At 39.7% G+C, this 57,671-nt stretch carries 51 protein-coding genes, 1 pseudogene and 1 riboswitch (1 of these 53 running past the window's edge); of the genes and pseudogenes, 28 read left to right on the top strand and 24 right to left on the bottom strand.

Going from position 1 to position 57,671, the window contains the following annotated elements; genetic code table 11:
* The 3 genes from recN to nadK all read right to left on the bottom strand — a co-directional run.
* On the bottom strand, nucleotides 1-770 hold the 5' portion of the coding sequence (gene recN / locus PSR9079_RS18175) for a DNA repair protein RecN (protein WP_149982723.1). It extends 904 nt beyond the left edge of the window; only the first 770 of its 1,674 coding nucleotides appear in the window; its start codon is at nucleotides 768-770; its stop codon lies off the left edge, out of view.
* Nucleotides 771-862: 92 nt separating this feature from the next.
* On the bottom strand, nucleotides 863-1,402 hold the full coding sequence (locus PSR9079_RS18170) for a hypothetical protein (protein WP_149982722.1): 540 nt from the start codon (nucleotides 1,400-1,402) through the stop codon (nucleotides 863-865).
* A 78-nt stretch (nucleotides 1,403-1,480) separates the two neighbouring features.
* The gene (gene nadK / locus PSR9079_RS18165) at nucleotides 1,481-2,365 is read right to left on the bottom strand and encodes an NAD(+) kinase (protein WP_145242288.1); all 885 of its coding nucleotides are present in this window, start codon (nucleotides 2,363-2,365) and stop codon (nucleotides 1,481-1,483) included.
* Nucleotides 2,366-2,465: 100 nt separating this feature from the next.
* On the opposite strand from nadK, the gene PSR9079_RS18160 reads away from it, so the two are divergent.
* Both PSR9079_RS18160 and grpE read left to right on the top strand, forming a co-directional pair.
* Nucleotides 2,466-3,431 carry an HrcA family transcriptional regulator gene (locus PSR9079_RS18160; RefSeq protein ID WP_149982721.1) on the top strand — a complete coding sequence of 322 codons (966 nt, stop codon included), beginning with the start codon at nucleotides 2,466-2,468 and terminating at the stop codon, nucleotides 3,429-3,431.
* 58 nt (nucleotides 3,432-3,489) lie between these two features.
* The gene (gene grpE, locus PSR9079_RS18155; RefSeq protein WP_145242206.1) at nucleotides 3,490-4,098 is read left to right on the top strand and encodes a nucleotide exchange factor GrpE; all 609 of its coding nucleotides are present in this window, start codon (nucleotides 3,490-3,492) and stop codon (nucleotides 4,096-4,098) included.
* Nucleotides 4,099-4,125: 27 nt separating this feature from the next.
* On the opposite strand, the gene PSR9079_RS18150 is transcribed toward grpE, so the two are convergent.
* Nucleotides 4,126-5,325, bottom strand: a complete 1,200-nt coding sequence (locus tag PSR9079_RS18150) for a Bcr/CflA family efflux MFS transporter (protein ID WP_145242208.1) — start codon at nucleotides 5,323-5,325, stop codon at nucleotides 4,126-4,128.
* Nucleotides 5,326-5,517: 192 nt separating this feature from the next.
* Between PSR9079_RS18150 and PSR9079_RS18145 the strand changes: the two genes are divergently transcribed.
* Nucleotides 5,518-6,315, top strand: coding sequence for a M48 family metallopeptidase (locus tag PSR9079_RS18145; RefSeq protein WP_145242210.1), 798 nt, complete (start codon nucleotides 5,518-5,520; stop codon nucleotides 6,313-6,315).
* A 71-nt stretch (nucleotides 6,316-6,386) separates the two neighbouring features.
* Here the strand turns inward: PSR9079_RS18145 and ald are convergent, their stop codons facing one another.
* A complete protein-coding gene (ald, locus tag PSR9079_RS18140) occupies nucleotides 6,387-7,508 on the bottom strand; it encodes an alanine dehydrogenase (RefSeq protein WP_149982720.1) in 1,122 nt (373 codons plus the stop codon).
* Nucleotides 7,509-7,648: 140 nt separating this feature from the next.
* Between ald and lrp the strand changes: the two genes are divergently transcribed.
* The 6 genes from lrp to serS all read left to right on the top strand — a co-directional run bounded on the left by lrp (nucleotide 7,649) and on the right by serS (nucleotide 14,441).
* Entirely contained in the window at nucleotides 7,649-8,128 is a 480-nt protein-coding gene (lrp, locus tag PSR9079_RS18135; protein ID WP_145242214.1) for a leucine-responsive transcriptional regulator Lrp, read from the top strand.
* A gap of 186 nt (nucleotides 8,129-8,314) precedes the next feature.
* Nucleotides 8,315-10,783, top strand: a complete 2,469-nt coding sequence (locus PSR9079_RS18130) for a DNA translocase FtsK (protein WP_145242216.1) — start codon at nucleotides 8,315-8,317, stop codon at nucleotides 10,781-10,783.
* Nucleotides 10,784-11,425: an outer membrane lipoprotein periplasmic chaperone LolA gene (gene lolA / locus PSR9079_RS18125; protein WP_149982719.1), complete on the top strand. Its 642-nt coding sequence runs from the start codon at nucleotides 10,784-10,786 to the stop codon at nucleotides 11,423-11,425. It abuts the gene before it with no gap.
* Nucleotides 11,418-12,761, top strand: coding sequence for a replication-associated recombination protein A (locus tag PSR9079_RS18120; RefSeq protein ID WP_149982718.1), 1,344 nt, complete (start codon nucleotides 11,418-11,420; stop codon nucleotides 12,759-12,761). Before lolA ends, PSR9079_RS18120 begins: the two co-directional genes overlap by 8 nt.
* A gap of 10 nt (nucleotides 12,762-12,771) precedes the next feature.
* Entirely contained in the window at nucleotides 12,772-13,134 is a 363-nt protein-coding gene (crcB, locus tag PSR9079_RS18115; protein WP_425468868.1) for a fluoride efflux transporter CrcB, read from the top strand.
* An 8-nt stretch (nucleotides 13,135-13,142) separates the two neighbouring features.
* Entirely contained in the window at nucleotides 13,143-14,441 is a 1,299-nt protein-coding gene (gene serS / locus PSR9079_RS18110) for a serine--tRNA ligase (protein ID WP_149982716.1), read from the top strand.
* 167 nt (nucleotides 14,442-14,608) lie between these two features.
* On the opposite strand, the gene PSR9079_RS18105 is transcribed toward serS, so the two are convergent.
* Nucleotides 14,609-14,713 carry a phage integrase N-terminal SAM-like domain-containing protein gene (locus PSR9079_RS18105; protein ID WP_145242227.1) on the bottom strand — a complete coding sequence of 35 codons (105 nt, stop codon included), beginning with the start codon at nucleotides 14,711-14,713 and terminating at the stop codon, nucleotides 14,609-14,611.
* A 174-nt stretch (nucleotides 14,714-14,887) separates the two neighbouring features.
* On the opposite strand from PSR9079_RS18105, the gene PSR9079_RS18100 reads away from it, so the two are divergent.
* From PSR9079_RS18100 to PSR9079_RS18085, 4 genes are all read left to right on the top strand, one after another.
* Nucleotides 14,888-15,193 carry a hypothetical protein gene (locus tag PSR9079_RS18100; protein ID WP_145242229.1) on the top strand — a complete coding sequence of 102 codons (306 nt, stop codon included), beginning with the start codon at nucleotides 14,888-14,890 and terminating at the stop codon, nucleotides 15,191-15,193.
* 290 nt (nucleotides 15,194-15,483) lie between these two features.
* The gene (locus tag PSR9079_RS23800) at nucleotides 15,484-15,633 is read left to right on the top strand and encodes a hypothetical protein (RefSeq protein ID WP_218939788.1); all 150 of its coding nucleotides are present in this window, start codon (nucleotides 15,484-15,486) and stop codon (nucleotides 15,631-15,633) included.
* Nucleotides 15,634-16,766: 1,133 nt separating this feature from the next.
* Nucleotides 16,767-17,207 carry a hypothetical protein gene (locus tag PSR9079_RS24280; protein ID WP_149982715.1) on the top strand — a complete coding sequence of 147 codons (441 nt, stop codon included), beginning with the start codon at nucleotides 16,767-16,769 and terminating at the stop codon, nucleotides 17,205-17,207.
* 355 nt (nucleotides 17,208-17,562) lie between these two features.
* Nucleotides 17,563-18,318 (top strand): hypothetical protein, encoded by a 756-nt coding sequence (locus PSR9079_RS18085; RefSeq protein WP_149982714.1) that lies wholly within the window; start codon nucleotides 17,563-17,565, stop codon nucleotides 18,316-18,318.
* 165 nt (nucleotides 18,319-18,483) lie between these two features.
* On the opposite strand, the gene PSR9079_RS18080 is transcribed toward PSR9079_RS18085, so the two are convergent.
* A complete protein-coding gene (locus PSR9079_RS18080; RefSeq protein WP_149982713.1) occupies nucleotides 18,484-19,665 on the bottom strand; it encodes a PQQ-dependent sugar dehydrogenase in 1,182 nt (393 codons plus the stop codon).
* Between PSR9079_RS18080 and PSR9079_RS18075 the strand changes: the two are divergent.
* Nucleotides 19,650-20,134 (top strand): annotated as a pseudogene (locus PSR9079_RS18075) (hypothetical protein). The gene PSR9079_RS18080 and the pseudogene PSR9079_RS18075 overlap by 16 nt on opposite strands.
* A 93-nt stretch (nucleotides 20,135-20,227) precedes the next feature.
* Here PSR9079_RS18075 and PSR9079_RS18070 read toward each other — a convergent pair.
* Nucleotides 20,228-20,755, bottom strand: coding sequence for a helix-turn-helix transcriptional regulator (locus tag PSR9079_RS18070; protein WP_145242241.1), 528 nt, complete (start codon nucleotides 20,753-20,755; stop codon nucleotides 20,228-20,230).
* Nucleotides 20,756-20,938: 183 nt separating this feature from the next.
* Between PSR9079_RS18070 and PSR9079_RS18065 the strand changes: the two genes are divergently transcribed.
* The 3 genes from PSR9079_RS18065 to PSR9079_RS18055 are packed head-to-tail and all read left to right on the top strand — an operon-like array spanning nucleotide 20,939 to nucleotide 25,364.
* Nucleotides 20,939-21,991: a hypothetical protein gene (locus tag PSR9079_RS18065; RefSeq protein WP_246175602.1), complete on the top strand. Its 1,053-nt coding sequence runs from the start codon at nucleotides 20,939-20,941 to the stop codon at nucleotides 21,989-21,991.
* Nucleotides 21,992-25,066: an efflux RND transporter permease subunit gene (locus tag PSR9079_RS18060; RefSeq protein WP_149982711.1), complete on the top strand. Its 3,075-nt coding sequence runs from the start codon at nucleotides 21,992-21,994 to the stop codon at nucleotides 25,064-25,066.
* Entirely contained in the window at nucleotides 25,059-25,364 is a 306-nt protein-coding gene (locus PSR9079_RS18055; RefSeq protein WP_145242247.1) for a DUF3240 family protein, read from the top strand. The genes PSR9079_RS18060 and PSR9079_RS18055 overlap by 8 nt, the downstream gene beginning before the upstream one ends.
* A 155-nt stretch (nucleotides 25,365-25,519) precedes the next feature.
* Here PSR9079_RS18055 and PSR9079_RS18050 read toward each other — a convergent pair whose 3' ends face one another.
* Nucleotides 25,520-25,984, bottom strand: coding sequence for a hypothetical protein (locus tag PSR9079_RS18050; RefSeq protein WP_149982710.1), 465 nt, complete (start codon nucleotides 25,982-25,984; stop codon nucleotides 25,520-25,522).
* A gap of 331 nt (nucleotides 25,985-26,315) precedes the next feature.
* Nucleotides 26,316-27,938 carry a methyl-accepting chemotaxis protein gene (locus PSR9079_RS18045; RefSeq protein WP_149982709.1) on the bottom strand — a complete coding sequence of 541 codons (1,623 nt, stop codon included), beginning with the start codon at nucleotides 27,936-27,938 and terminating at the stop codon, nucleotides 26,316-26,318.
* 847 nt (nucleotides 27,939-28,785) lie between these two features.
* On the opposite strand from PSR9079_RS18045, the gene PSR9079_RS18040 reads away from it, so the two are divergent.
* Nucleotides 28,786-29,070, top strand: a complete 285-nt coding sequence (locus PSR9079_RS18040) for a hypothetical protein (RefSeq protein ID WP_145242251.1) — start codon at nucleotides 28,786-28,788, stop codon at nucleotides 29,068-29,070.
* Nucleotides 29,071-29,141: 71 nt separating this feature from the next.
* On the opposite strand, the gene PSR9079_RS18035 is transcribed toward PSR9079_RS18040, so the two are convergent.
* Complete coding sequence (locus PSR9079_RS18035; RefSeq protein ID WP_149982708.1) at nucleotides 29,142-29,798, bottom strand: nitroreductase family protein; 657 nt, start codon at nucleotides 29,796-29,798, stop codon at nucleotides 29,142-29,144.
* Between the two features lie 124 nt (nucleotides 29,799-29,922).
* Between PSR9079_RS18035 and PSR9079_RS18030 the strand changes: the two genes are divergently transcribed.
* Nucleotides 29,923-30,861 (top strand): LysR family transcriptional regulator, encoded by a 939-nt coding sequence (locus PSR9079_RS18030; protein WP_149982787.1) that lies wholly within the window; start codon nucleotides 29,923-29,925, stop codon nucleotides 30,859-30,861.
* A 188-nt stretch (nucleotides 30,862-31,049) separates the two neighbouring features.
* Here the strand turns inward: PSR9079_RS18030 and PSR9079_RS18025 are convergent, their stop codons facing one another.
* The gene (locus tag PSR9079_RS18025) at nucleotides 31,050-34,229 is read right to left on the bottom strand and encodes an efflux RND transporter permease subunit (RefSeq protein ID WP_149982707.1); all 3,180 of its coding nucleotides are present in this window, start codon (nucleotides 34,227-34,229) and stop codon (nucleotides 31,050-31,052) included.
* Between the two features lie 3 nt (nucleotides 34,230-34,232).
* Nucleotides 34,233-35,405: an efflux RND transporter periplasmic adaptor subunit gene (locus PSR9079_RS18020; protein ID WP_149982706.1), complete on the bottom strand. Its 1,173-nt coding sequence runs from the start codon at nucleotides 35,403-35,405 to the stop codon at nucleotides 34,233-34,235.
* Nucleotides 35,406-35,531: 126 nt separating this feature from the next.
* On the opposite strand from PSR9079_RS18020, the gene PSR9079_RS18015 reads away from it, so the two are divergent.
* On the top strand, nucleotides 35,532-35,795 hold the full coding sequence (locus PSR9079_RS18015; RefSeq protein WP_149982705.1) for a YkgJ family cysteine cluster protein: 264 nt from the start codon (nucleotides 35,532-35,534) through the stop codon (nucleotides 35,793-35,795).
* Between the two features lie 44 nt (nucleotides 35,796-35,839).
* On the opposite strand, the gene PSR9079_RS18010 is transcribed toward PSR9079_RS18015, so the two are convergent.
* Nucleotides 35,840-37,696, bottom strand: coding sequence for a TonB-dependent receptor domain-containing protein (locus PSR9079_RS18010; protein ID WP_149982704.1), 1,857 nt, complete (start codon nucleotides 37,694-37,696; stop codon nucleotides 35,840-35,842).
* Nucleotides 37,697-37,898: 202 nt separating this feature from the next.
* Between PSR9079_RS18010 and PSR9079_RS18005 the strand changes: the two genes are divergently transcribed.
* Nucleotides 37,899-38,411 carry a peptide-methionine (S)-S-oxide reductase gene (locus PSR9079_RS18005; protein ID WP_149982703.1) on the top strand — a complete coding sequence of 171 codons (513 nt, stop codon included), beginning with the start codon at nucleotides 37,899-37,901 and terminating at the stop codon, nucleotides 38,409-38,411.
* Nucleotides 38,412-38,424: 13 nt separating this feature from the next.
* Here the strand turns inward: PSR9079_RS18005 and PSR9079_RS18000 are convergent, their stop codons facing one another.
* The 8 genes from PSR9079_RS18000 to PSR9079_RS17965 form a co-directional block, all read right to left on the bottom strand.
* On the bottom strand, nucleotides 38,425-38,784 hold the full coding sequence (locus PSR9079_RS18000) for a hypothetical protein (RefSeq protein WP_149982702.1): 360 nt from the start codon (nucleotides 38,782-38,784) through the stop codon (nucleotides 38,425-38,427).
* Nucleotides 38,768-39,064 carry a hypothetical protein gene (locus tag PSR9079_RS17995; RefSeq protein WP_149982701.1) on the bottom strand — a complete coding sequence of 99 codons (297 nt, stop codon included), beginning with the start codon at nucleotides 39,062-39,064 and terminating at the stop codon, nucleotides 38,768-38,770. Before PSR9079_RS17995 ends, PSR9079_RS18000 begins: the two co-directional genes overlap by 17 nt.
* A 9-nt stretch (nucleotides 39,065-39,073) precedes the next feature.
* Entirely contained in the window at nucleotides 39,074-39,940 is an 867-nt protein-coding gene (locus PSR9079_RS17990) for a formylglycine-generating enzyme family protein (RefSeq protein WP_149982700.1), read from the bottom strand.
* Between the two features lie 20 nt (nucleotides 39,941-39,960).
* Nucleotides 39,961-40,974 carry a hypothetical protein gene (locus tag PSR9079_RS17985; protein ID WP_149982699.1) on the bottom strand — a complete coding sequence of 338 codons (1,014 nt, stop codon included), beginning with the start codon at nucleotides 40,972-40,974 and terminating at the stop codon, nucleotides 39,961-39,963.
* Nucleotides 40,975-41,153: 179 nt separating this feature from the next.
* Nucleotides 41,154-41,699 carry a DUF4136 domain-containing protein gene (locus tag PSR9079_RS17980; RefSeq protein ID WP_145242267.1) on the bottom strand — a complete coding sequence of 182 codons (546 nt, stop codon included), beginning with the start codon at nucleotides 41,697-41,699 and terminating at the stop codon, nucleotides 41,154-41,156.
* Nucleotides 41,700-41,868: 169 nt separating this feature from the next.
* Complete coding sequence (locus tag PSR9079_RS17975; protein ID WP_149982698.1) at nucleotides 41,869-44,646, bottom strand: coiled-coil domain-containing protein; 2,778 nt, start codon at nucleotides 44,644-44,646, stop codon at nucleotides 41,869-41,871.
* Nucleotides 44,646-45,191 (bottom strand): condensin complex protein MksE, encoded by a 546-nt coding sequence (locus tag PSR9079_RS17970; RefSeq protein WP_149982697.1) that lies wholly within the window; start codon nucleotides 45,189-45,191, stop codon nucleotides 44,646-44,648. The genes PSR9079_RS17975 and PSR9079_RS17970 overlap by 1 nt, the downstream gene beginning before the upstream one ends.
* 5 nt (nucleotides 45,192-45,196) lie before the next feature.
* Nucleotides 45,197-46,477 (bottom strand): hypothetical protein, encoded by a 1,281-nt coding sequence (locus tag PSR9079_RS17965; protein ID WP_149982696.1) that lies wholly within the window; start codon nucleotides 46,475-46,477, stop codon nucleotides 45,197-45,199.
* A 178-nt stretch (nucleotides 46,478-46,655) separates the two neighbouring features.
* Between PSR9079_RS17965 and nhaD the strand changes: the two genes are divergently transcribed.
* Nucleotides 46,656-47,903, top strand: a complete 1,248-nt coding sequence (nhaD, locus tag PSR9079_RS17960; protein ID WP_145242276.1) for a sodium:proton antiporter NhaD — start codon at nucleotides 46,656-46,658, stop codon at nucleotides 47,901-47,903.
* A gap of 114 nt (nucleotides 47,904-48,017) precedes the next feature.
* Nucleotides 48,018-48,189, top strand: a riboswitch (Lysine riboswitch).
* Between the two features lie 77 nt (nucleotides 48,190-48,266).
* On the top strand, nucleotides 48,267-49,670 hold the full coding sequence (gene lysC, locus PSR9079_RS17955; RefSeq protein ID WP_149982695.1) for a lysine-sensitive aspartokinase 3: 1,404 nt from the start codon (nucleotides 48,267-48,269) through the stop codon (nucleotides 49,668-49,670).
* On the opposite strand, the gene PSR9079_RS17950 is transcribed toward lysC, so the two are convergent.
* On the bottom strand, nucleotides 49,647-50,390 hold the full coding sequence (locus tag PSR9079_RS17950) for a 4'-phosphopantetheinyl transferase family protein (protein WP_149982694.1): 744 nt from the start codon (nucleotides 50,388-50,390) through the stop codon (nucleotides 49,647-49,649). The genes lysC and PSR9079_RS17950 overlap by 24 nt on opposite strands.
* 153 nt (nucleotides 50,391-50,543) lie before the next feature.
* On the opposite strand from PSR9079_RS17950, the gene PSR9079_RS17945 reads away from it, so the two are divergent.
* The 5 genes from PSR9079_RS17945 (at nucleotide 50,544) to PSR9079_RS17920 (ending at nucleotide 55,989) form a co-directional block, all read left to right on the top strand.
* A complete protein-coding gene (locus PSR9079_RS17945) occupies nucleotides 50,544-51,866 on the top strand; it encodes a sodium-dependent transporter (protein ID WP_145242282.1) in 1,323 nt (440 codons plus the stop codon).
* A 134-nt stretch (nucleotides 51,867-52,000) separates the two neighbouring features.
* Complete coding sequence (locus tag PSR9079_RS17940; protein WP_149982693.1) at nucleotides 52,001-52,432, top strand: biotin/lipoyl-containing protein; 432 nt, start codon at nucleotides 52,001-52,003, stop codon at nucleotides 52,430-52,432.
* A 5-nt stretch (nucleotides 52,433-52,437) separates the two neighbouring features.
* Complete coding sequence (locus PSR9079_RS17935) at nucleotides 52,438-52,917, top strand: zinc-ribbon domain containing protein (protein WP_149982692.1); 480 nt, start codon at nucleotides 52,438-52,440, stop codon at nucleotides 52,915-52,917.
* Between the two features lie 422 nt (nucleotides 52,918-53,339).
* Nucleotides 53,340-54,413 carry a ParA family protein gene (locus PSR9079_RS17930; protein ID WP_149982691.1) on the top strand — a complete coding sequence of 358 codons (1,074 nt, stop codon included), beginning with the start codon at nucleotides 53,340-53,342 and terminating at the stop codon, nucleotides 54,411-54,413.
* A 766-nt stretch (nucleotides 54,414-55,179) separates the two neighbouring features.
* Nucleotides 55,180-55,989 (top strand): hypothetical protein, encoded by an 810-nt coding sequence (locus PSR9079_RS17920; RefSeq protein ID WP_149982690.1) that lies wholly within the window; start codon nucleotides 55,180-55,182, stop codon nucleotides 55,987-55,989.
* A 68-nt stretch (nucleotides 55,990-56,057) separates the two neighbouring features.
* On the opposite strand, the gene ltrA is transcribed toward PSR9079_RS17920, so the two are convergent.
* Nucleotides 56,058-57,413: a group II intron reverse transcriptase/maturase gene (gene ltrA / locus PSR9079_RS17915; protein WP_246175601.1), complete on the bottom strand. Its 1,356-nt coding sequence runs from the start codon at nucleotides 57,411-57,413 to the stop codon at nucleotides 56,058-56,060.
* Between the last annotated feature and the right edge of the window lie 258 nt (nucleotides 57,414-57,671).

The raw sequence follows: 57,671 nt of genomic DNA, 5'->3' as shown, positions 1-57,671 counted from the left end.
AGCTCAGCAAACTGCTGCGCGCTATGTTGTAATAGGGAACAGGCATTTTGCTCGTCATTTTCGTATAAGCTTTGTAGCTCACGTTGGCATGCTTCAATAATAGTTTGGCTGTGGCTGAGCTTATAATGCTCGGCTTCAATTTGCGAAAATTCATCTGGTTGTAAAGCAAACTCATCAAGCTCAGCTACTTGGTACTCTAATAATTGCTTTTGCGCTGCTTGTTGCAACTGGGCTTGTTCGAGCGCGGTAAATTCTTTTTGTAAGTTTTGGCAATTACGATAATGCTGGCGCACTGCTTCAACCAGAGGTTGATGACCTGCATAAGCGTCTAATAGCTGGAGTTGATGTTCGCTTTTAAGCAAATATTGGTGAGCATGTTGACCATGAATAGAGATCAAGTACTGACCGATTTCTTTTAGTTGGGCTGCAGTGACTAGGGTGCCATTAATATAACTTTTGCTGCGGCCATTTTTACACACCACACGACGAAGTAAGCACTCTTGCTCATCATTCGATAGCAAATGCTGTTCTAAAAACTGCTTAGCCAAGGGGAGGTTGGTTAAATCGAAGGTGGCGCATATTTCAGCGCGCTCAGTGCCTGGGCGAACAGCTGAGGCTTCGGCACGTTCACCCAAACATAAAGATAAGGCATCAATAGCAATAGATTTACCGGCACCTGTTTCACCCGTAATGGCTGTCATACCGCTTTGCCACTCGGTGCTTAAATTGCTTACAATTGCAAAATTTTTAATCTCTAACCCAGTTAACATACTGTTCATCCATCCAGTCAATTAACTGTTAATTTATACAGTGTTTTGGGTTTTTGCAAATTAATTTTTAATGTCGCTATCTAGTTTATTACTTACTCACTGGTTGATTTCTCAAAATTAGTTTCAGGATCAACAGGTTTGGCATAATCTTCTGGATTCGCAGATAAATCATCAGTGCGTAAAACTTTAATCATGGATGGTAAAAGTTCATGGTAAAACGTTTTATTGTAAGCAACACCGGCTATGGGTAATTCAGCCACAAAAAAATCTAAGCGTTCAGCTAGTGCATCTCGCTCACCTGTTACATAAGTTTTTGCCAACTCACTACTAATCGTGCTGATCAATGACTCGTTTATGCGTTCAAGATACAATAAGTTTTCGTCAGTATGAGGTTGTACGACAAAGAAATTACTGGCAATAACTTGTATTCTTGGGATGTATTTAGGACGAATTATTTTTGCGTCGCAGTACTCATTTAATTTAATTTTTAACTGTTGAGTTACTTCTTTAACGCGATTATTGAATAGCTTTTTTTGCGCTTCAAGCGCTTTTCGGCGATTATTTTCAATCATTAGATAACTGCCAAGCAGTGTTATCAATAATAATAAAGCAAAGAAAACAACATACGTCATTGCGGTTTGATTTCCCTTGAAAAGGTAATAAATGAATTCAGCTCATTTTGCTCTAAAGTCTGAATGAGCGCAATAAAATTAATATAAACGACTACCCCAGTTGAGCTTAGTGCGAAGTACATGATAGTAAGAGTAGTCTTTGGGGTGGATCAGGCGCAGTTTTTTATCTGCTTTTTTAATTATCACTTCATCGCCAGGCAATACAGCAAGCACCACATGACTATCGCAGCTGACTTGTAAGCTGTCGGTATTCTCTAAGCTGAGCTTTAAGCGTACTTCGTTATCGGCATCAACTACTAATGGTCGACTTGATAATGTATGCGGAAACATCGGCACTAATGATATTGCATTTAGTTCAGGGGTCAAAATGGGCCCGCCACCCGACAGCGAATAGGCTGTTGAGCCAGTAGGGGTTGAGACAATTAAACCATCAGAGCGCTGAGAAAAAACAAAATCGTTATTAATGAAGGCTTCAAATTCAATCATGTGAGCGACTTTATCGGCATGTAAAACGGCTTCATTCACTGCTGAGTTAGCACTTTTTAATTCGCCATGGCGATAAACTGCTACTTCTAATAAAAAGCGTTTTTCTTCAAGATATTGACCACTTAATACTTGTTCTAAACTAGCTTCAAAGCCTTCTGGGTTTAAATCTGTTAGAAAACCTAAATTGCCTCTGTTTACGCCTATAACAGCAACATCAAATCGGGCTAGTACCCTTGCTGCGCCAAGCATATTACCATCACCTCCGACCACAATAGCGAGATCGGCACGTTCGCCAAGCTCAACCAGTTTGACTAACTTTTCCTTGGGGACATTGGTTAATTGATGACCGGTTCTCTGCTCTAATAACACGTCAAATCCTAACGCATTTAAAAAAGTGTATAAGCGCTGTAAAGTTGCAGCTGCACCACTGTGATTTGGTTTGCCAATTAAACCTATGGTTTTAAACGGTGATTCCATGATAAACGCATCAATAGTATTAATATCAGTAGAGTAACTCAAAAGTGACAAGTTTGAAAATAACCTTGAAATAAACTCACTACGCCCCGATATCCCCAGTATGCAGCAAGATGTAGATACTATGAATTTAAACCCTCGAGATCAGCAAATATTTTCCGCCGTGATGAGCCTGTACTGTAATGGTGAAGGTCAACCTGTCGCGTCAAGCCGTATTGCCAAACAAAAAGGTATGGCTGTGTGTTCTGCAACAGTTAGAAATGCGATGTCGCGCCTAGAAAAAATAGGCCTGCTGTATTCACCGCATACTTCTGCTGGACGGGTACCTACTAATGCCGGGTTTGATTATTGGCTAAGTGAATTTTTCCCTCTGTCGCAAATTGCGCAGTATTGGCAGCCTGCACAAGCGCAATTAGTCGAGATGGCGCATGGTATAAGCCAGCGTTATCAAGTATGTTGCTGCGTTGGTCTGCCGCAAGTAAGTTCTCAACACGTTTTTAGAGTTGAAGTATTAGATTTTGACAGCAATGATTGGCTTATTTTATTGTTAGATAGAGCAGGGCAAAGCCATAACATTTGTATTCATAAGCCGGATGATGCGTCTGACATCGTACGTTATCAATTCGCTACTTGGCTTAATACTGTATTCAGTCAACAAACTTTAATGGAAGGCTTGTACCGTATGCAAGCAATGGCAAATACAGCACCACGAAATTGTCATGATTCGTTAAATCAATGGACCCGTGAGCTGAGCCATAAATTAGGCTCAGATAACAGTATCGTGGTCGGCGAAAATTATTTATATCGGCAAATTGATTGTGAACAAAGCTTAAATATTGGTGTCTCATTTTTGAACTTTGTAGAAGATAAGTTAGCTTTTAAAAATGGTGTGTCGGTTTTAAATACGTCACAATTGCCATTTACTGATTGTGACGAACTGATGGTGATCAGCGTGCCGTATTTTCAAAATCAAGAATATCAAAGTCGTTTTTGTGTAATTTGTCCTAAATCGGCGCAAATTGAAGCAATCATTCAAGAATTTAAATTAATCGAGTCATCTGGCTCTTGAATCTTTTGATTCAATCCCCATAATTACCGCAATTGAAAAGTATTGGAGCACTTAAATTATGTCTGAGCAGACAAAATCACCAGAGCAAGAAGTTGAATTAAACGAAGAATTAGAGCAAATGCAAGCAGACGTTGAAGCGGCTGTAGAAGCTGCTGACGCGCACGAAGGCGAAGAAGTTAGCCCTGAAGCTGAAATTGCTATGCTTTATGCTGAGCTTGAAGATGCGAAACAAACTATCGCAAACCAAAAAGATAGCGTAGTACGTGCCGCTGCAGACGTTGATAATATTCGTCGCCGTGCTGCACAAGATGTAGAAAAAGCGCATAAATTTGCACTTGAAAAGTTCGCTAACGAATTATTACCTGTTATTGATAATCTAGAACGTGCTATTGAGTTCTCAGACAAAGAAAACGAAACCTTAAAGCCATTGCTTGAAGGGATTGATATGACAGTTAAAAGCTTCAACGATGCGGTTGCAAAATTTGGTGTTGAAATTGTTAACCCACAAGGTGAGCAGTTTAATCCTGAATTCCACCAAGCAATGTCGATTCAACCAAGCAATGATGTAACACCTAACACTGTATTAGCAGTGATGCAAAAAGGGTATACATTAAATGGTCGTTTATTACGCCCTGCAATGGTGATGGTATCTAAAGCAGCTGAATAAATAAGTCGCTTAGTAAAAAAATGCCCGTTAACTACGGGCATTTTTTTTGTTTCTAGCTCGGTGCCAAAGCTGGGCTATTAGTGTTAATACTAATGCGCTGAACATTAAGCTTGAAAATGGTACCGCACTTTGTGCATGCATTAAGGCTAAAATTGGACCGACTAATGCACCGCTGCCAAAGCGCAATGTACCAATAACCGCCGTAGCGGTGCCAGAACGCTCTTCAAACTGCATTAAGATCAATGCATCAGCATTACTAGCGGTAACCCCTAAACTCATCATCAGAGGAGCAATAGCTGCAACAATAAAATACAGCGATAGGTGTAATATGCTAAATGTGAGTAGGGCACTGCCAGCTACAAAGCCGACCGCTAATCCATAATACAGCATTTTTCGTGAACCAATACGTGGTACTAGGCGGGTATTTAAAAAGTTACCAAACATTAGCGCCATGACATTGAAAGCAAATAAAACACCAAATAATTGTTCTGATACTTTAAAGTAATCAAGGTATACAAAGGGCACTGCAGTTAAAAAGCAAAAAAAGCCGAATGAGACAAACATTGAGCTGGCTATATCTGCTCGGGTATCTTTATTTTTAAATACGGTTTTATAGCTATCGAAAAATAGTGCAAAACCTTTCATCGGGCTTTTGAAAATAGGGATATCGATTAAGTATATTTGTACCAAGGCTAAAATAACAAAGCTGTAACTAGCCAGTACTAAAAAGATTGTTTGCCAGTGAGATAAGCCCATGATCATTGATCCAACCGTTGGTGCGACTAAGGGCGCTACCATCATGATCATCGATACATACGACATTCCTTTAGCAGTATCTTGTTTATAAATATGACGAATTATCCCTGGCACCACAACGGTTGCTGCAGCACCTGTGAATGCTTGTACGCCCCGCAAAGCCCAAAATAGGTGAATGTCATTACAAAAGGCCAATGCGACAGAGCTTAAGCCAAACAATGCTAAGCCGACCTTCGTTAACACGCGACGACCAATTTGATCTGCGATTGGGCCAAAAAATAGCATTCCCAGCGCATAGCCAGCTAAATATATGCTTAACGATATTTGTACATTAGGCATTGTGGTATTAAGGTCGTTAGCAATGACTAACATTGCCGGAAGATACATATCGATTGCCAGTGGCGTAATTGCAACAATACTGGCGAGTAAAGGTAATAGAATGCGTTTATTTAAAGAAACCGAGTCCTGCATGACTAACCCATTAAACAAAAAGAGGCTGCTATTGTAACAGCGACAATTAGTCTTGGGTACTTAGTTTGCATGCTAACTATCGCCTTTAACAGAAATATAACGCAACAGATGTTTTTACTGGCAGTCGATATATTCAATTGCAGGCTGGTTTGCTATTCTAAGAACAATTAAATTGTTAGTTAAGAGAATACAATGAAAAAATTAGTTTTGGCTGTGCTTGCCACCGCTGTATTAGCGGGTTGTAAAACATCACCAACAGGGCGCACGCAAATTGCGCTTTATTCTGATCAACAAATGAGTCAGATGGGTCAGCAAAGCTTTGCTGATATGAAAAAGAATCAAAAAATTAATAATAATCCTCAAGTAAATGCGTATGTAAAGTGTATTGCTGACGATGTGATTGCAGTATTACCGCAACAGTACGCAACTCAGGCGTGGGAAGTGGTGGTATTTGAAGACGATTCAGCTAACGCGTTTGCATTACCCGGTGGCTATATTGGTGTGCATACAGGGTTGTTAAAAGTGGCTGAAAATCAAGATCAGCTAGCAACCGTTATCGGGCACGAAGTAGGGCATGTAATTGCTGAGCACTCTAATGAACGCGTATCACAAAGTTCCTTGCTACAAACAGGTATGCAAGCGGGCAGTGCCGCACTTGAAATGGGCAATGTACAATATCGTAACGAAATTATGCAAGGTCTTGGTTTAGGTGCGCAGTACGGCGTTATTTTACCATTTAGTCGCTCTCATGAATCTGAGGCCGACCAAGTGGGTTTAGATTTAATGGCAAAAGCCGGATTTAATCCAAAAGAATCCGTAACACTTTGGCAGAATATGAGTAAAGCAGGCAGTGGTAATACACCTGAATTTATGTCTACTCACCCAGCACCTGCTAACCGCATTAAAGAGCTACAAGCAAAATTACCACAAGCATTAAATGAGCAAAAAGCAGCAAAAGCGGCGGGTAAAAACCCACAATGTAAGCTGTAATAAACTTTTTTGGTGATATAAAAAAAGCCTGTGAACTGATGTTCACAGGCTTTTATTATTCTAAACGCTAGTTATGCGTTTTCAACAGCAGTACGTGGATCTACGTATGGCATGTTGAAGGCTTCAGCAACTTCTTTGTAAGTTACTTGGCCTTTGATCACGTTAAGACCTTTAAGGAAGTTAGCGTCATCTAGTAATGCTTTCTTATAACCTTTGTTTGCAAGGTTAATGATGAAAGGCAATGTTGCATTGTTAAGTGCGAAAGTAGATGTACGTGGTACAGCACCTGGCATGTTAGCAACACAGTAGTGAACAACGTCATCAACGATGAAGGTCGGATCAGCGTGAGTTGTTGCTTTAGACGTTGCGATACAACCACCTTGGTCAATTGCAACATCAACAATTGCAGAGCCAGGCTTCATTGCTTTAATGTGTTCAGCAGTAACTAGTTTAGGTGCAGCAGCACCTGGGATAAGTACGCCACCAATTACTAGGTCAGCTTCAAGTACATGCTTTTCAAGTGCATCAGCTGTTGAGTAAATCGCTTTAACTTTATTACCAAACTGAGCGTCAAGTGCGCGTAGTACGTCAATGTTACGATCAAGTACGACAACTTCAGCACCAAGGCCAACAGCCATTTGTGCTGCGCTACGACCAACCATGCCGCCGCCAATAACAACAACTTTAGCTGGCTCAACACCCGGTACGCCGCCAAGTAGCATGCCACGACCATGGTTTGATTTTTCAAGTGCTTGTGCACCAGCTTGAATAGACATACGGCCAGCAACTTCACTCATAGGTGCAAGTAGTGGCAAACCACCGCGTGAATCAGTTACTGTTTCGTATGCGATACAAATTGCTTTGCTTTTGATTAGGTCTTCAGTTTGTGGAAGATCTGGTGCAAGGTGTAAGTAAGTGAAAAGAATTTGGTCTTCACGTAGCATTGCACGTTCAACGGCTTGTGGCTCTTTTACTTTTATAATCATCTCTGCTGTTGCGAAAACCTCAGCAGCAGTTGCTAGAATTTCTGCACCTGCCAGTGTGTAATCTTCGTTAGTGAAGCCAATGCCCATACCTGCATCAGATTCAACAAAAACTTGGTGGCCGTGGTTTACTAACTCACGAACACTAGCAGGGACCATACCTACACGGTATTCATGGTTTTTTATTTCTTTAGGTACACCGATAATCATAATATTGCCTTAATAGAACGGGATAAAATTTTTCACTATTATATTCATGTACTGGCAGTGTGTCTCACCTTTTTTAATCGGTATTCTAGTGATATAATCTGAAAACACCGTTTAAACAGTACAAAAAACTAGTCGTTATTATGCATGAGTTATTAGACCGTATTGACCGTAAGATTTTAATAGAGCTACAGCACGATGGCCGAGTGTCTAATGTTGAATTAGCTCGACGTGTGGGGCTCAGTGCAACGCCTTGTTTAGAGCGTGTAAAAAAGCTCGAACGCGAAGGTTACATCGTCGGTTATAAAGCCGTGGTTGACCCTGCTAAACTTGGGCAAGGTTTGTCGGTGTACGTCGAAGTGACAATCACTAAAACATCACCTGATGTGTTTGATGAATTTAGTGCTGCAGTTAAAAAGCATGATGAAATTATCGAATGCCATTTAGTCTCGGGTAACTTTGACTTTTTACTAAAAACCCGCGTAAATGATATGTCTGAATATCGTGGTGTATTAGGGGATATTCTGCTCAAGCTACCGAACGTTAGTGAAAGCCGTACCTATGTTGTTATGGAAGAAGTAAAAGGCGAGCAAGGGGTGATTATTCGCCCATATATCGGCTGAACTATGCGCTATTTTTTAGTAACTACTTAAGTTGTATTATTGATACATGCGCGATTAATAAAAACCTGTTCATAATCAGGCCATCATGGTTAAGATAAAGTGCAACAAAAAGTATTTCCTGCTAAGGTATTCCATTGCTAAGAATGAGTACAAAGAAGTACAAAGAAAAATGAGGAATAGCGAGTTATGCGCCTAAATGGTGTACAAAGACTATTAGAAACCGGTTTAATAATTAGCACCTTTGCCGCAATATTTATATTGTGTGCGCTGGTAAGCTTTGATCCTGCTGATCCGAGTTGGTCGCAAACAGGTTATGACAATGTAAGAAACATAACTGGAGCTGCAGGTGCGTGGATCGCCGATATTTTATTGCTGACATTTGGCTGGTTAGCTTATTTTGTGCCAGCTGCACTACAAATATTTGGCTACTTATTATTTAAGCAACCTCATAGAATATTTCAACTCGACTATACAACGTTATCGCTTAGAGTGATTGGTTTTGCATTATTTATCACTTCAGCAACGGCTATCAGTAGTATTAATTTTGATGATATTTATAATTTTTCATCCGGTGGGGTAGTCGGTGATGTGATAGCTTCAGCGATGATGCCTGCATTTAACTTTACCGGTACCTCGATTTTATTATTATGTTTCTTTTTTGCTGGATTAACATTATTAACAGGCGTGTCGTGGGTGCAATGTGTCGATTTTATTGGCGATTTGATCATGCGAGGTTATCGTTTTATTGCCCATCACTTAAAAGCATGGTTACAACGCGAACGCACTGCAAATACTGAAGTTGCAATTGAACAAGACCCTGTTAATGAGCAACAGACACGTAAAGAGACACCCGCCATTCGCTTTTCAGAACCAAAAGTGGATAGTGATAGTGCGGTGTCAAATCAAGACTCTCATCCTGCATTTGATGATTTGGATGACATTCTGGATCAAGAAATTAATTTTAGCGCCATTGATGATGAACCAATGGACACTGCGGCTGCCTTAAATGCGCTTGATCAAAGCCATGTTACTGAGCCTGAAAAACCAGTTACTACTGTGGTTTCGCCAGCAAGACCAATGCCAAAACCAAAGAGTACCTATCAGCCTCCACCTACCGCAAAAGAAAAGTTTGAGCAGCTACTCGAAGAAAAGCCGCCAAGTACGCCATTGCCTACGCTTGATTTGTTAGATAGACCTGATAAAGCCAAAAACCCAATTTCACCAGAAGAGCTTGAAGCTGTATCGAGGTTAGTTGAAACTAAACTCCTTGATTTTAACGTTCAAGCTACGGTTGTTGCCGTATACCCTGGACCTGTTGTAACCCGTTTTGAGCTTGATTTAGCGCCGGGTATTAAAGTTTCTAAAATTACTGGTCTTGCTAAAGATTTAGCCCGCTCGCTATCAGCGGTTAGTGTCCGAGTGGTTGAAGTTATTCCGGGTAAAACCTATGTAGGGATTGAATTACCTAATAAACACCGCGAAATAGTGCGGTTATCAGAAGTAATCGACGCGCCAAAATTTGAGCAAAATCCATCGCCACTGACTATGGTCTTAGGTAAAGATATTGCCGGTGAACCAATCTGTGCTGATTTGGGTAAAATGCCGCATTTACTGGTGGCAGGTACCACAGGTTCAGGTAAGTCAGTGGGCGTTAATGTAATGATATTAAGCTTACTGTACAAATCAGGCCCTGATGATGTGCGTATGATCATGATTGACCCGAAAATGTTGGAACTTTCTGTTTACGAAGGTATCCCACATTTACTGTGTGAAGTGGTCACCGATATGAAAGAAGCTGCCAATGCGCTGCGTTGGTGTGTAGGTGAGATGGAACGTCGTTATAAGTTAATGTCGGCGTTAGGTGTTCGTAACTTAAAAGGTTACAACCAAAAGGTATTGGATGCGAAAGAGGCGGGTTACCCGATTCTCGATCCATTATTTAAAGATACTGATGGTATGAAAGAAGGACCAGACGAGTTAGGTAAGTTACCGAGTATCGTGGTGGTGATTGACGAATTTGCTGACATGATGATGATTGTTGGTAAAAAAGTTGAAGAGCTAATTGCCCGTATTGCGCAAAAAGCCCGAGCGGCAGGTATTCATTTAATACTAGCAACACAGCGCCCATCGGTTGATGTAATTACTGGTTTAATTAAAGCGAATATCCCAACGCGAATGGCGTTTCAGGTATCAAGTAAAATTGACTCGCGTACCATCTTAGATCAACAAGGCGCAGAAAACCTGCTAGGTATGGGTGATATGCTCTATTTACCGCCGGGCACCAGCGTACCGATACGTGTACATGGCGCGTTTGTTGATGACCATGAAGTACATGCGGTGGTGAATGACTGGAAAGCACGTGCAAAACCAAATTATATAGACGAAATTTTAAATGGTGACGCCACTGAGGATATTTTATTGCCAGGCGAAGCCAGTGAAAACGCGGATGAAGAATCAGATCCGCTTTATGATGAAGCCGTGTCATTTGTTGTTGAAACAGGCAAAGTGTCAGTTTCAAGTGTGCAGCGAAAATTACGTGTTGGTTACAACCGTGCCGCACGTTTAGTTGAACAAATGGAAACATCGGGTATTGTAAGCGCACCAGGTCATAACGGTGCCCGTGATGTATTAGTGCCCAATGGTGGAGCAAATTAAATGAAACAAATTAAATATTTAGCCTTAGCAATTAGCTGTTTTTTATCAGCATCAGTATTTGCAAGTGACAGTGCAACGGATGACAGCCAAGCATTACAAGATAAACTGGCCGGTTTAAAGAGTTTTCAAGCGCAATTTGCGCAGCAAGTTAATGACGACCAAGGTCAATCAATTATGCAAGGTGAAGGTACTATCGCCTTACAACAGCCAATGATGATCCGTTGGCAACAAGCGAGCCCTGATGACACGTTATTTGTATCAAATGGCGATAAAACCTATTACTTCGACAGCTTTGCTGAGCAAGTAACGATTATGAATACTCACAGTTTGATTGATTCAACACCGTTTGTATTACTCACCTCCAAAGATCCGGCGCAATGGCAAAAGTACCAAGTACACGCCACGGATACTGGGTTCAGTGTTACACCTAATAAAGGCGTTGAAAGCCAAGTTGAACAGCTGGATATTGTGTTTGCAGCAGATAAAGTAGGCTTAGCGTCATTATTGGTTAAAGACAGCTCCGGGCAATCATCTACATTTACTTTTAGCGACACTAAAGTAAATCAAAGCCTTGCTACTTCAACCTTTGAGTTTAGTATTCCTGAAGGCGTTGAAATAGACGATCAAAGTCAAGGTGAGTAATTTAGGCTTTAATTTTGGCCCGGATGTGCGCCCACTTGCTGCGCGCATGCGACCAACCAGTTTAGATCAGTATATTGGCCAGCAACATCTATTAAGCCAAGATAAGCCTCTCTATCAAGCTATTTTAGCAGGGCGTTGCCACAGTCTTATTTTGTGGGGGCCGCCGGGCGTTGGTAAAACTACCTTAGCGCAAATTATTGCCAACCATGCCGATGCGGCGCTGATTCAAATGTCGGCGGTAACGGCAGGCATTAAAGATATTCGTGATGCGGTGAGTGAAGCGCGTACTAACCTTGAAGGTCGTGGCCAACGTACCTTACTGTTTGTTGACGAAGTACATCGTTTTAATAAATCTCAGCAAGATGCGTTTTTACCACATATAGAGGATGGTACCTTTATTTTTGTTGGTGCCACCACCGAGAATCCCTCGTTTGCACTAAACAATGCGATTTTATCGCGAGCACGAGTATATGTCCTTAAATCGCTGCAAGACACTGATTTGCATCTTGTTATTGAGCGAGCGCTTGCAAGCGATGATGAACTGAAAAATAAAACGGTGGTACTTGCACAAAATGCTAAACAAGCGTTGTGCCAAGCCAGTGATGGCGATGCTCGTAAAGTGCTTAATTTACTTGAGCAGGCGATTGATTTAACCGTAGAGCAAAACGGCCAATACCTAGTTGATGAGCACGTACTCAGTCAAGTATTGCCAACGCATTTAGCCAAGTATGACAAAGGGGGGGATGAATTTTACGATTTGATCTCAGCCTTTCATAAGTCAGTTCGAGGTAGCTCCCCAGATGGTGCTTTGTATTGGTATTGTCGTATTTTAGCCGGTGGCGGCGATCCGCTGTATGTTGCAAGGCGGTTACTCGCCATCGCCACTGAAGATATTGGTAATGCTGATCCGCGTGCCATGGAAGTGGCCCTCAATGCATGGGATATATTTCAGCGAGTTGGACCAAGTGAAGGCGAGCGTGCAATTGCACAAGCTACGATTTACCTAGCTAGCGCACCGAAGAGTAATGCGGTGTACGCGGCGTTTAATCAAGCCAAAGCGGATGCGCAGAGCGAGCCAAGTTACCCGGTGCCAGAGCATTTACGTAATGCACCAACGAACTTAATGAAAGACTTAGGCTATGGTGCTGAATATCGCTATGCGCACAATGAAGAAGGCGCCTATGCTGCAGGAGAAAAGTACTTTCCAGAGCAGATAGCCGATAAGCAATATTACTTTCCAACGGATCGTGGCTTAGAACAAAAAATAAAGCAAAAGCTCGACTATTTAAAAGAGCGCGATCATCACAGTGACATAAAACGCTATGACAAGCCTTAAGATATATCTCATGATTGCCGCAGGAGGAGCCTCAGGCGCCTGTTTACGGTTTTTTATTAGTGAAACCATGCTAAAACTACTTGGTAGGGGATTCCCTTTTGGCACGTTGACGGTTAATATTCTTGGTTCATTGTTGATGGGCGTATTATACGGTTTGATAGAGCGCGAAATTATCACCGTTAGCCCCGCTAAAACCTTTATAGGGATTGGCTTTCTAGGTGCTTTGACCACCTTCTCGACATTTTCAATGGATTCGTTGTTGTTATTACAACAAGGTCACTTTTTTAAAATGGCCCTCAATATCACCTTAAATGTGGTGGTGTGTATTTTTATGGCTTGGCTGGGCCTTCAGCTGGTAATGCAAAAAGGTTAAAAACTAACATGTTAGATTCTAAATTATTACGTCAAGATCTCGAGCAAACAGCTGCGCGTCTAGCAGCACGTGGTTACGAGCTAGATACTGCGACTGTCAGCGCACTTGAAGAAAAACGCAAAACATTACAAGTAAAAACACAAGAATTACAAAGTGAGCGTAACAGTAGCTCCAAAGCGATTGGCCAAGCTAAAGCTAAAGGCGAAGATGCACAACCATTGTTAGATGCAGTAAGCAACTTAGGCGCGCAACTTGATAGTGTTAAAGCTGAGCAAGACGCTATTTTAGAAGAGCTTAAGCAAATTTCTTTAGCTATCCCAAATTTACCTGATGAATCAGTACCAGCGGGCGCTGATGAATCTGACAACGTTGAGATTTCAACCTGGGGCGAGCCTAAAAAGTATGATTTTGCAGTAAAAGATCATGTAGACTTAGGACAAGATTTAAACGGCCTTGATTTTGAAATGGGCGTTAAAATTACCGGTTCACGCTTTACTGTAATGCGCGGCGCAATGGCCCGCATGCACCGTGCACTAGTGCAATTTATGCTAGACACGCATACAGATAAAAACGGTTATACAGAAATGTACGTACCGTATTTAGTAAACCGCGACAGTTTATACGGTACAGGTCAATTACCTAAGTTTGCAGAAGACTTATTCCACACTAAAGGTCTTGTAAATGATGACGGTGAAGAGCAAGAAGGTTTTAGCTTAATTCCTACTGCAGAAGTACCACTGACAAACAGCGCGCGTGACGAAATTTACGACGAAAAAGATTTACCAATTCGTTTAACTGCCCACACTCCGTGTTTTAGAAGTGAAGCTGGCAGTTATGGCCGTGATACTCGTGGCCTTATTCGTCAGCACCAGTTCGATAAAGTTGAGCTAGTACAGCTGGTAAAACCAGAAGATTCAATGCAAGCATTGGAAGAGCTAACAGGTCACGCAGAGCAAATATTACAAGCACTAGAGCTACCATACCGTAAAGTAATTTTATGTATGGGTGACATGGGCTTTGGCTCAGCAAAAACCTACGATTTAGAAGTATGGTTACCAGCGCAAGATACCTACCGTGAAATCTCATCATGTTCAAACATGGTGGATTTCCAAGCGCGCCGTATGCAAGCACGTTTTCGTCGCAATGGTGAGAAAAAGCCAGAGTTATTGCATACACTAAACGGTTCGGGTTTAGCGGTTGGCCGTACTCTAGTAGCAATACTTGAAAACTACCAACAAGCGGATGGTTCAGTAGTCGTGCCTGAAGTACTTCGTTCATATATGAACGGCCTTGAAGTAATTAAATAAGCTTTAGAGCTGTAAGTTTTAAGCCGTAAGCTTTAAGAAGAGAAGCCGCTGTTTGTAATGAACAGCGGCTTTTTTGTTAATCAGGGTTCAGTTAGCAAGTTAGCGAGAGTAAAGTTAGCGAGCTGTGAGATTAACTCGGTGTGAAACTCACCGCGTAGGAATCGGCTTTAGCGCGTTAATTTATATAAGAAACTTAGCACATTCAATGCCTGTGCTCGCGTGCCTTGCCCTACATTTTGCGAGTTTATTAAATGGTTTAAGTATGATTCCATTTTAAAAGTCGTTTTGGTGTATTTTAACCATGGTAATTTTATAACATGCGTAATTGTATGTTTACATTGGAGTTGTTTAGTGGAATTATGAAGCTATGTAATATACGCCGTTTTGGGGTGTTATAACCCCCAAAAGTGGTGTTCAATAAGCCGTTATTTTTCAAAAGTTGAGCTATGTGGAATCAAACTGATAATGGAGATACCATCGGAACGATAGGTTCTGAAATAGGTGAAATAATTAAGGATGAGGAGCATTCTAAAGGTGCCCGTCTAACTTTGGAAAAAGGTGGTGATATTGCGCCATATTCTATAACTAGTGGGGTGTATGGTTGCTTCTTTCATACAACTTACTTATCAACCCTCGAAGAGGGTGTAAGCGAGTTAGATGCTATGAAAGCTGAAATATCAGAGTTCTTTGATACTGAAACGACAGGTAATGAAGAGCATGATTGGATTGTGGCATTTGTTGGTAAGCATTGAAAACTAACAAACCCTTAAACCACAAAGGGCGCAAAACAGCAGGCTTGCGCTCCTTCGTCGCTAATTTTAGCCTGTATTTTGCGCTGGTTAAGCGAGGCGTTGCTCTTAAAGGATTGAGTTTTTCGATACGATTATGCGAAAAATAGAATTTCAGAGGCAATCAAGGAGCTTTGTATCGCCCTGGGGATGTTAAAATTAGATTGCTACTTGTTAACAATTTAACGGGTAGTCTTAATCCTAGCCACTTCCCTGATAAGCTATTGCCTTTATGGTTGGATATTAAAAAAAACATGTCTAAACATGGCCCAATGACAAACTATGCAGGTAAAGCTGTTGGCGGTGCTGTTGCAAATATAATGAGGAAAAGTCGTAATTCTACAGGTGTAAAAATAGCTGAAAAGCTCTACGAATTACATGAGAAATTCCAGCAAGAGTACTGAGCAGTTAAAACATATCAGCCTTAACTCTATCAATAGGCGCTACTGTTCTTTTTGACCGTTTTTATAAATTGACGATCAATCCTAAATCAATAAACAAGTTCGTTTTCTTCGTCTGTCGATGCGGCTGTTAAGCAAGCAGCTTACGGCAAACACATATAAGAAGCGCGACAGAATAGCCCTTACGTTATTAGTACAGCATTTGCTTATTTGTCCTCCTGTGAGTAAATCACTTAAAACCATTTTGCACAAAGAGAAGTGAATGAGGGTGAATGAGAGTAAATGAGAAAACAAAAAGAATATTTTAATTTTCGGGCTAAGACCTAGTCACTTCCCTAGACCCTAGCACCTTTAACTTCAACCTCTTAAGCGCAGCGCCTCTAAACCTCTTTGTGAATAATTCACAAAATTTTTTGCACAAAGAGAATGAGAAGTAAATGAGGATGAACGTGAAGGCTTAATATTGATATGTAAAACACGATGCATTAATAAAAGTAAGCCCTTATCACCTAAAATAAGCCACTTAAAGACCTGTGATACCTGCCAAAACGCCAATTAAAGCAACAGCAAATCCTCTTTTTATATTTTACGAAAAATTGAAGTAACTAATTGAATCAAAATAGGAACTCGGCTATGGTAAAGCATCAATAAAAATAAATTAAAAACGAGTTATTCTACAGGCTCGTTATGTGCCACTAGATAAATGAAATACCTGTTAATATTTTTAGTCAATTTTATAGCCTTAAGCGCATCGGTGATGGGACTGTTGTCAACTTGTATGTGGGGTTGTCCTAGTACAGGTGTGCAGTTGACGTTTAAAATATCCAGTGGCTTACTATTCACAAGCCAGATTCTTATTGCTGTATTGTGGTTTACTAGCAAAAGTAGAGTTGGAAGAAATATAGATGGTGAATAACCATTGCCCGGCACATAACAAGCCAATGTTGTACAGCCAGCCAGCAAGCTGGCTTGGGAAAATTAATCGCTGGCACTTAGTGCCAAAACACTCACAATTTCCCCAAATTGTAGAGTTATAACTACTCGCAAGTTCGGCTGTATTATCGATATCACGGAGAGATAAAATTAATAAACTCATCACAAAAGAACACAAACTATTATTGGTTCTGATTATATCAATGCTTTTTGCTGTTTTTATTGTTAAATGGGTAAAGGAAGATAGCCCCATTTATAGGCCGTTAATTCAAGATATGCGGTTGGTTGACTCTGTTAAAATTGCGGACGTACTAGAGCAAGAACGTATTTATTACTATGCCGATGTAAAAAATCATATGCTTTACGTCAACCAGGAACAATCCGAGTTAGCTCGAGTTTCACTTGCTAAAATTGGTATTGTTATTGAATACCCTAAAATTACTAAGCACACAGATCTGAATAAGGCTTACGACGAATTCATCAAACAAAAAAAGATGGATGAGGAAACGGGAGAAATATGGCAAAGACCATGGTTTTTTAGACTAATTAAGTTAGTTATGGGGGCGTTGGTAATTATTATTTTAATTCTTGCAGTAGTTCGTCCAGTACTAGCTTCAATAATTTATGACGAAGATGAAAAGTAGTAACTATAAGTTGCTTAAACGGAATAAAAACAGATGGCCATTGCTTCGCGATTATACCCAACAATTTTTATCTGCTTAGCAAGGTATATATGAGTAGAGTATGAGATTAACCTTTGGCACACTTTTACTGTTTTTTAGTATGAAGCTTTTGGCAGATGAGTCTCCAAGTTCAATTTTGGATTCATTATTGGATAACTGTACCACTACACAGTTAGTAAAATAATGCTGCTATCATCATAAAATTATTTTTGTTTCCATCATTCATTCTATAAAACTTTAACTAGTGCGCAGAGTTAAATAAGGGTGTTATAGTTTACTTTTGATTAATCGAGTTTTTAACAAGGATTGTTTTATAATGTATAAGCACCTATTTATATTCACTTTTATTTTTTTAGTTTCAGCGTGCCAATCGGTTCAAAGGGGAGGTGCTGTTCCTTTAGGTTCAAATGAAAAAATTAAACTAGATGTATTAAATATCGATTGGAATGATTGGAGTTTAGCTATAGGGGATCGAAGAATTGAAGGTTCAGGTTTTGTTATTACTAATTGGGTTAATACGTCGGATGATGTAGGGCTGCGTTATGGGGTTCTTGGCGTTATAGCATCTGATTTGTCTAATGAAAAGCACATGAAAGGCAGTTTAGAGCTCGACTTAAAAGAGAACTTTGATTTAGCGAGCACTTTGTTGAATTCGCTAAATAGCATTCAAATTTTAAAAGAATCAGTAAAGTCTATTCACTTAAATGAAAATCTTCATAAACAAGTTATAACACTTGAGCCATGGTGCGTCATTTTTACCGACGAAAAAAGCACAAGGTTTTTACCTCAGCTCAAAGCCGTCCTTAAGTCTAAAACAGGTAATGTAATTTGGGAAGGCAACTATGGGCCAATGAATCCCAGTAAGCCTTTTATTTTAGGCAACTCGATGACTCACGACGATATTAAAACATTACAGACTCAATTAGATGTTGCCTATGAGGAGATTGCAAACCAGTTACTTGCAAATATTCAAGGCAAAGGAAGTTATGTCAGTAAAGAAGAAAGTGAAAAGTTCACTAACGATTTATTAAATAGCATAACCATTGAAATAGACGAAAGCCAATTTAACTAACTCACCTTGATTGTATTTAATCAGAAATATGCATCGCAAAAACCAATAAAGTCAGGTCTTTCTTTTTGACTTTCGCTCAAACAGCAAAAAATAAGACCTGATAATCATATAAAAAGCTCGTCGAGTATTTAGATACAGTTGTGTTGAACGATCTAGTCAAGCTAATCACTTTGGCGTTATCAGCAGCAATTTTGCATCTTTTCCATCGGTTAACACCGCGATATTACCCTCGGTTGTAACAAATACATCCCGCAAACGCCCAGTTACCTCTGGTAAAACATGAGTCTGGGTAAGTTCACCATTCGCTAAATTAACGCTGTAGAGCTTTTTATCGACCAGCGTAGTGATTAGCACATGCTGTTGTAGTGAGGGAAAAGCTAAATGATTTGAGCCATAATAAGCCATGCCAGAAGGGGCGATTGAGGGCGTCCAATCAACCGTTGGTTTAGCCATTCCAGGGTATTCTCTAAACGGTGAAATACGTGCTTGTGAGTAATCATCTCCGTTGGTGATCACCGGCCAGCCGTAATTGGTGCTTGGGGTTAAATAGTTTAGTTCGTCGCCGCCTGCGGGGCCGTGTTCGTGGCTAACAATTTGCTGTGTATCGTAATCATAAACCAAGCCTTGCAAGTTACGGTGCCCGAGTGAGTACACAGCATGAGCTGCAGGATTTTTGTGATTAATAAATGGGTTATCGTTTGGTATCGTGCCGTTTAAGTTTATGCGTAATGTTTTGCCAAGTTGACTGGTCATAACCTGTGCTTGCTCACGGTAGTCAAAGCCATCGCCACTTGAAAATAATAAGGTATTATCGGGTAGGACAAGGGCGCGGCCTGAGTAATGTTGTGGTGTGTCTTTATCAGTGGCAACTCTATAAATAATTTTTGGCGTTGAAAATTGCGCACCATCAAACGTAGCTTTGGCAATAACGAGCCTGTTTGCATCAAGCTCACCTTGAGCGTAAGTGAATATAATTTCTTTTGATTCACTGTAATTTGGCGAAAGCACTATATCGAGTAGGCCGCCTTGACCTGCAACGTATAAGCCCTCGAAATCTAGTTTAACTCGGGTTTGTTGGTTGTTTTTAATGATAACAATATGACCATCACGTTCTGTGACTAACCAGGTATTGTTTGGGAGTTTAACCATGCTCCACGGTGAATTGAGTCCCGTTGCTAAGGTATCAGCAGTGTATTGCTGTTTTGGTAACTCGGCACTGGCGTTACAAGAAAACGCTAAAAGCGAGAGTAGAGTAATACAACGTAGAGATTGTTTACCCTGCAAGCCTTTGCTACTGTAAGAAAAAAGTTTCATTTTAAATTGAGATAACCATGTCGTTTTTAACACGTATACTCCCTTCATTTTTAGTTTCTTGGTTACTTACATTTACACTCGCTAGCTTGTTTCATAGTCAATACGTTGTCAATCAATTAGTTAATGTGGGTGTTGTGGTGGGCTTTAATGACCGTGTTAACTTAACCCTTGAAGATTGGCTCGGCTTGCTACCGACCTATGGCGCTATTATTGCTATTGCACTATTGCTATTGCACTTGCTATCGCGTTTTTGGTTACCTGGCTTATTGCTAAAAAAGTTAAAAAACAAGGTGCGCAATTATTTGTAATTGCGGGTATTGTGGCGTTTGCTACGGCTTTAATTGCTATTGAGTCAATTATGAATATTACTATTATAGCGGGCGCAAGAGGCTGGGGTTTTTATATGCAGCTGCTTGCAGGGGCTGTAGGGGGTTATGTTTTTGCTAAGTTGAGCAATGGTTGTCATAGTAAAATGAACTCATCTAGTTTTACACAGAGATAATCATTAAGGTTTTTAATTATTCCTTAAGATTTAATGCGCAGCGGATGCAAAGCTATAGAAATAACCAGAGGCCTCACCTTTGTAGCTTGTCAATTAATTGAGGCTTGAACTTGTTGGTTGGTATTGTCCTTGTTGCATAAAGTCTTCTAAAAACCATGCAGCAAACTCATGTCGGCCTTCTACATCGGCTTTGCTGTAAATATCGGACGCTTGTTGACGAACGGTTTTTTCTTTTGTGCTTCTTAGTGCGCTTATTTCTTTAAAGCTTAAGCCTTTAAGTAACAACATCGCGACTTCTTGCTCACTGCGGGTCAATGTCCACTGTGAAAATTGAGTTTGAATAACGCCGCTGTATTCATGGCGTGCATCCATCATTGCTTGTGATATGTTTTTAAGTTCTTTTTTTGAATGCACTAATTCTTGTTTCAGCGCATTAATATTAGCTGTACGCGCACGAATGTCTCTAATTAAGTAAATAGCACAGGCTGCAGAGATAACGACGATCAAGCCTTCGGAAAAAATATGCCACTGCGGCACCCCTAAACGTATATCTGTTAGCACATCAAAAAAATTCAACACCATTATTACTAACAATGTAGCCGCTATTAGCTTATCTCTCATTAAAACCTCTACTATCAATGCATTATAATTACAATGGACAAATGTACCATGCTGTAAATTAAGCTGTTTTTAGGAACGTTACGGCGTATGCCTGATGATTTAACAGCATAAAAAAGTCATGGTTGATTCTATAAAATTAATCAAATGTGAACAAACGAAATGCTGTTAAATTTTACAAAAAAAATGCGTCATTTTTTGCGTATTCAATATACGTTATTTTTCTTCTCTACGGTGGCTTTATTAACATTTAATCCTGTGTTTGCTTCGCAAAATTTAGCACCTGTAGGGCTTTCGTCACTCAGTGGTTTTGATGTTGAATTTGCGCCGATTCAAAAAACAGAGTTTATTAACGGGCAAAGTTTAATTGGTGAAGTCAATTTCAAACCCGGGGTCAATTATACGGTGCTGTTTGCGTTTGATGTACAGCAGGTTCGTTACTTATACCCTAACGGCAGCATGGTAGAAAAAGGCGCCACTATCGCAAGCGTTGAGGGCAGTGATGTTCACCATTTTTTAGATGCCTATCAATCAGCAAAAGACATGCTCGCTATTGCTAAAAGCCATTACGACATAAACCAACAGCACTTAAAAAACAAAATAATAAGAAGCTCTGAATGGGTTGAAATCACAAAAAGCTATTTTGAAGCCAAGCTAAACTTTGAACATATGCAACATCAAATGGCATTTTTAAACATTGATGATAATGAAAACGTGACCTTAGTGAGTCCAAAAACGGGAATTTTAAAACTCACCAATGAGTCGGAAAATCGTATGATGGGTGACACCGCGTTTGATATTATCGATGCAAGTAGTATTCGCGTTAAGATTAAAGTCCCTCTTAGTTTTACCAACACGTTAGCGCATTTTAAGCTGTCACAAAGTTGCAGCTTAAATATTGAGAGCTATGACAGTATTGCAGATAAATACCATCAAATTGTGTGGGCGACACCAAGCTCAAATGAGTGCCAGCTGACACTGGGGCAAACCATCAAAGTCACACCGGTAAATAAATTAACGGGCTTTAAAATAGCAAAGTCAGCGGTGTTTGAATTTGAAGATGTTAATTACATTGCTTTGAAGTCTGGCGATAACCTTGAGTTACTACCGATTGAGCTCAAAGGTTCACAAGGCAAAGACTATGTATTTACTGCCAATAAAAACCTAGATGATCAGCAGGTACTAATAAGCTCGGTAAGTGCGCTACAAGGTATGTTGCTTCACTTAGGGAGAGAGTAAATGTTAAACCAGCTTATTAAGTTTTCACTTACTCAGCGTTTGTTTGTTAGTATTTTTGTTATTGTTGCTATGGCCATTGGTGCTAAATCTTGGTTAAGTATTCCAGTAGATGCTTTTCCAGAAATATCGCCCACCCAAGTTAAAATAGTGTACAAATTACCCGGCATGAACGCCCTTGAAATAGAATCGCAAGTAACACGAGTGATTGAAACCGAATTACTGGGTATTCCGTCACAGCAAATGCTGCGCTCTACCACTAAGTATTCTATTACCGATATTACCATTGACTTTGAAGAGGGCACCGACATTTATTGGGCGCGTCAGCAAGTGAATGAGCGTTTATTAAATATTTTACCCACCTTGCCCAGTAATATTAGTGGCGGCATGGCGCCAATGAGCACGCCTTTGAGCGAGGTGTTCATGTTTACCATAGAAAGTACTCACTTATCGCTGATTGAAAAAAGAGAGCTTTTAGATTGGCAAATTCGTCCATTATTGCGCACTGTAACCGGCGTTGCTGATGTAAATAGCCTTGGCGGCTTTTCAAAAACCTATGAAATACTTCCCAATACTTTATTGATGCAACAGCATCAAGTCAGCTTTGATGAAATGAAGTTGGCAATCACGCAAACGAATCAAAACGGTGGCATAGGGCGCTTAGAAAAAGGCAACGACACCTTAATTTTGCGCACTGAGGGCAAATACACCGATATAACCGCCATTGAAAATACCGTGATTAAGTCCACTCAAAATAAGGTTATTAGGTTAAGTGATATTGCCACGGTACACGTTGGCAGTTTAACCCGTTATGGCGCAGTTACTAAAAACAGTGAAGAGGCGGTACAAGGGCTTATAATTGCGCTTAAAAATAGTAATACAGCGCAAGTTGTTGCAGATGTAAAAGATAAACTTCGCACCATTGAAGCTTCATTACCGCAAGGCACAAAAATTAATGTGTTTTACGACCGCTCTAACTTAATAAATACCGCAATTAGCACCATTACCAGCGCATTAGGCCAAGCGATTATTTTAGTGATAGTGCTACTTGCCTTGTTTTTAGGCGATATTCGCTCTTCATTGGTGGTGTCTTTGTCTTTACCTATGTCGGCATTGCTGACATTTATAATGATGAAGCAGTTTGATTTATCGGCTAATTTAATGAGTTTAGGCGGCTTAGTGATTGCTATTGGTATGCTGGTGGACTCATCGGTAGTTATTGTTGAAAACATAGTGAATCGGTTGGCTAACAATCAGCACCTCCCTCGGCTGCATGTTATTTATCGCGCATGTAAAGAGGTCGCGACGCCAGTGTTCTCAGGCACAATTATTATAATTATCGTGTTTTCACCGCTATTAATGCTTACAGGGTTAGAAGGTAAGTTATTTACCCCAGTGGCGTTAACTATCGTGTTTGCCATGCTAAGTGCGCTGTTGTTGTCGTTAACGGTTATTCCAATTTTAGCCTCGTTGTTATTAAAAAATGAACCCGTAACCCAGCCTAAAATGGTCACGCTATTACAAGGTTTTTATACTAAAACACTTGCCCAAGCAATTAAAAAGCCGGTGGCAATAAGTGTTATATCGGTCGCTGTTTTAGTGCTCAGTGGGGTGTTATTTCAGGGGCTTGGCAAAAGCTTTATGCCCGTTTTAGATGAAGGCGACATTATTGTACAACTGGAAAAATCGCCGAGTATTTCCTTGCAAGCCTCGCTGGATATCGATAAACAAATTGAAGCCACACTGTTAAAAAACACCCCAGAAATCGTACAAATTGTTGCCCGTACCGGCTCCGATGAACTCGGGCTTGATCCTATGGGGTTAAACGAAACCGATGTGTTTATGGAATTAGCGCCAAAAGATACATGGCGTTTTGACTCCAAAGCGCTGCTAATCGAGGATGTTCGACAAACTCTTGCGCAATTTCCAGGGGTAAATATTGGCTTTACTCAGCCAATACAAATGCGGGTATCAGAAATGCTCACCGGTGGCACCGGTGATATTTCGATTAAAGTATTTGGTAATGACATTGCGACACTTGCCTCATTAGCTGAAAAAGTCACTGCACTTGCCACTAATATTGACGGCGCAAGTGATGTGCAAATGGCGCTTATTGAAGGGGGTAAATACGTAAATATTAAACTTATTCCTGAGGTTGCCAGTCAGTTTGGTTTAACCACCGAAGGATTAAGCGATTATTTAAAGTCGCAATTAGAAGGCCTACAGGTATCGGCACTGCAAGAAGGAAACCGCGTGATCCCAATTGTGTTTAATGCACAAAAAGGCGAAAGCGCAGCACACTTTGAGTTATCGTCAATGAGCGCATTAAAGCAAAAGCTAATTTTAATGCCCGACAACAGCCTACTACCACTTGAAGAGGTGGCTAATATTAGCTTTAAAACGGGGCCATTGTTAATAGAGCGAGAAAAAGCAAAGCGCTTTGCTTCTGTAAGCGTAAATGTGGATAACCGGGATGTGGTTAGTTATGTAAATGAACTGGAAGCTAAAATTAATAGCAGCATAAAATTACCCAGTGGTTATACCTTGTCGTTTGGTGGCGAATTTGAAAGCCAGCAACGTGCAACACAAAACTTGCTGGTGCTTATTCCGGTGGCATTAATACTGATTTTCATTATTTTATTTACCACGTTTAAATCGTTATCTAAATCAACGCTGATAATTGCTAATATTCCGTTTGCGTTAATGGGGGGAGTGATTGCCCTATTTATTAGTAATGAATACCTCTCGGTGCCTGCATCGGTTGGTTTTGTTGCTTTACTTGGCGTAGCGGTACTCAATGGTATTGTGATGATCAGCTACTTTGAGCAAATGAAAATGTTTTCTGCCAATGTAACTCAGCGCATTTTAGATGGCGCAAGCAGACGCCTTCGCCCAGTGTTAATGACAGCCACAACCGCAATGTTTGGTTTACTGCCACTGGTATTTGCCACCGGCCCTGGCGCTGAGATTCAAAAGCCATTGGCGATTGTGGTTATTGGCGGGTTAATTACCTCAACAATTACAACACTTTATTTATTACCTATCTTTTATGGTTGGTTGGAGAAAAAACATGGCTGAACAGTTACTTTTTACCTTAAATGTACCCACAAACATAAAAGATGAAGTGGTTGATATATTAATTGGCATAGACTGCATTACCGGCTTTAACTTAAAAAACATTGAAGGCTACAGTAAAGAGCACAGTGAATTTGATATTGCCGAGCAAGTAGAAGGGCATCGCAGTTTTTATCAGTTTGAGGTGCATATATTATTAGCGCAGCTGCAAACAATTAAAACGGCATTAAGCCCTGTGTGCCAATATACCCCATTAAAATATTGGGTTACGCCTATTGTTGAAAGCGGGCACCTTCGGTAGTGTAGTTAGAATTATAGGCTGTTGCTTCGAGCAGCCTCTTTTTATAACTAAATACAAAATAGTTAAAAAGAGGTCACAATATTGCTATAATTTAATATTGTTCGAAAAAGTTATTAGTGTAGATCTAGCAACTTTACTATGCCATTGCTAAAGTGCTATTTAGCAATGCTAGCTTTTTCATTCGTGCTTAGGTTCGGTTCGCAATATGCGTTATCTACAGGCTCTAGAGTTACTTTACTTCCAGCATTTACTACTACACATTGCGTATTTTTTTCTAGTTTGTGCTTTTGAATAACAGTAAAGTCACCTTCGTTAGCTGCGTATAAGTTGTACTGGTATGCGGTATTTCCGCCTTCAAACAGGGCAGTAAATAAGCCCCCGACGAGGCCGCCAATAATTGCGCCGCCTACCATTTCTTCAGTATTACCATCTAGGTTGTCAACGAAGCCGAAGCCTGCGCCTGCTGCGATGCCTGTACCTACCTCAGATGATAGCGTTACTTGCTGCATTGACCCTACAGTAGCGTAATAGCGTTTAATCATTTGATTTTGATCATTACGGTCAATGCCTTGTGATGCACAGCCGGAAAGTAATAAAAAGATGAGTAAGCTTTTTTTCATGAGATGATTCCATTTATGTTCATGTCGATAAGTTATTATCATAGCGGTCAAAATTGAAAAAATATGTGTGGGCTTCGTGTGTTGTTGTTTTAAGTTGTAAGAAAGTGTGGGTAACCTTGTTTGCGACATAGATAAGTTAATGCGTTGTTTAGGCGAGAATTCAATAATACTTTTGTTGGTATGGTTTTATTTTTATTTATGAAGAGCAGGGTAGTTTTAGCAGATTAATTGAGTAGGTATGTACTTTATTACAACACACAATAGCAAACTCATGCTTGATATTGTGTGTTGTAATAAAATAATAAATTCGTAAATTCTTACATTTGATTAGTTAAATAGTAAATCGTAATACAAGGTTATTGAGTTGCTCTGCTAATTTTGCAAGCTCAGTACTAGAAGCATTCGTTTGCTCCGAACCATCAGAGCTTTGAATTGATAAGTCGCGAATATAAACTAAATTTTTATCTACTTCCCTTGCAACGGTTGTTTGCTCTTCAGCAGCGCTAGCAACAGTTATATTTTGATTACTAATTTGACTTATCAAACCGGTTATTTCGCTAAATGCCGCTCCTGCATCATTTGCTATCAGCAGCGTACCTTCAGCTAGTTGATTACTGTTATTCATATTCACAACAGCTTGGCTTGTCTCTGACTGAACAGTCTGAATCATTTGCTCAATTTCTTTAGTAGATTCTTGTGTTCGATGAGCAAGAGCTCTTACTTCATCAGCTACGACAGCAAAACCGCGACCACTCTCTCCAGCGCGTGCAGCTTCGATAGCGGCATTTAATGCTAACAGATTCGTTTGATCTGCTATCGCTCTAATCACATCAAGTACTGACTCTATATTTTTTATATTTGCGGCTAAGGTGGTAATACCAGCTGCTGAGTTTTGGATCTCTGAAACCAATGAACCTATTGTTTTGATGGTTTCGTTTATTTTAGCCTGACCTAACTGTGCTTTTTCATCCGCAACCTCAGCATTATCACTCGTAGAGTTTGCACTACGCGCAACCTCTTCAATGGCTGCTGTTAGTTCATTAACCGCCGTAGCTGCCTGCTCTAGCTGATCTCTTTGTTGGGTTGCAATTTGTGTAGACTGGTTAGTTACAACCGTTAACTGTTCAGAGGTTGTAGCCAGTTGCTGAGACGAACCACCAATTTGTGAAAGTGTTTCGCGTAATTGATTTTGCATGTCAGCTAATGCTTGAAGCATTTCACCCGCTTCATCGCTGTGAGAATCATTAATTCTTTCAGTTAAATCGCCTTTAGCCACGCGTCTTGCAACTGCAACAGCATAACGTAACGGGAGTGTTAAGCTGCGGCTGTAAAAGAAAGCAATAACACTGAGCAACACTAAAGTAATCACAATGCCACTAATAAGTGCTGCTTTTGAATTAAGGTATGTTTGCGTTGCTTCATCATTTATCTGATTAGCTCGAAGAATTTGATATTGAGATAATTTCTCTAATTCAGATATTAACAGCTCAGCAGCGGGCATAACTTTTTTACGTCGAAAAGTTAACGCTTCCTCTTCATTTTGTTGCTCATAAAGTCGAAACAACTTAGTAAATGTTGCAGTAAATTCATCATGCAAATTTATAACGTTATCGAGTTGTCTACGCGCCTCATCTGAACGAACTAAAGCTGCCATGCGTTTTTCTGCACTTTTATAGTCACGTTCTTCTTTGTCTAATTGTCGTTGTATATCATTTCGTTCTTGTTGAGTTTTAGCGTCAGAAATTTCAGTAATCAATAGCTGTGTATGCAGTGAATATCGTTCTAACTCAACCGCTGTTGTGAGTGCAGGAATTCGATGCAGGCTAATGACATCTGATATAGAGTTCAATTGTGATAATTGCATAATGGAAAATACCCCCAGAATCAGAGTAATCAAACCCAAAACCCCAAATGCCAAGGCTGAGCGCATGCCTATTTTTATATTTCTGATCATTGTTTACCTATATAAATGTTTTTTATTTGTTGCAGTATTTAATAGCATGCTGCAATAACTGGATGGATTTGTTTACTGATAACGATCATTTCTAGATATCATTCAATGATACTTTTAAATGAGTGTGATCTAGTAATGTGGTTGTCATTGCTCTATTTAAAACTCTTTAATTAGCCTAAAAAGTAACATTGTACAAAAATACTTTTTTAATGCTTTGTAATTAGATTTTACGGGTTTTAGGCTCCATATAAAAATAATTAATATGAGTTGTAACAGCCATGTTTAAGACATCTAAATTTGATTTTATCAAAATTAATTTTAATTATACTATTATATACTATGGTTTGACGTTGTTTCTATACCTGAATTAAATATAATAATTAACTGAATAAGTTGCTTTTTTAAACACATTAATGCTTACAATTTGATTGCAATTCATTGTCTTTGTTAAATTAATAGTTTCTTTATTGGTTTTTATTTGATTTCTTTAACAAAATTACTGCTAAAGTCAGTTGGCTATCTATACTATTGTTATTGCAAGAAAATTTTAGGGAAGTTCCCTGAATATAAAACGGTGCATAGTATTGTGTCTGATGTGCATGTGCATTAGTGAAAAGTGAACCTATAAGCTTGATTTATATGGGCAAGGTTTGCGGGGAGTTATGGAGGCAAGCCTGTAAAAGCGGTTTTCTTAGATAAAAATTTTTTACCATTATTTACTAACTAACAGGTTGCGTGGAGCGCATACTTTGTTTAGTAAAAGTATTTATAAGATAGTTACCCAACAATCTATAAATATCAATTTTTATGGTTTCTATATGACAATTAAAAACGAGGATGTTACAAGATGAAATTAGTTACGACTATATGTTTTACTTTGACGATGTTATCAGGCTGTATCGTTGTACCAACTAAGGACATGTCAGCAGTCAATAAATGTGAAATATCTTCTGACCGTAAGACATTAAAAATAATTAATGGCTTTGAGGATACCAATACCTACTATTCAATTAGTGGGATATTATTAGTCCCTATTACAGGCGTTGTATCTGGCGCCTATGTAGCAATAAATAATATATATCATCTTGGCGAAGAAAAAATTGTTTGTGGAGCTGCCAAAGAGAGCACATAGCAGAGGCTATAATGCAAAAAGCTTGTTTAAGTGAGCCTGTAACAGGCTCTTCTTAACCGGTAATGTAAAACTTAAACCACTTGAATAATTTGATCTTGACTCAAACGTGATTTTGGAAGCTTAGCATTATAGTCGGTTTGTGTTTCGTGATAACCAATGACAAGTGCGACTTCACAAATATAACCATCTAACTCATCCGCAAAAAGTTCACTAATTAGCGCGCTATCTACGCCTTCCATTGGTGTTGAATCAATACCTAAGCGCGCAACAGCATGCATAGTATTTCCAAGTGCAAGGTAAGTTTGTGTTTTGGTCCATGCGGCATTATTGCCAGCTGCGTCAGTATTTAAGTCAACAAATGCGTATGCACCAAAGGCTTGCTCGCGATTTTCTGCTGGCGTACGGCCATTGGCGATATCAGTGTCAATCACTTTTGCATAATCTTCTCTGGTGTATTTCGGGTTGTAAGCAAACAAAATAATGTGTGATGCAGTTTTAATATGCGGCTGATTAAATTGAAACTTGTTAGCGAAAGTATCATGCATACGTTGTTTTGCTTGCTCAGACTCAATAACAATGAATTTCCATGGCTGCGAATTAATTGATGACGGAGATAAACGCATAGCTTGATAGATCACAGCTAAATCTTCTGCCGATACACGTTTAGTTGCATCATATTTTTTTGCTGTGTAACGCGCTTCTAAGTCGGTAATAATCGGGTGTGTCATAATTGGTTCCTGTAGCGAATAGCTTTATTTAATAAAAGCCCTTGAATGAGGCAGATGATAGCGCTTGCATTACTTTTGATAAACAGCATAATTATTGAATCATTATCAAATATATTTAGATAATATGCAGATTGACGATTTAAAACTTATTTTGAAAGTTGCTGAATTTAAAAGTATTACCCTTGCAGCGGCAAAACTTGATATGCGTACAGCAACCGCCAGTGCTGCTATCAAACGGGTAGAATCAACATTAGGTGTAGACCTATTTGTGCGCACAACACGTCATCTAAGGCTTTCTGCCGCAGGGGAGCGCTATATCCCACAGTGTGAGCAAGCAATAGCGATACTTGAGCAAGCTCGGCAGAACCTAAAAGGCGAACATGATGAGATTGAAGGTGAGTTAAGGGTTGCATTATCTTCTGATCTTGGCCGTAATTTAGTTATCCCTTGGATTGATGAAATTATGGATAGTTACCCGAAGGTGAGCTTGCGCGCACATATTAGTGATAGTAACGTGGATTTCTACCGAGATTCGGTGGATATAGCACTGCGTTATGGCTCGCCAACTGATGCCAATGTTTACGGATTTAAAATTTGTAATATTCCACGTTTGTTATGCGCCTCACCTGACTATATAAAACGCTATGGTGCGCCTATGCACCCAGATGATTTAGCACAGCATCAAGGGTTATTTTATCAACTGCAAGATATTATCAATAACGCGTGGGAATTCACCGACGGGCAAAAAAAATACAAAGTAAAAATGCAAGGCAAGCGCGCCTCTAATGATGGTGATTTAGTCAGGCGCTGGTGTGTTGCTGGCAAAGGGCTTGCCGTAAAATCGGCATTAGATATTGCTGATGATCTACTTAACGATAGGGTAGTTACAGTGATGAATAATTACCAGCATACCTGTGGTGAGCTGTGGTTAATTTGTCCAAGCCGCCAATCAATAACGCCTGCAGTGCGTTTATTGCGTGATGTATGCAGAGAAAAAGCACGTACGATGATAAGCCAACTAATTGATAAAGGTATACTTGAACCTAGTGTTCTGGAAAATTAATTACCTAACACACTCTGCAATAAAATCAGTCAATTCAACATCAAAAGGGATTGACAGTTTTTTACAGAGTCATTTTTATTTATATTTTCTACGATTTCGTTTAAAGATAATTCCTTCAACGTTTTTTGATTCAAATAAAAAAGCCCGAACTGTATACAGCTCGGGCTAGTTGGTTGGGATATCAAATTTTATAAAGGTGAGCGGTTTATTATAGTATTCACTTTGCTATGAATTGATTCACCATCTACCAGCGCTTCTTTTCCACGCCATTTACGAATTAATCGTTTAGCATCTTCTAGTGCGACATATTGACATGGGATCAGGATCAGCGTGATCACCGTGGCAAATAACACACCAAAGGCCAGTGATACTGCCATTGGGATGACAATTTTAGCTTGTAAGCTGGTTTCCATAATGATTGGTAACACGCCAATAAAGGTAGTGATTGAGGTGAGCATAATCGCTCTAAAACGACGTGCACCAGCTTGCATTACTGCGTCTTTTATTGCTACGCCATCAGCACGTGCTTTATTAACAAAGTCCACCATTACTAATGAATCGTTTACAACAACACCGGCTACAGCAATGATCCCGAAAATTGATAAGCCACTCATAGTCATGCCTAAAATCATATGGCCAAACATGGCACCAATAACCCCAAATGGGATCACTGACATAATAATCAATGGTTGTGAGTATGAGCGTAGTGGGATTGCCAATAACGCGAAGATAATCATCATTGAAAGAGCAAAATCACGCACTTGCTCAGCAACGCTATCCATTTCTTCTTGAATACGTCCAGCAACACTACTTTGTACACCAGGGTAGTTTTTCAGTAGTGCCGGTAAGTACTCATCACGTATTTCTTCAGCAATGGCAAAAGGTTCAACTTGGTCGGTATCAACTGCTGCCCATACGTTAACAGTACGCTTTGAGTTTTCGCGGCGAATACGGTTTACACCATCAACCAGTTTTACATCGGCAATTTCAGCCAAAGGTACTTCTGCGCCACTAGGTGTAATGATACGAGCACTGGCGATATCGCTGATCGAGTTACGTGCTTCTTCAGGGTAGCGGATCATTACTTTCACTTCTTCGCCGTCACGTAGAATACGCTGTGCTTCAAGGCCGTAGTAACTAAAGCTGACTTGTGAGGCAACATCGGCAAGGGTTAAACCCATGCTGTACGCCAGTGGTTTTAAGTCAAGCTGTACTTCATCTGTAGCGCTTTGCATTGAGTCATTTACATCACCCACACCTTCCATGGTGTTGAGTTTTTCTTTAAGTTTTGCTGCTACTTCTTTTAATTGTTTGGCATCCTTTCCTTCTAGGCGGAAGCTCACATCACCGTCGTCTCGACCACCATTCATAATACTGTCTTGAATGGTTAGTGTTTTCACGCCCGGTAAAGGAGGCATTTGTTCACGCCATAGTGCGCTCAATGCAAAGGTATCGATAGGGCGTAACTCAGGATCAATTAATACCGCCATAATACTGGCATCGGTACGTCCACGTAAGCTAACGGAAAGATCGCGTACCATAGCTGTGCCATATTGCTCTTTAAGTTGTTTATCAACATTGATAATAACTTGCTCTATTTTTTGCGCGGTTTCTAGGGTTGCTTGTTCAGACGATGCTAAGTTCATTTCGACTGAGATACGTGGAAAGTCATGAGGAATTTTAGGGTTCGCTACAAACTTCACTAAACCACCGGCAAACATCCCAGCACTGACAATTAATACACAAATAAAACCAATAATTACGGTATAACGATAATGAATACAATGGCCAATAAATGGCGTGTAATAGTTATCAACAAACCGTTTTAAACCGCCATCCATCACTTTACGGAGGCGATGTAATGGGTTTTTCGGATTTGGTTCTCGGTGTTTCATTGCTGCTATGTGGGCTGGTAAAATAAGTTTTGATTCAATCAGAGAGAAAATCAAACACAGAATAATAACCCCGCCAATGGCTTTTGAAAACGCAGCACCAGGGCCACTTGCTAAAGTTTGCGGTAAAAAAGCGGCGATGGTAGTTAATACACCGAAGGTGGCAGGCATTGCGACGCGTTTAACACCACGTACTACGTTATCAAGAGAGTGGCCATGTTTTTCAATTTCAGCACTGGCTGATTCACCTACGACGATGGCGTCATCAACCACAATACCTAGCACTAATATAAAGGCAAATAGTGATGCTAAGTTGATGGTGACATCTAAAAAGCCCATCGGCATCATTAGAAATGCGCCAAGGAATGACACAGGTAAACCCATCATCACCCAAAATGCTAAGCGTAGGGGTAAAAATAGCGCAAGTACCACCATAACCAATAGACCACCCCACACCATGTTGTCGATCATCATGTCTAATCGACCCTCTAGGTAGTAGGTTAAATCGACAATCGGCGTGAGTTTAACACCCGCTGGAAGTTGACCTGCTTTATCATTAAGGTACTGCTTAAGAACTTTTGCAACTTTGGTAATATCTTGATCTTTTGAGGCATTTACTTCAAACGACAAGGAATTTTTACCATTGTATTTAGAGTATTGTAAGCCTTCTGCAAAGCCATCGTTAATGGTTGCTACATCGCCTAAATACACTTGTGCACCATCAGGTAGTAATATCAATGGCAGTTTGGCAAATTCATCACCTCGGTAAGCTTGTTTTTCAACCCGCATCGAAATATAGCCGTTTTCAGAGCGAATCTGACCTGCAGACATATTGGCTGAAAAAGCACGCACTGCATTCGCAATGTCTCTAAAAGTTAAACCATACTCACGAAGTTTATCAGGGCTAACTTCAATACCAATTTCATAATCAAGGCCACCATTAAATTCAACTAAGTTAATTTGTGGCAGTGCTTGCAGTTCGTCTTTGATATTGTTGCCAAGTTCTTTGAGCTGATAATTGCTCATGTCACCGTATAAGGCGAGGATCATTACTTCTTGCTCAAACTTATCATGGCGCACAATAGGACGCTCCATGTCTGCAGGGAAGGTGTTGATTGCATCAACCTGCATTTTTACTTCATCGAGCACTTCTTTAGTATCATATTTTTCTTCAATTTCGATCCACGCTTGAGAATAACCGCGGTTTGAATAAGTAATTTTCCGTTTAATACCCTCTAGGCCTTCGAGAGCTTCTTCTACCTTGATGGTGATGCCTTCTTCTACTTCTTGTGGGGCAGCACCTGGGTAGACAGCTTGGACGCTGATCCAGTTATTTTCAAATTGTGGGAACATTTGTTTGCGAATAGAAAACGCGGTTAAAATACCACCCACTAAAATAAAAATCATTAATAGGTTTGCTGCAACAGGATTGCGAGCAAACCAGGCAATTAAGCCTTTTTCGCTATGGATGGTCATGCTCTATTCCTCTTTCAGTGCAAGTTGAGTTGCAGCTGCAGGTTTATCAGAGTCATTTAGCTTTACTTGCATGCCTTCAGTTGGGAAATCTAAAGCCGAGGTGATCAATTGCTCACCATCATTTAAGCCTTGTGAAGCGATGACCATGCCATTTTGCTCTCTAATAATATTAAGAGGTTTGAACGAAAGGGTTAAATCATCATTCATTACCACTATTTTACCGTTTTTCACTAAGTGATGAGGAACGATAATCGCATTATCAAGCTCGCGGCCAGAAATGGTCGCATTGATATAAGAGCCAAAGCGCAGCGGTTGCTCACTGTCATAAGGTGTATTTACTTGCGCCACTAAATAGCTCATACGACTTTTTTGATCAATAACACCTTCGCTGCGGACAATTTTTGCCTGCCAAGTAGTTGGCTTACCAGCATAGTCTGCACTGAGTGTTACATTCGCGCCGATACCGCTATCGATTAGGTATTGTAATTCTTTATCTGCCACAGGAAGGCGAATTTCAGCCACTAAGGTTGAACTGAGAGCGCCAAATTGGCTTCCAGGATTAACTACGCTGCCTAAACTAATTGCACGTTCAGAAATAATCGCATCATAAGGCGCTTTTATGTATGTGCGCTCTAAATTACGTTTTGCGCGTTTTTCAGATGCCTGTGCTGCACGGTAACGCGCTAGTTTTTCGGCTAATTGTGGTTTGCGTAAATATAATTGAGATGGGATCATTTGATTTGAATCGTCTTTTATTCGATCCCACTCTGCCTGTGCTACATGAGCTTGCGCTCGCTCAATTTCTAGATCAGAGCTGGCTTGCGCCATGCCTGCTTGGGCTTCAATTAACGCAGCTTCATAATCATTTGGATCTATACGTGCTAGAATATCGCCTTGTTTGACAAATCCACCTTGCACAAATTGCTCAGAGACAAATACCACTTGACCGCTTACTTGCGCAACCAGTGGGGTGTGATCTTTTGCTTTTACTACACCATACGATTTTACGTCTAGCGTAATTGCATCAAGGTGAACTGCGTTAACTGATACCAGAGGGCGTGTATCTTGTGCTGGCTTTTCTTCTGGCGGTTGTTTCATTGCTGAAAACGCAACCGCAAGACCTACACCGGCGACTAATACGGCAATAGGTAGAATTATTTGTTTTTTAGTAGCCACAGGGCTTTCCTCATAATTAGGTGACACAGCAATTATAATGAATAAAGTGTTTACAAGGCGTATTAAGATGTAACAAGTCATTACACAATTAACAAATTAGCGAAATAGATTACAAAAGGGGCAAAGATGAATACATCACCAATGACGTGTCGACTCGGGTGTGGGGCTTGTTGTATCGCACCAAGTATTAGCTCACCAATTCCGGGGATGCCTAATGGCAAAAAAGCAGGAGAGCGCTGTATTCAGTTAGATAACAACAATTTATGTAAGTTATTTGGTGATGAAAGGCGGCCAAAAGTATGCAGTGATTTTAGTGCGACGATTGATGTGTGTGGAACAACGAATGCGCAAGCGCTGCAATTAATTACCGAGCTTGAACAAATGACATAAAAAAACCGCATCTTAAAAATGCGGTTTTTATACATATTTTTTATTTACCAGCTATAAGTTGCAGTTAGTGTGTATTGCTCACCGCGGCCAGGTGTGCCTGGAATTTCCTCAAACGATTCATCCCAAAGGTTATCTGCTGCTAAAGTAATAAAGAAGTTTTGCAGTATCGGTGGCGTTACTTTTAACGTCAGCTGAGTAAACAAGGCTTCATCATCAGAGCGTCGCAGCGCATTTTTATGCTGTTTACGCCATTCATTATCAATCCGAAACTCTAATATATCCGTCGGGCTCCATACAGCACCAAGAGTTAAACGGTGATCAGGGAAGTTTAAGGCATAAAAGCTTGCATCGACATCTGGCGAGCCATAGGTTTCTGATTTATGGAGGTAGGTGTAACTGGCTATAATTTCAGTATTTTCAAATTGCTTAGTGGCTAAAAATTCAAGGCCAGCGGTATCAATATCAACCGGTTCTGCAAAACGCGCTGAGGTTGAATCAAAGCTAAATGTCCAGTCAGTTAAGTTATTATCTTGGCGGTAAAAAATAGCCGAATTAAGCTGCCAACTTTGTTGTTCTAGTAATAAACCCAGTTCTAAGTTTTTGGTGGTTTCACGCTCAAGGCTATAATTACTTCTAAACAATCCACCAGAGTCATTGCCACCAATAGCAGTATAACCTGCAACTTGACTGGCCTCAGCGTAGGATAAATAAAATGTCCGCTCAGTGGCGTTACTATTAATTGTATTGAATGTGATATCACCTATCAGCGACAATTGTGAGTCATCGCGGTTGGTATCATCGAAGGCTGCGCCTAAACGCACTGTTAGCTGCTGATTGTTCTCAAGAGCCATAGTGTATTCTGGCAATACACTGATTTTATAATAGTTACGCGAAGTAAAGTTATTCTCAAGCGTGGTTGATTCAATGGAATCTTCAATAAATTGTGCTGAGTAGTTTAGTGAGAACACATCGTTTTGAGCATGTCGCCCAGAGATGGCGAATGATTTAACTTCTGTTTCGTGAAAAGCTTCAAACGCGCTTGGGTTTTCACGAGAGTAAATATAATGGTCGTTATTTTTTCGATAATAAGCTGATACTTCAAACTCACTGTTTGTTGCATAACTTTGTTTATGGTTAAGCATTAACAGTTGCGTTTCTAAGTCTTCTGTTTCATTCACGCCAAATGGGGTATAGAGGTTCGGCCAGCCAAAAAATTTCTCTTGTGAGCCAAAAAATAAATCAGTTTGTGAATCTGCACTCGTTAATTGCACACGAGCTGTAGCGCGATTAAAATCATGATCGCCAAAATCAATTGAGCCATCGCTTTGTGAATGAGAATATTCCCCTTCAAAACCTAGGCGCCAATCGGCGATTGTATCTAAAGGGATACTTTTACCAGCATGAATACTCTGTAAATTAAAGTCGTTAGTGCCGACACCTACAGATACACTGCCACCAGTGGTAATTGGCTTCCAACCAAACGACACAGTACCTACTGAGCTATTTACACCGTAAAGTGCATTATCAGCACCGGTCAATACACTTGCGCCAGTGAGCATTTGTGGTGCAATAGGAATTTCTGCAAAATAATGGCCTGATTGCGGATCGAGTAAAGTAGCACTGCCGACTCTAAAACCGGTGTTTTCAAAGATACCGCCACGAATAGTAACATCAGCTTGTGCTTCTGCCATGTTACGTGATTGCAAATCAACACGAGGGTCATACTCTAAATTTGATATAGGTGAGTCAAAGGTACCCACAGGTAACGTATTTGCTGTAGGTGATACCTCGATTGTTATTTGCTCAATGGTTGTCGATTCTTCAGAGTCATCTGCCGCATAAGCAACATTTGATATGCTGGCAAGTACTAAGGGTATGATAAGGTGCGAGGTACGGTTCATGTTGTTTTTCTCATATTCTTTATGTGCGATTGCGCTATAAATTAAAGTCGTAACACTTTTTATAGCGTGATAAAATAGCAAAATTAAACAGTCACGATTTTTGGCGCTATTGTACATTAATTCGAAAAAACTGCATTTGATAATCATTCTTAAAATGAAAGCATTACACTGTCTTTGCTTGTTAAATATATTAGGTCCCTCTATGAATGAAAAACAACCAGCTGACTTTTATGCTCGCCAGCAAACTATTTATTTTGCGGGAGGGTGTTTGTGGGGCGTGCAAGAGTTTATGAAGCACTTACCCGGAGTAGTTATTACAGAAGCAGGGCGGGCTAATGGTACAAGTGATAATACACAAAGTGAGTACGATGGTTATGCAGAGTGTGTCAAAGTCATTTTTGATACTGATGCTGTCACGCCTAATAAACTAATTGATTATTTCTTTGAAATTATTGACCCATACAGTATCAATAAGCAAGGTGATGATGTGGGTGAAAAATACCGCACGGCTATTTATAGTGAAGAGCAAAGTCACTTAACGTTAGCAAGCGATTATATCAGCCAACGAGATGATGCCGAGAGAATAGCTGTACAGGTTAAACCGCTAACAAATTATATCCCCAGCGATGCAGAGCACCAAGACCGATTAACTAACCACCCAGATGACTATTGTCATTTACCCTTTGAGTTATTATATAAGTACAAAGCGAGTTAATTAAAACTATTGTTTATTTTTTCTTTGAACTTTTTTTGTTTAGCTTTTTCTCTTTTTTACGAGGGAACATATCTCTAATTAAGTAAGGTACCGCTAAAAAAAAGATCCCACATCCTAAGTAAAAAAGAAGGTTAAAAAGATAAGCAAATGGAGAGGTCGAGAAAAAATAAACCTCAGATTCAACTCGATAATCTGTTGGTGTATGAACATAACCGTCGTATATAGATTTTACTGCGATTATTATAAGTAATAACCCTAAAGAAAAAGAAAACAAAGTGAATGCTACTTGGTTCAACAGCATTCTAGTATTACTAATATTAGCGTGTTTTATTTTTTGCTTCTTTTTTGTTTTTTTATTATTTGACCGTTTCATGCTTACCAAAAAAAGTAATAATTATAGCTATAATAATTCCAACAAAGCCTACGGTTGAGAAAACTAAACTATATTCACTTTTAATACTGAAAATATTTAGCAAGCTAGTTATTAATAAAAGTGATACTCCAAGTTTTTTTAAAACTTCTAGTGTTTTATTCAAACGTATCCATGTTTGACAATATGGGCACTCTACTTCAAAAAACATCCCTTTTTTTATAGTGTTTTTTATATCTGTACTATTAATTTTATTCTGACAACTAGGGCATGTAGGTTTCATTTTAATCCTTTATTTAACCTTTTTAATTTCTCTTAATACCCTAAAACCAATAGAATTAGCTCTCGAATTTATAGTAAAACCCATTCTAAGTGAGTGATGTACATGTGGCTGTGGCATGGTCCAACTAGCCCCTTTAACCGTTTTATTTTTACAGTTAATTATTTTAATAGGAGCAATCGTCTTTGTTGCATTGTTATGATTATCTACATAACAGTCCTGTACCCACTCGTAAACATTAGAAGTAACGTCATATAAGCCAAAAGGGTTTGGCTTTAAAATACCTACATGCCAAGGGTGCCCTAAATCAGAACCTTTAGGGCAACCACCTAAGTCTCTGTCGCAGTGATCAATGCCTTGTTCATAATCATTACCCCACCAAAACTTACTAGTTGTTTTAGCTCTAGCCGCGTATTCCCATTCAACTTCGCTAGGCAGGCGATAAATATTGTCAGTTTCTTCGCTTAGCCACTTTGTATAAGCAACAGCATCAAACCAAGATATATTTACAACAGGTTGCTTACCACGGCCCCAGCCTTCGTCTTCAGGGCAAGACCTAATTCCGGTTTTACAAAACTGATCATATTGTGCAAAGGTAATCTCGGTTTCACTTAGTGCATAGCTTTCTTTTATTTTCACTTTAAAAATAGGTGCTTCATCTTGAAAAGAGCGAAAATTTTCACCGCCGATGGTACCTGTACCTGCTGGAATTATTACCATTTTTGGTGATAATTCACCGTTCTTTAGCTTATCTTGTATATAAGCAACGTCATGGTTAGTTGATTTTAAGCCAGACCAATTTAAATTTAAAAAGCCAATGGAGAATCCAATTAAAATTATAAAGATAGCTAGGTATTTAATTTTTAGTTTAGATAGCATATGAAACTTATAGATAATGTTTAAGAGGCGGTAGTTATACCAACAATATAACTTGCTGACTTTTTAACTTTATCGTGTAAACCATTGACACTACCATGTATTGTTGCTGCTGTCCCAACGCCAGTTGCCATTGATGATCGAGTTAAAAAAGCTTTATAAAATGAGCTTCTAATTAATCGTTGGACTTGTGCTTGGGTATAGACCTTTGTTGCTTTAGTTCCATCATCTAAAAGGGTTTGCCCTCTTAAAACTTGCTTCAATAATTTTTGGTTCTTAGCCAATTGTGGGTTATCTATTTTTAACATTTCTACCGCAAGCTTTTTACGATTTTCACGCGTCATGCCTTTGTACATCTTTAACAACTTACTATGCCCAAGCGCTTTATTTTGTTTAAATTTAACGAGCAAAGAGCTTGCTTCTAAACCTGCTTTGGTTAAATCTGCAATCTGAATTATATCTAGTACAACCATCAATGTTGAAAATGTAGGTGAAGTGTCAAGCCATTGATTATATTCTTCGTTACCGCTTAGATGGTTAAATACGCGAGCAACACCTACACCACATTGAAATGTTGCTGCAGCCGTTGCTGTCAATGTTAAAGGAATTGCAGTCCAAGTAGCTCCAACTGTAGCGGCACCTCCACCGGCTTCAGCCAGTACTAATACCCATCCAGAAGCCGCTCCAGCACATGAAACACCAGTACTCCAAGACTCATCCCATAATGAAGAATTAATACTATCTATTCTTTTTTCAACCTTCATTTGTTTCGGGTAAAAGAATTCACGGATATAAATATTTTTTCTGTCTGCTCTACAGCTAACCCTCAGCACTTTACTATCATAATGGCTTGCGGCATTAGTAAGTAATGTAACAGGGTTTACCGAAAGCTTATCGAAATGATCTTTCTCTGCTTCAAAAATAATACCTGCATGCCTAAACTCAGGATCATTGTCTAAAGAAGCATAAATGTCTTGGAGTACGTGATTAGGGAATAGTTTTTTAACTTTTAGTTCGAATGAAGAGTTTAATAACATATTATTTATTCCTTTAAATATTTCCGATAATCTAACATGTTTTATTTGTTATTTAAATTTCTTTTCTTTTAAAATTGAGGTTTTGAAATTGTTAAATGTTATTTGCAAAAAAATTATACTGATTTGTTAACAAAAAAGCTCACTAAATAGTGAGCTTTTTTGAATGCTAATTTAAAGTGCTATTTTAGTTTTTCTGGTGGAAAACCACTTAAAATTGTTGCAACGGCTTCTTGTACTGCTTTGTTACGCTCTTCAGGTGTTTGTTTCTTCTGAAGGCGACCTTCACGAGCACCACGCCAAACAAGCTGGTTAGAGGCACGGTCAACAACATCAATCACTAAAGTGCCCACATCATATTCATGGGTTGTTGTTTGCGTGTTATAACCCATGCCCCAGTAGTTCCAACGTGCACCGTAACCTACATTAAATGTATCAACGTCAACTTTAGTATCAACAGAGGCATGATAGTTAATTAATACATCTGCTGATGCTTCATCCGCAGGTGTCATACCGTTTGCTTGTAATTGTGCATTTACCGCTTCACGCACACGCTTTTCCATCAATGGACTGATTTGATAGTTACCAGCGTCAGCCAAGGTCGCTTGTGGAAACCAAGCAAATGTTTTGTAGTTACCAAAGTCCACAGATTTGTCGTAGTCAATATCAGGCGTTTTTGCACACGCTGCTAGTAGTAATACAGCAGCTGCAATTAGTATATTTTTCATGGAGTTTGCTCCTTGGCAAATTTAATTACTATTCGTTTGATAACATAACATAGAATTAATTCAAGGAAATGTTATTTTTTACCTGTAATTTGTATACATGATAAGTACTAATTAGTTTAGTCGTCCTTGACTGAATGATGCATTAATTTACACAAACGTGGCTATTGTCTTATTCATGCTCTACTTCTATCCAATCCTTTTCATCTACCCAGTTCTGGGCGCCGTCTTTAACGGAGCGAATTGGCACAATATAATCACAGCTAATTTGTGGTTTCACCGAGGCAAATATTGGCACAAAGCCAAAGCTGAGTGCGGTTTCTATAATTGCTTTTTGATTTTGCGGATCGATATCGGCCGCTTCATCAATATAAATCGGGATGCGGTATAAGTTTTGCTCTTGGTCGCTTAATAAGTAGCGGATAAACAACATACCGCATAATAATTTTATGGTGATACGCGTACCGTTTGAGCCAGCCGAATCAATTTTTTCAAAATGCTCGGTTTCGCCTGCACGGTTTACTACTTCAAAGCGAATATCAAATAAGTCAGTAAGGGTTAAACCGGCTTTATCAGAGGCAAGTTTAATTAAGTGATCTTTTGCTTCGTTGACAGCACTTTCACTGTAGGGTTCTTGGCTGAGTAAATCCAGCGTATCACCTTGTTCAAACTGATTTGAGGTACTGATTATGGTATCAATACTATCAACCAACATTTTGCGTGGTATCACGTTAATTTTAAATGCTTGTAAGTTTGAAATACGATGCTGACTAATACCTTTATTGAAGCTGTTCATTTCACGGCGCAGTCTGTCTAAATCTTCACGCAGTCCCTTAATCGTCGCGGCTACTTCTGTGAGTGCAACCCGGGCTTGGCGTTCAACCGCATCACGTTCGTTATCAATATTATGGAACGCGCCAATCAATTTCTGGTATTTACTAAACTCGTCGTTTTCGTTATCAAATTTGGTAATACCAGCATTGTAAATATGCAAATAAGTATTACGCACGTTGATGTCAAAATTACGCAGCTCTTGGCAGTCTTTATTAAAGTGATGTACTAAATCGCTAAGGTTATCAAAATCGATTTGAATATCTATCATATACGGGGTGACTTTACCGCTATATAAATCCAGCGTGTGGTCAATTCGTTCAGATTTCACTTGGCGTAGGCGCTCGGCTTGGCGTGAAATTAAATCTTTTTTCGATTTAATAATCGAGCGTCGATCACTAATTGAACCGCTGTTATTTTGAATATCTTGTAAGTAGCTATCAACTTGCTCGCGTTCAGCCAATAATTGCTCTTTTAAGAGTGTTTGTGCATCAATAGATTGCAGCATAACCTGGAATTGTTCAAAGCGTTTAAGTGCGCTTTCTGCTGCCATGAGTTCATCGTATAAGGCATCTTTTTCTTTTTGTTTGTCGGCCACATTGGCGGCCACATCACGCTGTTGCTTAAATTCATTGAGTGACTGTTCTAGGGCGCTGAGTTGCGCAGTAAGTTGCTCTTTATTTTCACCGCTTTGCATCTGCACCGGTGAGAGTTTTTTCAGCTTGATGGTCGCGCCTGGCAGGGTAAGCACGCCGCCTTTCACGTTATCTGATAATTGCTCTAAAAATGCACCAAAGGCATCTTCATCAGTGATATCTATATCACCATTACTGGTGGTGGCAAATGACAGAATGTCAGGGTTTAGAATACGCGAGATCTCTTCAACTTCTTTAAGTGATAAATCCTCGCGCATACGGGTAAATAAATTAAACTCAAGATTTTTAAGCTGTAGCTTTAAGCTTTTGATCTGCTTTTGTGTTTCACTAATACGGTAATCAAGAGTATGCAGGCTTTGCCCTTGTGCACTGTTGATAGAATGCGATAGTGACTCGTAATCTTGCTTTAATTGACCAAGGCTTACTTTTAAGGTTGCCATGTTAACCAATTCAAATTCAGATTTTAGAGCACCAAAGTCTAAAAACCATTGCTCTATTTGTGTTTGCCTGCGTTCAATATCGCGCGATTGTTGTACATAAAGTTGTTGTTTTTGTTCAAACTCGTGCTTTTCGTGTTCAATGTCTTCAAGGGCAACATTAAGCTCGCTTAATTGCGCCTCTTGGTAGCTATCAAAATCGATTAATGCTTGGTCAATTTTGGGGGCGTATGCGGCTAATTTACCTTTGAGTACGGTTTGGTTTTCAAGCATAGATTCAAGGGCGCTGATAGGCTCTTGCATCGACTCGAGTGCTTTTAGCTCACGTTTTGCGCGGTTTACTTTATCAAAGGAGCGACGCCATACTTCATAAAAATCGACCTTTGAGTTTGACATGTGGCGTTCAAATACGCGTAACATAAAGCGCTTTACGTCGGCAGCGCCTAATTTATGCAGGTTCAAAATACGGCGGAAAATTTCTTTATAAATTGCTGAATCTTGCACGTTGTTAAGCGGGATCATCTTTAAGTTAATGTCGCCATCAAATGGCGTGGCACCACCCGTTAATAGTGCGTTGAGCTCTTGCGCTTTAAGCTCGATAGGGTTAAAGCCTTGCTCTTTTAAATGATTAAACAGCTTAGTGAACTTAATAATGGTTTTACCTTGAGTGTATTGCTCAAGATCAAGCTTGCCTTGGTAACAAAAAAACTGATGTGCGTAACCGGCAATTTTACCAAGCCCAGCTACACCAATCACCACCGGGCCATGGGGTAGGTCGGCTTCGAGTAAAATATAGGATTGATCTGACGAAAAATAAAATTTACGAGTTTCGTCTAAATCATGACCGTCCCATTCTGTTAGGCGTAAATCATTAATAAGCGGAAATTGCAGAGCATTGATCACCGAGCTTTTACCGGTGTTATTTGGTGCACAAATTGAGCTGCTTTTATCAAGCGGGATCACACATTTGGCATAACCGGCGGTGTTTAATAATGCCAGCTTACTGAGGCCGTATAGGTTTTTCATTATTCGTCCTCTCCAATATAGGTTTCTTCGTTTACTTCCATTAAGGCATCAATATAACGGTAGATAGGTGCTTGCAGCATAAAGCCGCCTTCTACTTCACGGGCAAGGCCAAGTCGAATCATGCGTAAGTACACGTCTTTACGTAGGTCTGATCCTGAAAAAATTTCGAGCTGATCAAATAAGTGCTTGTTCATTTGCACTAAAGTTTGCATCAGTTCTAAATCATTCACTTCATCAAATAAGGCACGCATTGGGTCTTTACCTGAGTTTGCATAGTGCTCAATTAAGATATAAATGGTTAAGGCAATCGCGCGGGAAATTTTCCCCATATTGGGTGTACTTTCATCACTGGCAAAGTAATAAAAACCACGGCTGTCATGTTGTAAATCGTGGCCAAGGGCGCTGAATAATGCGCGGTAATGATCAATTTGTTGATCAAGCTCTTGCCACATTACGGTGTCTTGTTCGCTAATGTGATAGCCGGTGACTAATTTTTTATTAATTGCTTGTAGATGACTAAGTTCATCTAAATTTATCTGTGTCATAACGGTTACTCATCCACTGTTGGTGTTTGCTGAGGGTCAACAGGCTTAGAATTAAAAGGGAAAAGAGAAAAATGTTGCCCGGCAATTTTCACGCGCATTTTTTCATCACTTTGATTGATTTCAATATCGCTGTCACTTACCAGCTTTTGATATAAAAACAGCATTTCGTCGGCTTCAAGGTCTGGGTAGCTTTGCTCTAAAAAGGTCAATAATGGTTGTGGCTTTTTACGTTTAGCATTGAAGCGTTTTTTAAAGTTTGCTTTAACATTATTGTAATCTGGAATATTTGGCGTAACAAAAGCAGGCACATCTTGTTGATCAGGAAGTTCGTATTCACTGTGTTCAAACTCAACAAGTGCAGCCATATAAGCGACCATATGGCGCTGTTGCCCCAATGAGAACCGCTGCGTGTCAGAGACAAAATGTGGTTGTACGGCGCTGAGCATATTATCAACGCCATTTTTACGTACTAAACCAAGTACTTTAGCTGCTTGACGAGTGATCATATTATTACGGCGCAACTCTTCACGCAGTGGCATTAGCATATCGGCACTTTTACGCAGGCTTTCGCGACCAACTAAATGCATTTCTAAAATTCGGGTACGTAATCGTTCAAGCATGCGTTTATCTTGATAAGCTTTACCGCTGCGTTCAATATATTCGATTTGCGTACTGATTTGTGTTTCGATGGTATTAAAACAAGCATGAAAATCGCCACGAATATCAACCATTTCAAGCATTGGTTCAATGTATTCATCAAACGCTTCAATCACCGCTTGATAACGCTTTTGTAATGATTGCACCGCATTATTAGCTTTTGCTTGTTCTACAATATTTAAAATGGCATTTTCGTTGTGGGCAAATAGTTTCATTATTTTACGCACCCGATCATCCATAATGCGGCTAAAACGGCGCATCTCGTCGTAGTCTTCAATACTACCGGCATTGTCTAAACGGTTACCCAAACGGGCTAAATCTTCAACCAGCACGCTAATTTCTTGCGCCAAGCCTAAATGTTCTTCCTGCAATAAAAAAGTGGCAAAATCTGCAATTGCACGGTTAATTTCAAGTTGTGACGATTTAGCCAAGGGAATAATAATATCTTGGTTTAAAAGGCGGTTGGTTTCTTTGTAAATGCGCTCATTTGACCACGTAGGTTGTTTTTGTTTGATCGCATTTTGCACGTCTTTTAGGCTGAAATCAGCCATTTTAAAACGTTTAAATAGCAGCTCTAACATTCCCCAGTGCTCTGTTAGGGTATTTAGCAACTTTTTAGCTGGGATCATAAAACTCCAAAAATCCTAATTTATCTTGTAAAGCCGGCTTGTTAGGCCTCAGCGATTAGTCGTAGAAAAGCAAATTGACAATAGTTTTACACATTCTTTGGTGCTAGACTGCGCGCCGTGTCGTCCTGCGGCTCATAACATACAATTTTTACATTTTTATAAAGGTTGTTCAAACACCATGGTAACTGCAATTATCCTAACCCTGATAACGCTAGCATTCGTGCTCATCGTTATAGAGGATATTATCCATGTAAACAAGGCCAAAACCACGCTTTTCTTTGGTACTTTATGCTGGATTATCTTATTTATCTCGCCGCTTCACGGGCAAAGCCCCGAAAACGTACAACATCAACTTGACCACAATATTTTAGAGATTGCCACACTCTGGTTGTTTTTAATGGCTGCAATGACCTTTGTAGCCTATTTGAACTCCAAAGGTTTTATCCAAAATATTGTGCATAAGATAATGCCCAGTGCTATTAGCGAACGCAAACTGATGTTTTTGATTGGCGGGTTCTCCTTCTTATTTTCGTCGATTTCAGACAATATCACAGCCACATTAATTTCCCTTGCGGTGGTGATGTCGTTAAAACTCGATCCGAAAAAGCTAATTAAATACGCTACGCTTATCATCTTTAGTGTGAACTCGGGCGGAGTGTCGTTAATTACCGGTGATGTTACTACCTTGATGATTTTCCTTGATGACAAAGTTACCATTGGTCACTTGCTATTGTTGGTTGTGCCTGCGTTATTTAGCGTGGCGCTATTGGCCATTATGCTGTCATTTGGACTCAACGGCCAAGTTGAGTTTACCAAACAAGAGGACCGTCGCATTGAGAAAACAGATATCACTATTGCAGTGATTTTCTTATCAACGATTGTCGGGACATTAACGTTAAGCGTGCTTTATCATGTGCCGCCTTTGTTAACTTTCTTATTTGGTTTGTCGTTGATGTTTTTAGTAGCGCAATTTTTAATGCGCAAAAAAGATGTGAATAAAAAAATCATCGATTATATTCGCGAAATAGAATACGACACCTTACTGTTCTTCGTTGGCGTATTATTACTTGTAGGCGCTCTGAAAGAAGTCGGTATGCTCAGTAAGTTCACTCATCTTTACGAGTTAATGCCAGCACAATACGCTAATTATTTAATGGGTATATTATCAGCTGCGGTTGACAACGTACCACTAACGGCTGCGTTACTTAAAGCTGAAATAGTGATGAGTCCACAACAATGGTTGTCGTTTACGTATGCAACTGGAGTGGGTGGGTCCATGCTTATTATTGGCTCGGCTGCCGGTATTATCGCTATGAGTAAAGTAAAAGCGCTTACCTTCATGAGTTATTTACGTATGTCGGTGTATTTATTAATCGCTTATACAATTGGTTATATGGGATCGTATTTAGCAGGTAGTTTTATTTAATTGCTTTTATTATTTAAAACAACTTGACAGCTAGACGTCTAAACGATAACTTTCAAAGCCCGCTTAATAGCGGGTTTTGTTATTTAATTGCTAATAATTTACGTAATTAATCTAACATTCAGAAGAGGTGCGGTACTTAGGTACTTAATGTTAGGCGACGTATGCCTGTAATCATTAAGGAGGGAAGTACTCGCCGAGGAAAGCAACTGGACGTCACAGTGGTTTTTCGGTTTATGGGGCTGAATCCTCAAAACTGTCACCAATTAGGTGGAGAGCTTCTGGCAGTGGACTTTTCTTATCGAGCACCCCCTTGCCAAGTTCTTCTTGTTTTATCGTGGTATGAATGCCACAAAAGGAGACGACATGAATACCCAATTAGCTGCAACTAACTTGCAACAGTCAGCACAAAATCAAAAATCAGACTACGTAGTCGCAAAGTTCGGTGGCACCAGTGTGGCTAACTTTGAAGCGATGAGCCGTTGCAGTGAAATTATTGTAGCCGATAACAACGTACGAGTAGTGGCCGTAAGTGCCAGCGCAGGAGTGACTAATCACCTTGTGACCTTATGTAAAAAAGATTTATCAGCAGATGAGCGCAATGAGAACATTGCTGGCGTTATTGCTATTCAAGAAGCTATTTTAAATGAGCTGTCATTGGATGCTGATTTAGCTCATGGCTTTGATGAAACCATTAAAGCTTTTAAGTCACTTGCCAGTGAGCCACTAAAATCAAAGCAACAACATGATGAGTTATTGAGCTTTGGTGAGCGTTTATCATCCTATTTATTTACTCAGGTACTGCGTTTAAATGGCTTAAACGCGGTGCGTTTTGATGTGCGACAGGTATTAAAAACCGACAGCCAGTTTTCTAAAGCAACCCCAGATGTAGCTGCAACAGCAATGGCCGCAAAAGAGCATTTAATTCCGTTATTAGCTGAACAGGTTATTGTAACTCAAGGCTTTATAGGCAGTGACGCGCATGGTCAAACTACCACACTTGGTCGTGGTGGTTCAGATTACAGTGCGGCATTACTGGCCGAAGCTATAAACGCTAAAAGCGTGCACATTTGGACTGATGTCGTGGGCATTTTTAGCACCGATCCGCGCTTATGTGCTAAGGCTACGCCGATTGCGCGTTTAAGTTTTGATGAAGCGGCCGAAATGGCTACCTTTGGGGCGAAAGTATTACATCCGGCAACTATCTTACCTGCGAGCCGCAGCCATATTAGTGTGTTTGTTGGTTCTAGCCGTGAGCCTGAACGTGGTGGTACCTGGATCGAACGTGAGAAATCACAAATCCCTGGAATTCGTGCTGTCACGCAGCGTAAAAATCAAATATTGTTAACCTTAAAAAGCCCCGAAATGCTTTTGGCTAGTGGCTTTTTAGCTCACGTGTTTACAATTTTAAGTGAGTTTAATATCTCGGTTGATTTGGTAACTACCTCAGAGATAAGTGTTGCTATTACTTTAGATAATGCGCCAAATGCTTCGCGTCCTGAGCTTGATCAAGAATGCCTTGATAAGTTAGCGGAGTTTTGCCACGTGTCGGTTGAGAACAACTTAACCTTAGTGGCATTAATTGGTTCACAAATTCAATTACGTCAGCAAGAAATTAACTTAATGAATGTATTAAGCGATTTTAATATTCGCTTAATTTGTCATGGCGCAAGTAAACATAACCTGTGCTTTTTAGTGGAGCAGAGCGAGTCAGACTTTGTTGTGCAAGCGATCCACAGCCGTTTATTAGAAGTTCAAAACGCCGCGTAATTGGGCGGTAGAATTTACCACAGAGCACTGCCAGTCAGTGCTCTTGTCACTTACCACACTGATATCAAACTCATGATATTGACAACTCAGCGCTGTTAAATTTGCTCGCTCAAGTTCAGTAAATACATTGGGGCTGAGTAATTTTGCAATTGGTTGGCTGGTGGCTTTGGCAAGTGCTTCTTTTAAAGTCCATATTCTAAAAAATCGTTCTGCGCTTTGCTGATCTTGCGTTATTAAATTTACCTCATCAAGATGATAAAAATGCTTAGCGAGCTTTGCAAATGGGCGCTTCAGGTTTATTTTTTCAATATCAAAACCAAATTCAATTCGTTCTACATTTAATGCAGCACCCACAAAACCATTAGAGTGGGATAAACAACTACGCAATACTGTGTCACAGTCAGTTATATGAAGCAGTAATTTACTGCTTTGCTGGTCAAATTCAGAGCTAATATGGTTATTTGCTAGATCACGAAATTGTGGCATCGTTTGTTTTACCAAATACTTAAGCAGTAGCCGAGTGGCTAAATATTCTTGCTTGGCTTTGTAACTTTTTCTACGGGTGATCACCGTCAGTTCAAATGGGCTTAATAGTGCGTTTAAATCGAATTCATCAACATTTAACTGCTGGGCATCAAATAATAAAATAGTATTCGCATTGAACGGCTGCACGCTGTATTTGGTGATAACGAGTTGCTGTTGAAAAAATAATGCAGGCATAAAATCCACAATTAAAGTGATAAAAGAACAAACATGTTTATATTTTGTGCGGTTGTGCGCTGGTTAATTAAGCCAAGGCAAATTTATTACTCTGTGAGAGTTAAATATGGTTTAATTCACAATAATGAAAAATAATAACAGATTTGTAGATGTATGGCACAATTGCGTGATGGTTTTCAAAGCCGCCTTGGCTTTGTTTTAGCAGCTTCTGGCGCTGCAGTTGGATTAGGTAATATTTGGGGATTTCCCACGCAAGCGGCAAATCATGGCGGCGGCGCGTTTTTACTAGTCTATTTTATAGTTATCTTTTTTTTAGCCTTGCCAGCTTTATACACTGAGTTGTACTTAGGTCATAAAGCGCAAGCTAATCCGGTTAAAGCACTTAGACAAGCATGGCAAGAGCAAGCACCGCAAGTAGGCGCTGCTGCTGGTTATTTAGGTTTAGCCGGTGCGATTGTGATGCTGAGCTTTTACTCAATTGTTGCAGGTTGGATGCTTGCTTATGCCCTTGAACCCATTGCTAGCTTTTTTGGATTTACCACCGTCAGTGCGTTTTTACACACGGATTCGATGGCGCGTAATTTTGTATTTACACCACTGATGCTGATCCTCACTGCGAGTATTATTCTCAAAGGTGTTAAATCTGGCATAGAAACATGGTCGCGACGGTTAATGCCGATGCTATTAGTGTTACTCGTTGTGCTAATTGCTTATATAGCCACGCTTGATGGCGCAAGTGAAGGCTTTGCTGCGTATTTAGTGCCAGACTTTAGCCAAATACTCGACCCAGGTTTAATTATTGCGGCAATGGGGCAGGCGTTCTTTTCGCTGTCACTGGGTGTCGGTTGTATGATGATTTATGGCTCGTACTTGCAGCCTGATGCTAATTTGCCGCGGTTAACCGCGTCGGTAGCGTTACTTGATACAGGGGTTGCCTTTTTAGCTGGTTTATTAATTATTCCTGCAATTTACGTGGCGCAGCACAATGGCGTGCAAGTATTTAGTGATGGAAAATTAGTGGGAGAAGGGCAACTAATTTTCGCAATTCTACCGCAGTTATTTAATACTATGGGCGAAATTGGCTTATTGGTTGGTTTACTGTTTTTTGTACTTATGTCGATTGCATCACTCACATCGACTATTTCATCAACTGAAATTCCAGTGGCTTTTTTAGTTGAAAACCATCAAGTAGAGCGTAAAAAAGCGACGTTTTTAGTGAGCTTAACAGTTTTAGCCGCGTCATCGTTGATTATTTTCAATTTTGATTGGCTATTTGGTTTAGTGATCATGGTACTGACTCAGTATCAATTACCGCTTATGGGCTTATTTTACTTTATCACTGTAGGGTGGTTGTGGCGCCGTGGTAATCAATTAAATGAGGCTGCAAGTGGCATGCGTTATTGGTTTGCTCAGTACATACGTTATGTGTGTCCGATACTGATGACCGCCGTGTTTGCTAATGTCGCGTTTGGTTGATAATTTAGCTGTCAGTTTTTTAGTTTTAATTGTTAATACATAGTGTTATACCAATCGTTTTAAGTTACTGACCATTTAGCTCGCTAGAATGGTTAAATATTTAAGTCGATTGGTATTATATCCAAGGAGGAATTATGAACATAGATGTTAAAGTCCCTACGCTTCCAGACTCAATACACACAGCAGATATCACTAAACTTTATGTTAGTGAAGGCCAACTCGTTTATGCCGGTGATGTGTTATTTGATGTTGAAACTGAAAAGGTTGTTTTAGAAATAATGGCCGACTGCAGTGGCATTATTGAGAATATAACGATTGCAAATGGCGACCATGTTAATCCTGAACAGGTTGTAATGACTTTGCAGCAGCTTGCAGACAGCGAACTGCCAGCACGACCAACAGTAGACCAAACCCATGACAGTAAACTGTCAGTAAGCGGCTCAGCAGAAGAAGACGCTATTGCTTCTGCATTATTTAGTAAACTAAATACTATCTGCTGGGTAATTGGTTTTATTATCGGTGTGGCTGCAGGTGTTTTAGGAACCCTCATTGTGCTGGGTAAATAGCTAAAATGACCAATTATGTAAACCACCCAAGATATGGCAGCGAGCCAATCCTCTCTGGTAATAGTTATACAAAGCAAGAAATCGAGAATGCCTTTTGGTGGTATAAAAGTGTTCGCTACTTTCCTGAGACGGCAATCCCCGCAGTTATCGAAAAACAATGTGACAGTTTATATCCAAGGCAACTCTATGTTGATATAGAAGAGCAATGTGTCGATTGTCATAGAGCGTTTATATTTTTTGCTAAAGAGCAGCAATATTGGTTTGAAGAATTAAAGTTTTGGATTGATGCACATGCGATCAAGTGCTCTGAATGCAGAAAGAAAACCCGTGCAATAAACCAGTTGCAAATTATCTATGCAAACTTAATCATTAAAGAGCATATAACGCTTGAGGAAACTCAATTGCTCAAGTCCAGCGCGCAGCAACTTTTTGAGTCAGGAGTGATCAAAAAGATTAATAAAATAAATGCTATCCGTAAAATGTAAGTAGACGTATTTAAGGGACCTATGTGATTACGTCTTAACTTGATTTGTCAGAACCGATAAATAGGACTCAATCAAGTCTGGCTGTCACAGATGTGCCAAAATCAGACCTTCAGGCGTAACTCGTTTCTGCCCCAAAACGAGTTAGTTTAATTATTTTAAAGCTCTGCTTTGAGCGAGAAGCGGACACTGAAAAGTTAAATTTATTACTTTTTTGGTGAGTCGAATCCTAATTTTTCCGATAACATTATTAACCGCCGTTCTGGTGCAAAATAGCAAACTTTGAATTCGTGCAATTTTAATTATTTGTTTACAAAAGTAATTATTGGTGAAATTATCTGAGCATGTAATACACGCCGTTTTGGAGTGTTATAAACCACCAAAATGGTGTTCAATAAGCTGTTAGCACTAAAAAAGGAGTACAGATGTCAATACGTATTTTTAGTATGTACAACAATAAAGGAGGTGTTGGTAAAACAACATTAGGCTTTAATATTTCAACCCAGCTTGCAGATATCAAACCAAAAACACAAGTGTTGGTTATAGATATGTGTCCGCAAGCTAATATATCGCAATACCTATTGGGTGGAGGTGAAAAAGGTTACAAAAAAAATCAAACTTTGCAAAGTCAAGGTTCAAGAAGAAATGTTGTTGGTTTTTTGGATTGGGTAATGGATGGGAATTCTGATTTTACTAGCATTAAACGCTCATTTAAAGTGAAGATAAAAGATCATAATGAACACATATCTGATAATTTATATTTAATTGCGGGTGATTCCTTTTTAGAATCATTATCTTTAGCTTTGAATTATGCAGTATTAAATCCAGCGAATAGATTTGCTTGGCCTCAATTTATGACCGCAATAAGACGACTCTGTGAGTTGGAGTTTGATAATGATAAATATGATGACATGGTCGTATTTATTGACTGTAATCCAAGTTTTTCAATCTACACTCAAATGGCTCTACTTTCATCGGATAATTTGATTATTCCAATGATGGCTGATTATAGTTCATTGGAGGGGTTAAAAGGTATTATGACTTTGTTATATGGTGAATATCCAACTGCCGCAAGCCGGAAGTACGCCGACAAATTTTTAACATTCATAAGCCAAGTGGAAAGTCATAAATTTGAATTACCTAAATTATGGGAATTTGTATTTAATAATTTCACCTCAAATAAAGGTGTTGCAACAGCATATGATTCACTGAAAAATGAACTTTGTGATTTTAGCTATAAACAATACAAGTCATCCCCTCATTTATTCGCAGCTGTCCAAGGTAAAATTAACAGTCGAAGCCAATGGGAAGATTATTACTTATCTTCAATAAAAGATTTTCACACATCGGGCAAAGTATCAGCAAGCCTCGGTATTCCTTTGCACAAGTTACCAGACAAGGCAAAATACACAATGCCAAATGGGGAGGAAGTTGTTGTAGCTAAGCATCGTTATCAAGAAGCCCGTGAACATGTAAAAGAATTGGTCTCAAAATTTTAGCGCTAATCGGGTAGCCTGAGGTCTCTAACCTCTAGCCCCCACACCACCCATCGTGCACTTTCATTAACATGAAGTGCAATGGGCAGTTTATCTCCCGTAATGAATATTGATCCAAATATCTCTCAATGACACTAAACCTTGTGACGCTAAATAGTCATTGCCTAGCGCAATGTTAATTCCTTTTGTTTTTCGAGCTGGTGATGCCACATGCTATGGCGAGTCGTTCACTTACACCCAGTTTCATTAAACTGTGTACTTTAGTGCGTGCTGTACCTTATAAATAGCGTCATTGCCACGTAAATACTTCGTGGGTCTACCATCTGTATTACTCTTAAGCGCAGCGCCTCTTAACCTCTTTGTGAATGATTCACTAAATTTTTTGAAAGAGAAGGTAATGAGGGAAACTTAGCGCTTAGTATTGGGATGGTTAAACCACCAATAAAATAAATTAAAATCGAGTTATTCTACAGGCTCGTTGCTTTCTGTCTGCAATTGGCACTTTGCCGAAATTCAGCTTTGAGCGAGAACCGGTCATAGAAAAGTTAAATTTAATTCTGATTATTTGAGTAGAAGCCTAATTTTGTCCAATAACATTATTAAACGCCGTTTTGGGGCAAAATATCATACTTGACTTCTAGCTGTTTTAATTACTTGTTTACAAAGGTAATTATTGGTGAAATTATCAAGGTATGTAATACACGCCGTTTTGGTGTGTTATAAACCACCAAAATGGTGTTCAATAAGCTGTTAGCACGACAGGGGAAACATGGATAAATCGAGAAGTATTCCAAAAATTCACGTTAGATATAAACGATTCCAAAAAGAACAAAGAGATATTTGGGAGTCATTCTGTTTAATCGATTTTTATTCACCCAAAATTAAAGAGGCGGTTAAAGAAGATGTATTTCCCCAATTGACCTTTGATCGAATATGGAATGATTCAAATAAAGTAGTAAAGAAAGACGATATTTATGGTGCACTTCATTCATTATCAATAAAAGGAAATTACAGAAGAACTCTCTTAGAAGCAGTCTTAACATTTGAAGACTATATAACAGACCTAATTCAATCAGTATATCTAGATATACCAGGGAAGCTCTCATCTGTTAACGATGATGGCAGCAACACATCTGGTTATCAAAAGCTATTAAAACTCGTTCTTAATTCAACTGATAAGCAAGAAATTATCGATAAATTAGTCGAAGAAAAAATACGAAGCATCTTCTACGGTAACCCTCTCGATGTTTTTGAGAAAGATAAAGCAAAATTAGAATTTGGAAATTACTTTAAAGATAATCACGCTAACGAATTAAAGATATACAAGAAAGTTGTGGCGATGAGAAACATAGTTGCTCACAACAATGGTCGCATAGATCGCAAGTATATTAGAGAAGCTGATTCTGATGCCGAATTAGGTCGAAAGGTTACTATTGAGAGAGAGTTTTTGAAAGAAGCTATTTATGTCCTTTCTAAATTTGCCGCTCATGCAACTCGTTTAGTCGTAGAGAATGTATATAAAGAAAGTATTAGTGGTAAATTAGGGCAAGCTATCAAGGCGTTTGATAAGTCGTGCTAATCGGGTAGCCGGAGGTCTCTAACCTCCAGCCCCCACACCACCCATCATGCGGGTCCGCAATGGGCGGTTCATCTCCCGTAATGAATATTGATCCAAATATCTCTCAATGACACTAACCCTTGTGAAGCTAAGTAATCATTGCCTAATGCAATGTTAATTCCTTTTGTTTTTGAGCTTCTACAAGGGCCTTTACTGGTGATACCACAGGCTATGGCGAGCCGTTCGCTGACACCCAGTTTCATTAAACTGCGTACTTTGGTGCGAGGTTTTCGCCATTGTCGCCAGTAGCACATTCTTATCCTACGGCGGATCCAATGATCTAAATCCACCGTTAGCTGATAAGCGTTGGCTATCAGGTAATAGTGTCCCCAGCCACGTAAATACTGCGTGAGTTTATGTATCTGTAGGGTCATTGAGATCCCCCAGTTGCGGTTAGTGAGCTCCCTGACGTTTGCTTTAAATTTCTTTAGCGCCTGTTCGTGGATCTTCACTTGAGCGTAACGGAAGGTAAACCCGAGAAATTTCGAGCCTGATACTGGACCGACCCGACTTTTCGATTCATTCACTTTGAGTTTTAATCGCTTAGTGATGAACGCAGTAATTTCCCGTTGGATTATGAGTCCTTCGCTTTTCGTTTTTACTAAAATGATTATGTCATCAGCGTAACGGGCAAACTTAAGTTGTTTGTAGGTTAACTTCCTATCTAATTCATCGAGTAAAATATTGGACAGTAAAGGGGATAATGGCCCACCTTGAGGGACTCCTTTGGTTGACTCAAACCACAGACCTATTTCGCGCTCTGCTACCCCTGCTCGTAGGTATTTACCGAGTAGGCGCATGAGTGCTTTGTCTTTGATTTTACGACCAATACGATTCATCAGCATGTCATGGTTTACCTCATCAAAGAACTTAGACAAGTCAATATCAACCGCTGTTTTATAACCTTGTTTAACACAAGCTTGAACATGTTTTACTGCTTGACTGGCTCTTTTATGAGGGCGATAACCATAACTATGTGGTGAAAATTGAGGCTCAAAGTAAGGGTTAATCACTTGAGCAATGGCTTGTTGGATCACTCTGTCGATAACAGCAGGGATCCCAAGCATTCGCTCACCGCCATCGGGTTTGGGTATCATCACGCGTTTGACTGGCAAGGGTTGATAAGTGCCGTTAAGTAATTGTTGTTTAATACCCAGCCAATGTATCTTAGCGAAGTCATTAAATTCCTCAATACTCATATTATCAATACCCGCAGCCCCTTTATTGCGCTTAACATGTTGCCATGCTGCACCAATATTGTGGTTGCTTAGCACCCTTGCCATCAGATCATGATCTGTTTGGCTATATTCATTCGAGGTATTATTCACAGTAGAACGCTGTTCATCACTATCACAACACGGTGATCTATGTGAATTCAAGTTCATTTGTAGTATCTCCTCTGGTTAAGATGTTCAGGCCTTCACCGTGTCCCCTCCATTACGATGGGCGTTTGGCTACTATGCCGTCAGCTGACTTCTGATAAATCACTTTAACGATTACTCGATAAAGCGCGTCTAAACTAACGCTTGTTTACTGCTATTTCGCTCGCTGTAGGTCGCAGCAACCAAAGCGCCAAGGGTTGAACAACCAGTCCCTAACTGGTAATCTCCAAGCGTTAGCGCGGATGCGTGTTTATCAGATCT

Source organism: Pseudoalteromonas rhizosphaerae (assembly GCF_902498845.1).
Lineage (GTDB): Bacteria > Pseudomonadota > Gammaproteobacteria > Enterobacterales > Alteromonadaceae > Pseudoalteromonas > Pseudoalteromonas rhizosphaerae.
Note: the sequence above shows the minus strand (reverse complement) of the source record. Positions and strands in the feature narration are given on the sequence as shown.

Excerpts from the sequence above, each read along its gene's own strand:
- PSR9079_RS18040 (WP_145242251.1), top strand. The coding sequence starts at position 28,786 with ATGAAATTAGTTACGACTATATGTTTTACTTTGACGATGTTATCAGGC.
- PSR9079_RS18160 (WP_149982721.1), top strand. The coding sequence starts at position 2,466 with ATGCAGCAAGATGTAGATACTATGAATTTAAACCCTCGAGATCAGCAA.
- PSR9079_RS17985 (WP_149982699.1), bottom strand. The coding sequence starts at position 40,974 with ATGTTATTAAACTCTTCATTCGAACTAAAAGTTAAAAAACTATTCCCT.
- PSR9079_RS17950 (WP_149982694.1), bottom strand. The coding sequence starts at position 50,390 with ATGCCTGCATTATTTTTTCAACAGCAACTCGTTATCACCAAATACAGC.
- PSR9079_RS17975 (WP_149982698.1), bottom strand. The coding sequence starts at position 44,646 with ATGAAAAACCTATACGGCCTCAGTAAGCTGGCATTATTAAACACCGCC.
- PSR9079_RS17940 (WP_149982693.1), top strand. The coding sequence starts at position 52,001 with ATGAACATAGATGTTAAAGTCCCTACGCTTCCAGACTCAATACACACA.
- crcB (WP_425468868.1), top strand. The coding sequence starts at position 12,772 with ATGATTGCCGCAGGAGGAGCCTCAGGCGCCTGTTTACGGTTTTTTATT.
- PSR9079_RS18060 (WP_149982711.1), top strand. The coding sequence starts at position 21,992 with ATGTTAAACCAGCTTATTAAGTTTTCACTTACTCAGCGTTTGTTTGTT.
- lysC (WP_149982695.1), top strand. The coding sequence starts at position 48,267 with ATGAATACCCAATTAGCTGCAACTAACTTGCAACAGTCAGCACAAAAT.
- PSR9079_RS18015 (WP_149982705.1), top strand. The coding sequence starts at position 35,532 with ATGAATACATCACCAATGACGTGTCGACTCGGGTGTGGGGCTTGTTGT.
- PSR9079_RS18065 (WP_246175602.1), top strand. The coding sequence starts at position 20,939 with ATGCGTCATTTTTTGCGTATTCAATATACGTTATTTTTCTTCTCTACG.
- PSR9079_RS23800 (WP_218939788.1), top strand. The coding sequence starts at position 15,484 with ATGTCTAAACATGGCCCAATGACAAACTATGCAGGTAAAGCTGTTGGC.
- PSR9079_RS18145 (WP_145242210.1), top strand. The coding sequence starts at position 5,518 with ATGAAAAAATTAGTTTTGGCTGTGCTTGCCACCGCTGTATTAGCGGGT.
- PSR9079_RS17990 (WP_149982700.1), bottom strand. The coding sequence starts at position 39,940 with ATGCTATCTAAACTAAAAATTAAATACCTAGCTATCTTTATAATTTTA.
- PSR9079_RS18085 (WP_149982714.1), top strand. The coding sequence starts at position 17,563 with ATGTATAAGCACCTATTTATATTCACTTTTATTTTTTTAGTTTCAGCG.
- PSR9079_RS18050 (WP_149982710.1), bottom strand. The coding sequence starts at position 25,984 with ATGAAAAAAAGCTTACTCATCTTTTTATTACTTTCCGGCTGTGCATCA.
- nhaD (WP_145242276.1), top strand. The coding sequence starts at position 46,656 with ATGGTAACTGCAATTATCCTAACCCTGATAACGCTAGCATTCGTGCTC.
- PSR9079_RS24280 (WP_149982715.1), top strand. The coding sequence starts at position 16,767 with ATGCTTTTTGCTGTTTTTATTGTTAAATGGGTAAAGGAAGATAGCCCC.
- nadK (WP_145242288.1), bottom strand. The coding sequence starts at position 2,365 with ATGGAATCACCGTTTAAAACCATAGGTTTAATTGGCAAACCAAATCAC.
- PSR9079_RS17970 (WP_149982697.1), bottom strand. The coding sequence starts at position 45,191 with ATGACACAGATAAATTTAGATGAACTTAGTCATCTACAAGCAATTAAT.
- ald (WP_149982720.1), bottom strand. The coding sequence starts at position 7,508 with ATGATTATCGGTGTACCTAAAGAAATAAAAAACCATGAATACCGTGTA.
- PSR9079_RS18025 (WP_149982707.1), bottom strand. The coding sequence starts at position 34,229 with ATGACCATCCATAGCGAAAAAGGCTTAATTGCCTGGTTTGCTCGCAAT.
- lolA (WP_149982719.1), top strand. The coding sequence starts at position 10,784 with ATGAAACAAATTAAATATTTAGCCTTAGCAATTAGCTGTTTTTTATCA.
- PSR9079_RS17930 (WP_149982691.1), top strand. The coding sequence starts at position 53,340 with ATGTCAATACGTATTTTTAGTATGTACAACAATAAAGGAGGTGTTGGT.
- PSR9079_RS18045 (WP_149982709.1), bottom strand. The coding sequence starts at position 27,938 with ATGATCAGAAATATAAAAATAGGCATGCGCTCAGCCTTGGCATTTGGG.
- PSR9079_RS18170 (WP_149982722.1), bottom strand. The coding sequence starts at position 1,402 with ATGACGTATGTTGTTTTCTTTGCTTTATTATTATTGATAACACTGCTT.
- PSR9079_RS18005 (WP_149982703.1), top strand. The coding sequence starts at position 37,899 with ATGAATGAAAAACAACCAGCTGACTTTTATGCTCGCCAGCAAACTATT.
- grpE (WP_145242206.1), top strand. The coding sequence starts at position 3,490 with ATGTCTGAGCAGACAAAATCACCAGAGCAAGAAGTTGAATTAAACGAA.
- PSR9079_RS18150 (WP_145242208.1), bottom strand. The coding sequence starts at position 5,325 with ATGCAGGACTCGGTTTCTTTAAATAAACGCATTCTATTACCTTTACTC.
- PSR9079_RS17995 (WP_149982701.1), bottom strand. The coding sequence starts at position 39,064 with ATGAAACCTACATGCCCTAGTTGTCAGAATAAAATTAATAGTACAGAT.
- PSR9079_RS18070 (WP_145242241.1), bottom strand. The coding sequence starts at position 20,755 with ATGAGAGATAAGCTAATAGCGGCTACATTGTTAGTAATAATGGTGTTG.
- PSR9079_RS18100 (WP_145242229.1), top strand. The coding sequence starts at position 14,888 with ATGTGGAATCAAACTGATAATGGAGATACCATCGGAACGATAGGTTCT.
- PSR9079_RS17980 (WP_145242267.1), bottom strand. The coding sequence starts at position 41,699 with ATGAAAAATATACTAATTGCAGCTGCTGTATTACTACTAGCAGCGTGT.
- PSR9079_RS18105 (WP_145242227.1), bottom strand. The coding sequence starts at position 14,713 with ATGGAATCATACTTAAACCATTTAATAAACTCGCAAAATGTAGGGCAA.
- PSR9079_RS18010 (WP_149982704.1), bottom strand. The coding sequence starts at position 37,696 with ATGAACCGTACCTCGCACCTTATCATACCCTTAGTACTTGCCAGCATA.
- serS (WP_149982716.1), top strand. The coding sequence starts at position 13,143 with ATGTTAGATTCTAAATTATTACGTCAAGATCTCGAGCAAACAGCTGCG.
- PSR9079_RS17935 (WP_149982692.1), top strand. The coding sequence starts at position 52,438 with ATGACCAATTATGTAAACCACCCAAGATATGGCAGCGAGCCAATCCTC.
- PSR9079_RS17945 (WP_145242282.1), top strand. The coding sequence starts at position 50,544 with ATGGCACAATTGCGTGATGGTTTTCAAAGCCGCCTTGGCTTTGTTTTA.
- PSR9079_RS17920 (WP_149982690.1), top strand. The coding sequence starts at position 55,180 with ATGGATAAATCGAGAAGTATTCCAAAAATTCACGTTAGATATAAACGA.
- ltrA (WP_246175601.1), bottom strand. The coding sequence starts at position 57,413 with ATGAACTTGAATTCACATAGATCACCGTGTTGTGATAGTGATGAACAG.
- PSR9079_RS18130 (WP_145242216.1), top strand. The coding sequence starts at position 8,315 with ATGCGCCTAAATGGTGTACAAAGACTATTAGAAACCGGTTTAATAATT.
- PSR9079_RS18055 (WP_145242247.1), top strand. The coding sequence starts at position 25,059 with ATGGCTGAACAGTTACTTTTTACCTTAAATGTACCCACAAACATAAAA.
- PSR9079_RS18035 (WP_149982708.1), bottom strand. The coding sequence starts at position 29,798 with ATGACACACCCGATTATTACCGACTTAGAAGCGCGTTACACAGCAAAA.
- PSR9079_RS18000 (WP_149982702.1), bottom strand. The coding sequence starts at position 38,784 with ATGAAACGGTCAAATAATAAAAAAACAAAAAAGAAGCAAAAAATAAAA.
- lrp (WP_145242214.1), top strand. The coding sequence starts at position 7,649 with ATGCATGAGTTATTAGACCGTATTGACCGTAAGATTTTAATAGAGCTA.
- PSR9079_RS17965 (WP_149982696.1), bottom strand. The coding sequence starts at position 46,477 with ATGATCCCAGCTAAAAAGTTGCTAAATACCCTAACAGAGCACTGGGGA.
- PSR9079_RS18030 (WP_149982787.1), top strand. The coding sequence starts at position 29,923 with ATGCAGATTGACGATTTAAAACTTATTTTGAAAGTTGCTGAATTTAAA.